We start from the raw sequence: 53,277 nt of genomic DNA on the forward strand, positions 1-53,277 counted from the left end.
GGGCCTACGACTTCGTATCCCAAGAGATTCGCGCCGCCGAAGACCCTGAGTTTGAGACGTTCTACACGAAGAACATTCTCTTAAACGAAGGGATGCGGGCCTGGATGGCTCCCCAAGATCAACCCCATGAGCGGTTTATCTTCCCTGAAGAAGTGCTACCTCGCGGTAACGCCCTCTAGGTGATTCTCGCCCTGAGCCTTCTCTCTGTATCCAAACCCCCCTGAACCCAGGGGGGTTTCTCGTATTCACAAATCTGCTCGTAGGGGCGAAAAATTTTTCGCCCCTACACCCATCAATTCCCCAACCGGATTCCCGAGCAAAAATCTGTTGGCAGGGCTTGCCAGTTTTAAAAAATGTGTTATGCTACACGCAGATTACATTTAACCTAAAGCCGATAGGACACAGGAGGTGATGCCCATGATTGAGAGTAGTAAAACCATGGGTCTTCATGCGAGTTATCGCTGGCTGTGCGCTGGGGCCGTTCTTTAAGCTACCCGTGCTTGCATTGGATTAAGCTGGAGTTCCTTCCAGCAGTCGAGCGATCGCTTTGAAGACCCGACTAGACCGCCCCCACCAGGATGTGACAGAATCATCCGGTGGGGGCGGATAGTTTTTGTCCCTATTTTGTAGAATTTCAGGTTTTTCTATGGCAAAGCTTTTTGAAGACCCGACTCAACCACCCCTACCACCAGGATGTGACAGAATCATGCGGTAAGGGCAGATAATTTTTAGCCCCCATTGTTCACAATCATAGGTATTTTCCATGGCAAAACTTTTAACCACGGTTGAAGTAACCGCAAGCATGGCCCAATGCCCCCATTGGCAATTGGCGGGCAATGCCATTGTCCGCGAGTTGAAGTTTAAGGGGTTTGTGGAGGCGATCGCCTTTGTTAACCAATTGGTGGAACCCGCAGAGGCCGCTGGCCACCATCCCGATCTGGCCATTTCCTACAATCGGGTGACGATTACCCTCTCTACCCATGATGCTGGTGGGTTAACCGCCAACGATTTTGCCTTAGCTCAGGTCATTGATGTGATCGCCTCTGCTTGAAGGCCACCGGATCAGCACTTGGCCTTAAGGCTACAGTTCCCGAAAAATGCTCAAGGCTTCGATGTCTTGGCTTTGGTCTGCCAAGTTGGTGGCGAGGCGATCGCAAACAATGTCACAAATGTGGAAAATGCTAGGGTCAGCAATCCTGTAGTACACGGTCACGCCTTGGGGTTGGCGGTACACCATGCCCAACTGGGTTAACACCTTGAGATGCTTCGAGACATTCGCCTGCCCTAAGCCTGTGGACTCAATGATTTCCGTGACATTTTTCTCTCCAGACTTGAGGGCGCAGAGAATTTGCAGCCGACTCACTTCCGAGAGCACTTTGAAATATTCGGCAACCCGGCCCAGAACTGTGGAAGAGTTACGGCAGTTGTTCATTGCGTCTAATTTGTTCATATTGCTTCAAAAAGTTTAGCCTGTTTAGTGTCACATCATATTACTATATGATAATATGTTCAGTATATCGCAACCCAGAGGTTATCCCCGATGATTTTTCGTCAACTCTTTGATCCTGAAACCAGTACCTATACTTATCTGATCGCCGATCCCGAAACCAAAGAAGCCATTTTCGTTGATCCGGTCATTGAGCAAGTGGATCGGGATTGGCAACTGCTTCAAGAATTGGGCTTGACTCTACGCTACTGCTTTGAAACCCATATCCATGCTGACCACATCACCGGAACAGGCAAACTCCGGGAAAAAACCGGTTGCTCTGGGGTGGCCCCCAAGGAATCCGGCGTGGTTTGTGCGGATATTGGCTGTAGTGATGGCGATCGCTTCACCATTGGGGCGATTACGGTGGAGGCGATCGCTACCCCCGGCCATACCCATTGTGATATCACCTACCTCGTCAACGGTACACATTTACTCACTGGCGATAGCCTCTTCATCCGAGGTTGCGGCCGCACCGATTTCCAAAGCGGCAGTGCCGCAGCCCTCTACGACTCCATCACCGAAAAACTCTTCACCCTTCCTGATCACATCTGGGTCTATCCCGGCCATGACTATCGCGGTCAAACCGTCTCTACCATTGGGGAAGAAAAACAGTACAATCCTCGCCTCGCTGGGCAAAGCAAAACCGCCTTTGTAGAATTAATGGGCAGCCTCAACCTGCCTAATCCGAAAAAAATCATGGAAGCCGTCCCCGCCAACCAACATTGTGGTCAAAAAGTCTAGGCTTCTTTGTCACAATCATCCACCCGCTATCCGTTAGCAGCACAATCTCCACTTATTTATCCTTCAAAACGAATCATGACGACTCAAACCGAAATTCAAGCGATCGCCCCCAAAACCCTCAAACAATGGCTTGAGCAAGGGCAAGTGACCCTCGTCGATGTCCGCGAACCCTCCGAATATGCCGGTGAACGCATCCCCGGAGCGCACCGCGTTTCCTTGTCCAGTTTTGACCCTGCCCAAATCCCCACCGAAGCAGATAAAACCCTCATCCTCTATTGCGAAAGCGGTAGCCGCTCCAGTCAAGCTGCCCGCCGCATGATCATCGCCGGTTATGAATCCGTGATTCACCTCGAAGGCGGCATGAATGCCTGGAAACAAGCAGGCTTCCTCACCCAAGTCAACAAAAATGCCCCGATTAGCATCATGCGCCAAGTGCAAATTATTGCTGGCACACTCATCCTCACCGGCACATTGTTAGGGGCCTTTGTTAACCCGGCATTTCTCTTCCTCAGCGGTTTCGTCGGGGCCGGGTTGACCTTTGCCGGTGTATCCGGAACCTGCGCCATGGCCATGTTACTCGCCAAACTCCCCTACAACCAACAGGGTTAACCGAGAATAAACGTTAAAGGTGGTAGGGGCGAAAAATTTTTCGCCTCTACGCTCATCAGATCCGCATCAGATCCCGCATATCTGAATCAAAAACCGAGCCAAAGATTTTCTTTGGCTCGGTTTGCTGATTAGGAATCGAAACTAACGGCTGGGTAAGAACGCCATCGGATTCGTTGCACCACTGCCCGCAGGGTGAACTTCAAAGTGGAGGTGGGGGCCGGTGCTGAAGCCCGTGCTGCCCATCAGAGCAATTTGTTGACCCTGTTCAACGCGATCGCCAGTACGCACCAAAACGCGACTGTGGTGAGCATAGAGGGTGATACTGCCATCAGCATGGCGAATCCGCACCCAGTTGCCATAACCGCCATTATTCCAACCGGCAGAAATCACTTCCCCAGACGCAGCCGCATAAATGGGGGTTCCGGTGGGAGCCGCGATATCAATCCCCCGGTGCATCCGTCCCCAACGGGGGCCATAACCAGAGGTCAGCGTCCCGCGAGCAGGCCAGATAAAGCCGTTAAACTCTTGGGGGCGATCGGGAAGATACTGATCACGCTCTTGCAGGGGCGGAATTTGGGGTTCCACACTCTGACCAGCGGGCAATTGCAGCAAGCGGTTATAGCCTTGGCTGGGGATGGGGGCAGCGGCTACCACATCAGCAGCAGAGGCGATCATACCCGGTTCAGCCCCTTGGACATTTGCAGTGCCGGGCTTGCGCAGTTCTTGCTGACGCTGCCATTCCGGTGAGGCTTGCTGCCCTTGGATTGGATTGGCATCGGTGACAGCGGGAGCTTGTACCGTTGGCCGCTCCACTGCTTGGCGAGTCCGGGCCTGTTGAGCGCGGTACTCTTCACGCATTTGCATGATTTCTTCCTTCAGACGATCAATCCGACCATCACCACTGCTGCTCGCCACAGGAGCCGCTAAAATCGGCGTGCTTTGGGCAATTTCTTGGGTCGGGGTAGCGGCGGGGACGGTATTCACCGACTGGGTTGCCACCTCAGGCGTTAGGGCTGGGGTAACGGCTTCGGCAGGAATAATCAGTTCTTGATTAATTTGTAAGGTGCGCGGATCACGAATGTCGTTGCTGGCGAGCAGGGTTTCAACGGAAATTTGATAACGTTCCGCCAGTTGACCGGGAGTTTCACCGGGTTGAACCTTGTGGATCAAGGTTGAGGTTTGAGGCGATGTAACCTCGGGTTGTTCAACGGGGGTAGGGGCAAGATTGACTGCTGCTTCGATTTCTTCGATTTCAGGGGCAGAAGCTTCGACAGTGGGAAGGACAGGATTGGATTCTTCTGTCGGGATGACCACGGCAACCTGCACAGGCTCCGGTGTCGCCACAATCGCTTCAGACTCAAGGGCCGTTGTGGGAATCGCAATGGTTTGGCCGATGGCTAAAATTGCTTCTTTATCGAGATCATTGGTGGCAGCAATGACTTCGGTTGGCACGTTATAGGATTGGGAAAGGTCCCAAAGGGTTTCGCCATCACGGATTTGATGTTCGACCAGAGCGGGTTCGGCGGCGATCGCCTCTTCCCCCTGACTGACAAGCATAACACCGGCGGTTGCCCCCATGGACAGAGCAGCGATTCCTAGCATAGTTGCACTAGCACGGCGAGCAGAGTCGCTAGAATTCACTTTCTTGGGATTTAAGTCTTTCTTTTCCAACATTTCTCGTGAGCGATTTGAATGGGGAGGAACAGATTGGACGTTTTGTGTGAGTGAGCGTTTCAAAAACGACCTCCTGGACATTGGTAATAGTGTGACCTTTGGTGATACAGACTGTGTGAGGTCTGTTCAAGAATCTCACCGTATCCCTGTGACAGTGATCACTGAATCCTGACGAAGGGCATGACGTAGGTAAGATTACTCTGCTTTGCCAAAATAGACAAGAGACAACTTGAATTTTGGAGGGGGCAGTCGTCTGAACTGTAGAGGAGTTCTTCAGTTGAGACGATTAAACCGGAAAGGTTGTTCAAACCAATTGAAGTGTAATCTAAGCGAACTTTGTCCGAACGACAAGCCCAAGGAATCACGGTCAAAACGGCTCGTTGCAAAAATTTAGCATTGCTCAATTGGCTCTTGAAATCGCTGAAGTCCTGATCTGGTATAGCGTTTATTGATTAAATCTCCAGTGTTACCCCCATAAGATTCACAAGTTTTCTCTCTATCCATATTGGGGATAAGTTGATAGGAATTTCTTATCAAATTCTTAAGATCTCGTAGCCTAAGTCACTAAATGCGGCGTTAAATCCCCCTTTCATTGCCCTGGATTGTCTATCTCTGGCATTAATTTTCAGCCGTCCCCTACCTGAATTCGCCGCCCTCTTTTCACTTCTATCTCAATTTCTGAACATCTATTGAAGCCGGGCCAGAGGGGTCGATAACCGTGGCTTAAGCAGTAAGCCTAGGGTTGATGGTAATGAGGGTGTTGACAAGGGGGATCTTCCTTGGGGGCGATCGCCCCTGGCCAGAATCCCCGTATTCATAAACACTGTTTAGGAATATATGCCCCTAACGGGGTGGAAGTTGGGGATAGCCCAACTGGCGGCGGCTTTCAAATAACCCCACCGCCACACTCACCGATAAGTTTAAACTCCGTACCGCTGGCTGGCCCATGGGGATATAGACCGTAGCATCACAGGCGGCCAGGACATCCGCCGGTAATCCTTGGGTTTCACAGCCAAATAATAGCCAGTCCTGCTCTTGATACTGCCAAGCGAAATGACTACAGGTTCCCGTCACGCTAAAGCCGATTTTACGCCCGCCTTGGGCTGCACAAACCTGGTAAAACGTATCAATATCTTCATGGCAATGAAGTTTGACATGGGGCCAATAGTCTAATCCCGCCCGTTTTAGGTAGCGATCGCTCAGTTCAAAGCCCAAGGGCTGAACCAAGTGTAGCTCTGTGTTTGTGGCGGCACAGGTGCGGGCAATATTACCTGTATTGGGGGGGATTTCCGGATGAACTAAAACGACCTTGGGCATTAATATCACTAGAATGCGATAAATAGATTGTGTTTTACCCCCCAGATCTATCGATTCGTTTTGCTGATAGCTGGGGGGGAGCGGCGATTGATTAGTTATTGTGAAGTATTGTAAAGAGGGCGCGAAATGGCGGCAAATCCAGACCCAGTAAGGGTTACGCCACCATTTCGATACAGAGCTTGTCTTGGAGTTCTTGCTCGGCCTGAACCATTGTTCCGATCGCCCCTTGGAGAATTTGCTGGGGTGTTAACCCCTGCTCATACTGTTGCAGCCATTGTTGAGCTTCATTGCCTTGGCTGAGAATTTTATGGAGGGGGGAAAGGAAACAGCCAAAACTATGGTGTTTCGCCACGGGCCAAAGTTGGCCGTAAAGTTCTTCAATCCAAGCCGCAGCGGTGAGTTCTCGGCCATCCTGCCAATGCTGCACGGTGGCCCCAAGGCTATGGCGGGCGATCGCCTGTTCATTGGCGGCGGTGAGGGTGAGCAATTCATCGGGGGTCAGTTCGCTTTGGGTGAGGGGGTCAAGGCGAGGATCTTCGAGCATTTGGATCAGCCGCGCTTCTAAAAAAGCGACAATCGCCAATAGCGCAATCGGGTTACTCACCAGATCACAGATCCGCAGTTCGAGACGATTGAGGGTGTAGGGACGGCGATCGCCATTGGGGCGCACCGAAACCCACAGATGGCGCACATTTTGCATCGTCCCCAGCACTAACTGCTCCTCAGTCCATTGAATGAAATGCTGATGACTACTAAACAGTGGCACATGGGCAGGGGTTTGGGGAAAGACGCTCCAGCGGCTGGAGTGGGAGCCGGTGGGCTGGCCATCTAAAAAGGGTGAGGAAGCACTTAAGGCTAAATATAAAGGAGCCTCCAGGCGAATCAACCGACAAGCCCGCATTAACTGTTCCGGATCGGCAATGCCGATATTAATATGGACGCTGGCCGTCACCACCGTTGTATGGTAGGTCTGCTCAATATAGCTGTGGTAGGGATTATCCGGGTCAGAACGGAAAAAACGGCTCGTATCCCCCAAGCTCAGGGTACTTCCCGGCATTAAGGTATAGTCCCCCAAGGTTTTCACATAGTCCCGCAAGCGCTGGCGGGGCCGCACCAAAGCACAGAGGAGGCGATCGTAGCCCGTGAAAGGGGCCGTCGTATATTCAACATTGCGACTATCCGGTTCCCGGACAAACCCGGTGAGATCCCGCACAATCTGATCAGAAAGTCCCACAATCGTTCCGTCGGGATGGCCGGTGTAGAGTTCAATTTCACAACCTTTTGAGAGCAGCACCTTCGGTTCTTTCCTCCATCGGGGGATCAATAGCTATCTCTCCATTTTAGGGGTTAGATTCTCCTCTTCCCCTGTAACAAAGGGATACAATGTGCGCGATCGCACGGAAGTAATCCCCGTCATCTTGCGTACAATGAAAGCCTGTCGTCCCCTAGGGGGACTCAGAACGCCTCTGGTTCGTGACCTTGGAACCTCTGGGTGAGCAATCCATTCAAACCCGATTAACCTCACCGAAGGGTCACAAGGGAGAAATTTCTGACTTTTTCCCTTGGGTTCTGCCCTCGATCTGCAATTCCTGCAATCCATCAGTCCCTTTCCTCCCGTCACTCATAAAAATTGTGCGTGCTTTTTTTACTTCTCTCCGTTCAACACTGCTCATTTTTGGTCTAGCTTGCAGTGGAATCTTGCTCGCTGCTCCGGCCCTAGGGACTGAATTACTTCGGCTCCAAGCCGGCCCCATGGAGCGCACCCTAACGCTGAAGGATCTCGAACAGTTTGCCGCCACCGGAAAACTGCCCCCCACGTTGCAAGAGTTTGCCCCCCTGATCACCGGAGAACTCCAAGCCCTGCTCAATCAAACCTTTGAAATTGATCGTCAAATTGCTGATCGCTTCCTTCAGGATTTGCTCAAAACCCGTGACGGCCAAACCTTGATGGCCCAACTGCAACAAGCGATCCCCCACAGTAGCAGCCACGATCTCCAGTTCGCGATGTATGAAACCCTCAACGCGGCGGAAAAAATTACCCCGTTGACGATCCTGGCTCACTATCCCCAACAGGAATTAACCATCGATCTGATCATGGCGGGTCGGCTAGCGCTCCAACTGCGTCGGGCGGATCTCCACAGCCAAATCCTCAGTCCGGTGTTAGCAGAGCAGCTACGGGTGAAATCCAGCCGCAGCCCCTTGCCCCGCCCCAGTTTTGACCCCAGCCAATTGGGGCCGTTACCTGTGCGCCATCGCAATTTGGTGTTTGAGGATCGCAGCCGCCGCCGACGCATTTCGGTGGATTTCTACCACAGTCACCAAGCCCAGGGGCCGCTGATTGTCCTCTCCCATGGCTTTGCCGCTGACCGGCGGTTTATGGCCTACTTGGGGGAACATCTCGCCTCCTACGGTTTTACGGTGGTGGCCCTAGAGCATCCCGGCAGCAATATTGATTTATTGGCGAAGATTTCCCTGAATCGGGAGCCGGGGGAGGTGTTGGCGGCTCAGGAATTTATCGATCGCCCCCTGGATATTCAATTCCTCCTCAATGAAATTGAACGGCGTAAGACCCAATGGCCCAATACGGGGAAGTTGTTTAATACCGATCAGGTGGTGGTGGTGGGCCATTCCTTGGGGGGATATACGGCCCTGGCTTTAGCGGGGGGGGAGTTGGATCTGCCCGCCCTGCGGTCTTTTTGTCAAAAAAGTAGCCCCATTGGGCGATCGCCCGCCGATTGGCTCCAATGCTCGGCAGCCAAACTGCCCTACACAACGTTAAATTTTCGCGATCGCCGCATCATCCAAGCCGTGGCCCTCAACCCTGTGGTCGGCCATCTCTTTGGAGCAAAGGGCATCAGTAAGGTGATGGTTCCGGTGATGATGTTTAGTCATAACCACGATGCGGTGGCCCCGATTTTGGAGCATCAACTGCAACCCTTTCGGGAGCTAACCGTTAATAAATCCCTGATTGCCATTTTGGGCGCGACCCACATGAGCATCACCGATGAAAGCAACAGCAACAGCACCATGGCCCAAAGTACGCTGGTGCGGGAAGTGATGGGGCTAGATGCAGCACCTGTGCGGGCATTGGTGAAGGGGTTAATTTTATCCCTGGTGCAGCAACACACCGAGAAGGCGGACATTTACCGCCCTTTCCTCAGTGCGGCCTATGTGGAATCCCGCTCTACGCCGGAATTTACCATGCGGTTGACGCGGGAACTGCCGCCGGAGGTGAACCGCTGGATGGAGGCGTTGCTGTTGCCCAGTTTAGTCCCGGATGCCACCCGTTCGGTTTGGTTCAATCTTAATCAGCGCTGGGTGGCCCTCCAGCACCGCCTGCGGCCACCCCGTTCCTGTCGGGGGCAGTTGGATCGGATTTTTAATCAACTCCTGAGTTAGGCTCCAAGGCAGAATTGGATCACGATTTGCGAATCTTGGTGATCAAGAGTTTGGTATTGATCCGGAAAATCCTTTGCTTTCTCCCTTGGATTTCGCAGTGTGATCGCCTATATTGATTGGTTTGTGAAAAGAATTGAGGGGATTATGGTGCGCTTGCTTCAGACCATCGCCGGACTACGGGCCTATCTTGAACAAGAGAGCCAGGGTAAAACCGTGGGCCTGGTGCCCACAATGGGGGCATTGCATCAAGGTCATGGGCGGCTGATGGAAGCGGCCCGGGCGGAAAATGAGTTGGTGGTGGTGAGTATTTTCGTCAATCCCCTTCAGTTTGGCCCCCAGGAAGATTTAGACCGTTACCCCCAAAATTTAGCAGCGGATTGTGAGGTGTGCGATCGCCTCGGTGTTGATGTCGTGTTTGCCCCCTCAGCGGCGGAAATGGGGATCACCGCCAACCCCTTAGATGAACCAACCCTGATTAACCCCCCCGCGACCATGGTGGCAGGCCTCTGTGGCAACCAGCGGCCGGGGCATTTCCAAGGGGTGGCGACGATTGTTGTACAACTTCTCAACCTCGTCCAACCGGATCGCGCCTACTTTGGCCGTAAAGATGCCCAGCAGTTGGCGATTATCCGCCGCCTCGTTGCGGATTTGAAAATTTCCGTCGAGATCCGCCCCTGCGCTATTGTCCGCGAACCCTCGGGCCTGGCCTACAGTTCCCGCAATCAATACCTCACCCCCCAGCAACGGGAACAGGCGGCCCAACTGTGGCAGAGCCTCCAGCAGGCCCACAGCGCCTTTGAGCGGGGGCAAACCCAGGTGCGCCCTTTGGTGGAGCAGGTGCGGCGGCAGTTAGCAGCGATTCCTGATGCGGTGGTGGATTATGTGGAATTGGTGGATCCTGAACAGTTAACCCCCTTGGAAGAAGTGAAAACAGCGGGGCTATTGGCGATCGCCGTCCGGTTTGGCTTCACCCGCCTGATTGATAACATCACGCTGCGGCAACGGCGGCCAATTATTGCCATTGATGGCCCCGCTGGCGTGGGCAAATCCACCGTCGCCCAACGGCTGGCGAAAAACCTCAACCTCCTCTATCTCGACACGGGGGCCATGTACCGGGCGATGACCTGGCAGGTGTTGGAGTTGGGCATTGATGTGGAGGATGGGGTGGCGATCGCCGAATTAGCCAGTCGTGCCGAGATCCAATTCATCCCGGAGCAGCCGGTGCAACGGGTCTTGATCAACGGCATGGAAGTGACCACCGCCATTCGCACCCCGGAAGTCACCCGGGCCGTTTCCGCCGTGTCCAGCCATCGCGCTGTGCGGGCGCAATTGGTATGGCAACAGCAACAATGGGGGCAGCAGGGGGGAATTGTCGCCGAAGGTCGGGATATTGGTACTTATGTTTTTCCCGATGCCGAAGTAAAAATTTTCCTCACGGCCTCAGTCATCGAACGGGCGCGGCGGCGGTGGGCAGAACTGCAACAGCAGGGTTATGGCCATCTCACCGTTGAAGAAGTCGCGGCACAACTCACAGAACGCGATCGCCTCGATAGCACCCGCCAAACCGCCCCCCTGCGCCAAGCCGAAGATGCGATCGCCCTTTGTACCGATGGGTTAACAATTCCTGACGTAATCACACGGATTACTGAGCATTATCAGGCGATCGCCCAACCTTCCCCCGCATTCCAAATTATTTAATCCGAAATTGTAAAATTTCCGGATATGATCGGGGCGAGGCTGTGCTTATCAAAACCGGATACTCATTGCTAGTTTGTGAGATCATCGGCCATTGCAAATTTTCTTGAGTACATTGCCCCCCTATACCCCATTCATTTTTTGGATCGAGCGTGAGTAGTCCAAAACCATTTCAAACCTTCTGTCAGTGGTGGTGGGGTCAACTGAGAGCCAAGTGGCTTCTCTATATTGTCCTTGCTATTACCACCCTAACCCTCTGTGTCACCTTCCAGAGTCCCATTAGTCGTACAGCTCAAGCCTTCGTTCGCGGCCCCGTTGCCTATAGTGGCCTGACTGCCAGGCTCAATCAACTTTCTTCCCTTGCCAATCAAGCTTGGGCCAATCAGCTTGAACTGTTAGCGCAGCAAGCCGAAGCCATGAACTTCACCGTCCCGGAACATTTCCGGGGCAAAACCATTAGATCCGTTCCTTTGCCCAGTGGTCGCAAAGTTATTGCCCTCACCTTTGATGATGGCCCCCTCGACCCTTACACCAACGATATTTTGTATATCTTGGAAAATAACGATGTCAAGGCAACATTTTTCCTCATTGGTCGTAGTGTGCAAGCCTTTCCGAACCGGGCCAAACACATCCAAATGAAAGGCCATGCCTTGGCAAACCACAGTTGGAGCCATCCCTACGCCCAACAAAGCCCTGCCGGTGCAGCCGCCCAAATTGACAACACCGATACCTGGATTAAACAAACCACCGGATTCACCCCCACCCTATTCCGTCCCCCTGGGGGCATACTCAATAACGGCATGGCCGGTTATGCTGCCCAAAAGGGCCAAGTGGTGGTGATGTGGTCTGCCGATTCTAAGGATTACTACGCCTCAGCCCCCAATATTATTAAGCGGGTGATGGCAGAGGCTTCTCCCGGTGGGATTGTGCTGTTCCACGATGGCGGCGGCAATCGCAGCCAAACAGTTTTAGCCTTGCCGTTTATTATTAAACAACTGCGAGAGCAGGGCTATGAATTTGTTACTGTGCCTGAGTTGTTAAAGCTTTACGAGGAAGAAGTCAAGGCGATCAACGCCGCGAAAGCAGCGGAAACAGCCAAGGCTGCTGAGGCGGTGCAGGCATCACCCCCAGCACAACCCCCGCCAACCCTGGGTTATTAACAACCCCAAACAAACTAAACCCTCCCTCTCCCCCTTGCGGCGGAGAGGGATTTTTGTCTGAGGGTTGCCAGGAAAAACCGTAAAATTGCGGATAGATCTTTCCATTGCCGATCCCTATGAATCGTGAATTCATCTTGCAACGCTATGCCGAGGGTGAGCGAGATTTTTGTGATCTCATCTTGCCGACCATTGATCTGAGCCGCACGATGTTGCGGGGAGCGGCGTTTGTGCAAAGTGATCTCACCCGGGCGCTGTTAAAACGAGCAGATTTTAGCCACATCAGTTTAAATAGTGCCATTTTGGAGGCGGCGGATCTCGAAGGCGTAAACCTCAGTCGCAGCGATTTAAGTATGGCGGATTTACGCCATGCCAATCTGAGTTATGCCATTCTCAACCTTGCTAGTCTGATTGGGGCCGATTTAGAAGCCGCCTATTTAGTGATGACTCAATTATTAGGCTGTGATCTCAGCGGCGTTAATTTAACCTATGGGACTTTACTGGGGGCGAGTTGTATGGGGGCTAAGTTTGTGGGCAGCAACCTCAGGGATGCCAATCTCAGCCGGACTTATCTCTATGATGCTGATTTCCGCGAGGCTTGTCTAACGGGAACGGGACTCCATGGTGCTCTGTATAATCGCCATACCCGCTTTCCGGTGGATTATGATCTCACCCAGTCTGGTGCTTATTTAATTGCGCCGGGGGTTGATTTGAGTAAAACGCTGTTAAGTGGGATGTATTTGGCGACGGTACAACTGACGGGGGCGAATTTAAAGGAAGCAGATTTACAGCGCTCGGATTTGGCCTCTGCCCATCTTGAGGGGGCGAATTTAACCGGAGCTAATTTAACGGGGGCAAACCTCAGGGGGGCGGATTTAACGGGGGCGGTGTGCGATCGCACCTGTTTCACCGATGCTAATCTGACGGGGGCGACGCTTCCGGATGGGACGATTCATCCTTAGGGGGAATGGGGAACGGGGAATGGGGAATGGGGAACGGGGAATAGGGGGCAATCTAGGAAGCCCCTCGCCCTTTTGGGAGAGGGGTTGAGGGTGTTAGTTTTCCTTCCCTAAGGCTCCCGGTGCGCCGGTTAGGGTCTTTTTGGGGGAGCAGGTGAGGATCATAATTCCCAGGGTGAGGACATAGGGGGCGGCGTTAAAGAGGTAATAGAAGGAGTCTACGCCGACGGACTGTAGCGCTGGCCCTAAGGCCTGTGCTCCACCAAATAAGAGGGAGGCATAGAGGCATTGCATCGGGTTCCAGCGGGCGAAAATCACCAACGCCACCGCCATGAGGCCCTGACCACTGGAGATCATTTCTGTCCACACGCCAGGGTAATAGAGGGAAAGGGATGCCCCACCAATGCCAGCGAGGAAGCTGCCTCCCATAATGCTCAACATCCGCACTTTGAAGATGGAAACCCCCATGGCTCGGGCGGCTTCCGGGGCATCCCCGACGGCGCGGATCAGTAAACCCCAACGGGTGGCGCGGAAAAACCACTGCATCACCGGAGCGAGGACTAGACCCAAAAGAAAGAGGGGACTGATTTTAAAGGCGGCTTGGACGGCGGGCAAACTGCTCCAATTCCCCAGATGGAACGTGGGCAACTGGGGGGCAACGGGTTGAATAAAGGGCTTGCCAAAGAAATAGGCGATACCACTGCCAAAGATAATCATGGCAATGCCCACCGCCACATCATTGACCCGCCGTTGCTGGGCAAGCCAACCATGGATCGCTCCGAGAGCAGCCCCAGCTAAACCGGCAACAAGCACGCCAAAAAGGGGAGCGAGGACGTTGCCGAGGCTGTTGCGGGTGAGGTAGGAAATGGCGTAGGCGGTCATCGCTCCGGTGAGCAGGGTTCCCTCTAAACCGAGGTTAATTTTGCCGCTTTTTTCCGTGAGGCATTCCCCCAAGCTGACGAATAAAAAGGGCGTGCCGCCGCGCATCGTACCAGCGGCGATCGCCAGGGGTACACCCCACCATCCCAAGGCTTCGGACATGGTAATTGTTCTCCGTGATTAGTTGTTGCTGGCAAGATTTTTGGGTTGTAGGGCGGCAATGGTGCCATAGCGGGATTCACTGTAGAGGACACAGAGAAACACTAAGCCCTGAAAGACGAGGACGGTGGCATCGGGGAGGCCGTGCGATCGCTGCAATATCCCCCCACTGGCCAAAATTCCTCCCAATAAGACCGCAATCACCCCCGCTGCGAGGGGGTTATGGCGGGCCACAAAGGCGACTAAAATCCCACCGTAGCCGTAGCCGACATTGAGAGAGGCATTGGCCCGGCCATGGACAGCGGCCACCTCCACCATCCCCGCCAACCCCGCACAGGAACCGGCGAGAAAACAAATGGCGAGGGTGAGTTGCCCCACCGGCAACCCGGCAATACGGGCGGCGCGGAGGTTGCCGCCTGCGGTGCGGGCGGCAAAACCAAAGGTGGTGCGCTGGATCAAAATATAGGCGATGATGCAGGCGATGATTCCGTAGACTAAGCCGTAATGGATGCGAGTGCCGGGGATCGTTCCCACCTGATAGACCGTCTCCAAGGGGAATGTGGAGGGTTTATTGAGGGAAGAGGGGTCTTTCATGGGCCCCTCTACCAAATGATTGAGGAGGGCGATCGCCACATAGTTCATCAATAAACTACTGATGGTTTCATTCACGCCCCGCCAATGGCGTAACGCTCCAGCGATCCCGATCCAGACTCCTCCAAAAATCATCCCTGTTAGGGCCATGAGTATTTGCACGACTAAGGGGGGAGCGGCGGTTCCCATGGCCAAGCCCGCAGCAATTGCCCCAATCCCTCCCATCACTAACGCCCCTTCATTACCAATAATCACCAACCCCAACCGGGCGGGCAGGGCGGTGCAGAGAGCACTGAGCATCAGGGGTGCGGCCCGAATTAACGTATTTTGCCAGGAACTCCACTGGCCAAAGGCGGCTTTATAAATCGAACCATAAACCCCAAAGGGATTGGCTCCGGCAGCTAAACAGAAGAGTCCAAAGAGCAGGAGTGCAACGAGAATCGCACTGAGGGGCAGCACAACGGATTCAAGGTGTTTGCGGGTGAGCATGGGGCGATCGCAGGCAAGAACGTCCCCACTATACCGCTGATTTTTCTCCCAAACTGTCCAGCGAGGAACGAAATTTGGATCAATTGGGGGGGATTATCGGGAACTTAGCCAACTCACGCCCCGATAGAGGCTTAAAAGGGGAATCTCTAAACCAATACTGTGGAGTTGCAAGGTTTGTTCTGGATCGCTATATCGTTCCCGCTCCCATTGGCTCCATTCAACCCGACGACGACATTCAACGGCGATTTGGTCTTGGGCAATGAGCAGGTATTCCTCCAATGTGGGCAGTTTTTGATAGTCGGTGAATTTTTCCCCCCGGTCAAAGGCAGCAGTGGAGGGGGAAAGCACCTCCACAATCAGTTTGGGATAGCGTTTGATGTAGCGATCGCCCTGATCACGAGGGTCACAGATGACAAAAGCATCGGGGTAGTAGAAAAAATCATCGGCATAATTCACTTTCACCGTGCCAGAGCGTACCGTACAGCCCTGCGATCGCACCTGATCCCGGATCAAACCGATGAGGTTGAGCGTGATTTCATCATGATCATCACTATTCCCTGCCATAGCATAGACCAAGCCTTGACGATATTCATGACGGAGATTGCTGTTGTGCTCTAGGGCGAGATATTCCTGGGGGCTGAATTGGGAGGAATGGGCGATCATGATATTTTTAGCGGCGATCATCAACATTTTAGCGAACCCCCCAACGCAAAACCGACCCGGTATGTACCGGGTCGGGAGAGAGCAAAATGCAAAATATTCAAGAGCAGTAGCGTGACAGGAAAGGCGGATTAGGCGATCGCCACCCGGCCCCGTTGTACCGAGCGCAGCAGGCGATTCACGGCCCGCCGTTCTTCTTCATCTAAATTGTCATCGAGGACTGCCGCCATTAAACCGAAGCGATCTGAGAGGGTGAGGCGGTGGCTGTCAGCAACATCAGCGAGGATAGCGGAGATTGCGCCGGGGAGGAGTTGGAGGTCGTACATCATGGTGCTTAGGGGTTTTGCTCTCGATACCCTTATCATCGCTGTTTTTTCTCTGGGGCAAGGTGATGACATGGCTCTCTCTCTGTGAATCTACCCACTGTGTAACCCGATCTGCATCCGCTGAATCTGTGATAACCGTCACCCCATTGCCGAGGCATGGAGAGCAATCCGAGATCCTGTCCTCAAACCTCAGCCCTTTGGCGGTCAAAATTCACCCTTTGGCTGATCCCCCCAACCTTCGGGAAAACCGTATCCTTACGTCTGTCCTTTAAAATGGAGCCTTAGGCAAAAAATTTTAGTTTTAACAGGCAACATGGGCAAAACAATTTGGGAACTGGATTTTTATTCGCGGCCCATCTTTGATGAAAATCGGAAAAAACGTTGGGAAGTGCTGATCTGTGAAAGTCCCGGTGATGTGCGGCGATCGCCCGATACCCTGTTTCGCTTTAGTCGCTTCACGGATCACGGTTCCGTTAATTCCGCTTGGTTGAAGGAAGCCATTGAGGAGGCGATCGCCCAGGCCCCCGCCTCTCCCCAAAAAATCCGCTTTTTCCGGCGGCAAATGAACAACATGATCATCAAGGCCTGTGATGATGCCGGGATTCCCGTCGCCGCCAGTCGCCGCACCTATGCCCTCCAGCAGTGGATCACGGAACGGATGACGGCAGTTTACCCCCAAGAAGCGGGCTATGACCCCGATGCAGCCCAAGCGGCGAGTGTTCAATACCCGGCCATGAATGCCATTGCCCTCCCCGATGCGGTGCGGGGGGATAAAGCGGATCGGTGGGCGATCGTCTCTCTCCCCGCTGCGGATTTCCAAGAAATGCCCGATTGGGACATTAGTTTTGGCGAGGCTTTTCCCCTAGAAATGATGGATGTCACGCCGGATTTGGTGATTCCGGGTTTGATTGTGTTTTCTCCTCGAGCGTTACCCTTGGCGGGTTGGCTGTCGGGGTTAGAGTTGGGCTATCTCCATTTAGAAATGAAGCCTGTGCCTCGGATTTGGTTGGAAACGGGGGCCAGTGACAGTTGGATTTTGGCGGATCTGAAAACACCCCAAACGGTGAAGGAGGGGGAGGATTTTGAATCGGCGAAGGGGCGGGCGAGGGGGGTGCATTTCCTGGCAATCCAAGATCCGAAGGCGACAGAAGCGTTTGCAGGGTTCTGGTTATTGAGCAAGCAAGATTAAACGCTATAACCATCCGCTTTGATTCCTGAAACTTCCGACTCCCCTCTCCCAGGGTTTGGGGGGTTGGGGGTGAAGGCTTGCCATTGATCTAGATCGCTCTAGCATTCCCTTGTCGTAAGCTTGGGGAATGTCAAGCTTTTTTATAAAAATTAATATTTTTAGTTAATGCAACTAATTCTCAATAGTTGTGCTAGAGTATTTTTTACATTCTTCTTGAGAACTAGTCTCAATAAGTTAAGGGATCGCTGCCTTCAGCGTTGTAGTTCATTGCCCCTAGCCCAGGGGCGATCGCCTCTGGGCTAGGGTTTTTCACCCAAAACCACAAAAGCGAGAGAGATCTCTCTCCAAATAAAAAAGAAATACTCTCATTAAGGACAAAAACCGTGCAAACCTACGATCAACCCCATATCCATTACGACTGGTGGGCCGGCAACGCCCGCTTTGCCAACCTCTCCGGGCTATTTGTCGCCGCCCATGTGGCCCAAGCCGCCCTAATCACCTTTTGGGCCGGCAGCTTCACCCTCTTTGAAATCTCCCACTTCGATCCCCTCCAACCCATGGGAGAACAGGGTTTAATTCTCCTGCCCCACCTCGCCACCCTCGGCTGGGGTTTGGGGGAAGGCGGCCAAATCGTTGACACCTATCCCTACTTCGTCGTCGGCATCATTCACCTGATTGCCTCCGGTGTTTTAGGAGCAGGAACCCTCTTCCACACCCTCCGCGCCCCCAAAGATCTTGATGAAGCCACAGGCTCCGCCCGTCGCTTTCATTTTCGCTGGGATGATGCCCCTAAATTAGGTCTCATTCTCGGCCATCACCTCCTCTTTTTAGGATTGGGTGCTTTACTCCTTGCCGGTAAAGCCCTGTATTGGGGCGGTCTTTACGATGCTACCACCCAGACCGTGCGCTTAATTACCGAACCCACCCTCAATCCTGGGGTGATCTACGGCTATCAAACCCATTTCGCCAGCATTACCAGCCTTGAAGATCTCGTTGGCGGTCATATTTATGTGGGCTTGATGCTCATCGGCGGCGGCATTTGGCACATTCTCATTCCACCGATGAAATGGGCAAAATCAGCCCTGATTTTCTCCGGCGAAGCGATCTTATCCTACTCCCTCGGGGGAATTGCCCTAGCGGGATTTGTGGCAGCCTATTTCTGTGCCGTCAACACCTTAGCCTATCCCCCAGAATTCTATGGCCCACCCCTTGAATTAAAATTTGGCATCGCCCCTTACTTTGCCGATACCGTGAGCCTTCCCTATGGTGAACATACCTCCCGCGCTTGGCTGGCTAATGCCCATTTCTTCCTTGCTTTCTTCTTCCTACAAGGCCATCTCTGGCACGCCCTCCGCGCCCTCGGCTTTGACTTCAAACGAGTAGAACGCGCTTTTAGTTCTCTCGAATCCTAACCTTAAAACCTTTCTGTTCTTGATTATTCTCCTCTCTAGCAACGGGGATTTAGTTATCGTTACATTCACTAAATCCCTTTGCTTTTTCTTCATCTTTTCTTGAAACTAATCACCATGGCTAACATTGCACTCTTTTACGGAACCCAAACCGGCAACACCCAAACCATCGCTGAATCGATTCAATCTGCGTTAGGTGGAGACTCAGTAGTAGAAGTTTTTGATATTGCCGATGCTGATATCAGCGATTTTGAAAATCACCAATATATTATTATTGGTTGCCCTACTTGGAATGTGGGTGAGCTACAAAGTGATTGGGATGGCTTTTATGAAGAAGAGCTAGACAAAATTGATTTTACGGGTAAAAAAGTCGCCTATTTTGGCGTAGGGGATCAAGTGGGCTATCCCGATAATTTCCAAGATGCCATCGGCATTTTAGAAGCAAAAATCACGGAGCTTGGCGGCAAAACTGTTGGTACTTGGCCCACCGCAGGCTATGAATTTGATGAATCCAAAGCCGTTAAAAATGGTAAATTTGTCGGGCTTGCCCTTGATGAAGACAATCAATCTGAACTCACCGATGAACGGATTAAAACTTGGGTGCAGATGCTAAAAGCTGAATTTGGACTCTAATCACTCCCGCACTCATTCCCCTATTTTAAGGGATTAAAAACCCATTAGTTTGAACTGTAAACTGCTTATGTCACGTCCCGTTGATGCCGTTTGGCTAAATGTTAGTCCTGCATTGCAACTGTTTGATCGTCCCCTCTTACGACTGCTCTCTCAGCAATATCAAATTGCCCGCTGGGAATATCAGCAGGATCTCGATGAAGCCAATTCCTTAACCTTGGCGATCGCCCTCCTCCATGATTACTTGCAATCCTGCCCTGAACCCGTTCATCTGCTCGGCCATGGCACAGGGGGCTTGCTAGCTTTGCTCTACACCCGATATTATCCTGAGCGAGTACGGTCATTAACACTGCTTTCCGTCGGTGCTCATCCAGCCGTAGACTGGCAAGCCCATTATTATGCTTTGGCAAAATTTTTGCACTGTAGCCGTGCCATGATTCTTGGCCAAATGGTGCAAAATTTATTTGGGCAACAACCTTTTTCTAAGGTCAAGTCGTTAATGCAAATTTTGGAAGAGGATCTGCTTAATTCCCTTTCACCCCATAGTTTATTTAAACGTTGCATGATTCCCCCCGGTGGAGTGGATGTGCCTCTTATGGTTTGTGGTGGATTGGAAGATGTAATTATTGATCCCCATCATTTTCAAAGTTGGCATCATTACTTTAAACCCAGCGATCGCCTTTGGCTCTGCCCCCACGGCCGCTACTTTTTCCATCAACAACACCCAGAATTAACGGCATCTCAGGTGTTAGATTTTTGGCAACCGATGCAAGCAAACTTACAGGATGATGCATTACTGATGACCTTGGCCTAAAACATCCTATTTTTGAATTGATTGACCTTTTAATTCAAAAATAGGGTATAATAAAATACAAATCTTCCCTTTGCTCATTTTCATGGTGCATAACATAAGAGCAGGGAAGATTGACGTATTTCCACATAGTGTTCTTGGTTAAGTTTGAAAGTTAAAGCACCATGCTCAAAATTTCCCTAAAAACATTGAGGAAAAGTCACATCCCACGTTTGAATTGTTTTCCAGTCTGGCTTATGCTGACCCTAGGCATAGGTCTAGGCGCAAGCACATCTTTTTTAATTTATCGCTGGGAAAGTATCAGAATTCAGGAAAACTTAAGCCATCAATCTCGTGCAATTCGTAATGTCTTTCAAAGTAACTTAAACCAAACTGAGCAGTTAGCGCGATCTCTGGCGGCAATTTATAGTCTTTATCCAGAACTTAATGACAAACAATTTGAAGCTATAGCCAATCAAATTTTTCGAGATCAAAGCGTCGTTGAATATATTGGCTTCTCAATGATAAATTCAAAGAGAACAGACTCATTTGATCTTGAAAATAAAATTATTTATCCACCATTTTTAGAATCACGGTGGCTCACATTTCCTCATCTAGAGGACTGGAAACGTCAATGGGCTATTGAAAAAGCATCACAAACCGGAGTTGTTTCGACCACAATCACCACCTTACCCCAGCAGGATGGTGAAAAATCAGGATTCATTACCTATATTCCAGTTTATCAAGATCCATTATCTACCCTTTCTATTGATCAGCTTTCTGAAAAGTTCATCGGTGTTGCCCATATGACCTTTTCTATTTCAGACCTGTTTGCCGATGTGATTAAACAAACTCAAGCTAATAGTTTCAATATTTATCTGTATGAGCTACCCATTGACCAAGTTGAATCAGGATTGCAAAAAACAAGGGTTTCTATTGCTGAACGACTGCTGTTTAATTATCCTGATGATCTTCACATTGCTAATCAAGGAGATTTAACGAAAAAATGCCCCATTGAAAATAAAATCATTAAATGCCTGGAAAGTTTATCTTGGAATGATGTCGAAATGACGCTATTAATCTTGCCTCAATCATCATTACCTCAAGACCATTGGCGTTCTTTAACCTTTTTTCTAGTTAGTATTAGCATCACGGGTTTATCCTCATGGTATTTACTAGATAGTGCCAAACATCGACAACAACAAGCCCGCTTAATTACTGAGTTAAACTTATCTAAACAAGAGCTAAAGGGTCAAAAGCAAGAGCTTCAAGAACTCCTAGAGCAGCTTTTAGAAACTCAATCTCAACTGATCCATGCAGAAAAAATGTCGGGGTTGGGTGAAATGGCGGCAGGCATTGCCCATGAAGTGAATAATCCCATTAATTTTATTTCTGGAAATCTTGACTATGCACTGCAATACAGTCAAGACTTACTAGATTTAATTAATTTATATCGTTATTATTTTCCGCAACATTTACCTGTAATTGAGAAAAGAATTGCCGATATTGAATTCGATTTTATTGCCCTTGATTTCCCCCGTGTGATTCAATCCATGCAATCTGGGGTGAAGCGGGTTCAAAATATTATTCAATCCATGCGATCATTTTCACGTGTTGATGAAGCAGCTTATAAATTTGTTGATATTCATGAAGGTCTTGAAAGCACATTAATGATTCTCAATCATCGAATTTTTAACGTTAATCAATATGCTTGCATTGAAATTCACAAAAAATATGCTAATCTCCCTGAGATTGAATGTTATCCTAGCCAACTGAATCAAGTTTTTATGAATATCTTGAGTAATGGTATTGATGCGATTCATGAGGCGATCGCCCAGGCTGAACCCCCATGGCAACCGATGATTAGAATTACGACAGAGATTGTTGATAATCATTGGTGTGTGATCACCATTGCCGATAATGGTAATGGCATTCCTGAAGATATCAAGTCCAAAATTTTTAATCCTTTTTTTACCACCAAAGCGATTGGCAAAGGAACAGGTTTAGGATTGTCCATCAGTTATAAAATTATCACCGAGTTTCATCACGGTCAGCTTTTATGTGAATCCAGACCAGGAGCAGGAACCACATTCACAATTAAGATTCCTACAACCCTCAATCGCATCGGCTAAATTATTTCGCTTCCATCCAGTTTTCACCGGCATGAATATCTATCTGCAAGGGTACGGTTAGGTTAACGGCGGTTTCCATGACATCACAAATTTTGGGTTTTAAGAATTTCCATTCTTCCGGAGGCATTTCCAGCAATAATTCATCATGGACTTGTAATAAAATTTGGGCTTGATAGTCTTTGAGAATTTCATGAATTTTGACCATTGCTACTTTAATAATATCGGCGCTAGAGCCTTGGATGGGGGCATTGGCGGCGGCCCGCAATAGTTGGGAATCTCCTAAAGATAATCCTTTGATTTGATCTAAATCAATAGATTGGGGATCATGACCTTGTAATTTGAGGAGGGGGCGATCGCTAAAATTAAAATAACGCCGTCGTCCTAAAATTGTTTCCACATAACCAAGGGCGATCGCTCGCCGTTTTTGGGTTTCCAAATAATCAAAAACCTGGGGATAGCGGGAGCGGTAGCGTTCAATAAATTTCTTGCCCTCCTCTGGACTGACCCCCGCCTCACGGGCAAACCGTTGCGCCCCCATGCCATAGATCACGCCAAAATTAATCGTCTTCCCTAACCGCCGCTGCTCCGGTGTCACGTCATCCTGCTCAAATAAGAGCCGTGCCGTTACTGCATGGACATCTTCCCCCTGCTGATAGGCAGCTAATAAAATTGGTTCCTGGCTTAAATGGGCCAGAATTCGTAACTCAATTTGGGAATAATCAGCACTCACTAAAAGCCAACCCTTACGGGGTAAAAAGGCTTGACGAATTTGCCGAGAAAATTCGCTGCGGATGGGGATATTTTGGAGGTTGGGGTTGGAGGAAGAAAGGCGGCCTGTGGTGGTGACGGCTTGGTTAAAATCAGTATGGAGACGGTTACTTTTAGAGTTCACTAACGCCGGTAACGCATCTACATAGGTTGATTTGAGTTTAGCTAAGGTGCGATGTTCTAAAATGCAATCAATAACGGGATGATCCCCTTGGAGTTTTTCTAAGGTAGCGTGGTCGGTGGAGTAACCCGTTTTGATTTTACGGCTTTTTTTGGGATTTAATCCCAATGTGTTAAAAAATAGCTCACTTAATTGTTTGGGGGAACTGAGATTAAAGGTTTGGCCGGCATGATCATAGGCGGCCTGTTCAATACGGGCTAATTCGGTGGCGAGATGCTGCGAAAGTTCCTGTAAATAGGGTTGATTGATGCGAATTCCTGCGGTTTCCATCGCCGCTAACACCGGCTCTAGGGGGATTTCTACCGTGTTAAATAGGGTTTCAAGATTGGGGATTTTCGCTAATTCAGCCTTTAAGGGTGCTACCAGATGATAGGTGGCGTAGACATCTAAGCCGCAATAAAGGGCGATCTGTTCAATGGGTTGATCCGCAATGGTTTCCCCTTTGGGAATTTTTAAATCTTGGTAATGGTAGGCGGTAATGTCAGTAAGATAGCGATCGCATAGATCGGTTAAATTGTGGCTGGCTTCCGGGCGGATCACATAGCTGGCCAACATCGTATCAAAGACAACTCCGGCTAGATCAATACCGTGATGGTGGAGGATCAGGCGGTCATATTTAGCATTTTGCAAAACTTTGGGATAAGTGGGGCTGGTAAGGAGGGGGGCGAGGTGCGATCGCACCATTTCCCAGGGCAATTGCGCCCCCCTTTGATGGGCGATGGGAATATAGGCCACTTGATCCGGCTCTGGCCCCCAACAGCAGCCTATCCCCACTAAGGCGGCGGTGTGGGTATCGAGTCCCGTGGTTTCCGTATCCCAGGCGGTGGGGATCGCGGTGCAAGTCTCCAGTGTGGCGATGAGGTTAGTGAGCTTGGCTATGGTGTCAATAATTTGCGGGCTAATCGGGGCTGGCTCCGGGGTTTGGGCCGCTACTGTGTCCTCCGGTGTAAAAAACCAAGTATCCTCTGCTTCCTTGGCTTCTGCTGCTCCCAGTGGGGGAGGCGCAGGATTGCCAAAGGTTTGGGCCAACTCCCCAAACTGTTTCACTAATTGGTTCAATTCCAACCGTTCGAGGTGGGGGATAATCACTTCCCGATCCAACGGTTTAACCGCCAATTTTGCCAAATCCCAATCTTTTAAGGGGACATTTTGTTCGATCTGGGCTAACTGTTGAGAACGGAGAGCTTGGGGGCGATCGCGCTCCAATTTATCCCGCAATGTCCCTTTAATCCGGGGCAAATGGTCATAGACTCCCGTTAAGGTTTGATAATCGGTTAACAGTTTTAACGCCGTTTTTTCGCCAATCCCCTGCACACCGGGAATATTATCAGAAGCATCCCCACAAAGGGCTTTAAAATCCACCACTTGATCGGGCCGTACCCCCATTTTTGCCACCACCTGAGCAGCGTGATATTCCGTGGCCCCTGCTAAATTGCTGCGATTGAGGCGGTCAAAATAGAGGATGCTGATGGGGGCCGCATCATCAACCAGTTGAAAGAGGTCGCGATCGCCCGTGAGGATTTTCACCCCTTCCTGGGCATACTGCCGCGCCAAGGTTCCTAAAATATCATCCGCCTCATACCCCGCTTGGGTGATCACGGGAATCCCCATCACGCCTAACAGGGCCTGAAGATTTTCCAGATCCGGTAAAAAATCCGCTGGGGCTGGCTTGCGGGTGGCTTTGTATTGGGGATCGAGTTCGTGGCGGAACGTCGGTTCTTTGCGGTCAAAGGCGATGGCCAAATAATCCGGGCGATGGGCCGCCATGGTGGCAAACAGGGCTTTGAGAAAGCCGAAACAGACATTCGTGGGAATGCCTGTGGAGGTTTTTAAACCACCCTCCCGCCCTTTGGCAAAGGCGTAGTAGGAGCGAAAGGCGAGGCCGTGGCCATCAATGAGCAGAAGCATGGGTCAAGGGGATCCATCGGGGGGCGTTTTCCATCCTAGGCGATCGCGACCCTCAACCGGATCGCCTCCTTGATCGAGAATCCGGTTGTCAAATCGATGGGCGTGGGGGCGAAAAATTTTTCGCCCCTACAATTACCTATAGCCTTGCACTCTCTGAACTAAGCGGATTTCATCATCAACTAGCCCTCAACTTGGTCAATCCAACCGAGGCATTTTCGCCAGACTTCCAGTTCCGATTTCCATTTTTCCATTTCAATGCGCAGACGGGTGGGGTCTCCCACGTAGGTATCGAGGATGCACTTGCGCCGCTCGATTTTGGTTTCGAGGGTGGTGGTTTCTTGGGCGATCGCGCTTTGAATCTCGGCTAGTTTCATGGTGGCTAACTAAGCAGGGCAGGGGTGAGCAACGGGCTGAAATCACATCACAGAATACCATCAAAGCCTTCGGTTTGCGGCCTAAGGTTTGATTTCCTCCAGATGGGATCGAACTAAATCTAGGGGTAGGGAGAGGATGGGGGCGATCGCCTCTGCCTCTAAACCCATCGCCGCAAGGGGAGCAATGGCATTGAATTGGGCCGCAAGGACGCGCTCACGTTCCTGTTCGGCCCGCTCACGCTCCTGTTCGGCCCGCTCACGCTCCTGTTCAGCCCGCTCACGCTCCTGTTCGGCCCGCTCACGCTCCTGTTCGGCCCGCTCTGCTCGCTCCTGTTGAAAGGCTGCTTGAGCCAGTGCTAACTTTTGGGAGGTACTCATCTCCACATAACTGGCAAACCGTTCCCCCGTGGGAGTATACAGTTGCAATTCTCCTTCAGCCGTTAACTTAAACCGCACCCCTAACCGGGGACTCACCCAATTCTCCATGACGGGAATCACCACTAATCCCCCCCCTGCTTCCCGCAGCCAACCCTTGAGCAGAACGCGGTCGGGATCAAAGAGGTAATATTCTTCGACATGGTGGCGATCGTAAAATGCCAGCTTTGTCTGTTGTAATTCCTTAATGCTATTACTCGGTGAGGCAATCTCAAACACCACTTGTGGCCCAATACCTCCCTCTTCCCATTGTTTATAGGAACCCCGATAACCCTTGGGCCGACCAAACACCACCATCGTATCGGGAGCCACCCGTACCTGATTATTCCCCTCAATGGGATACCACAGCAGATCCCCTGCTACAAAAACGTTGGGATCATCGGCAAAGAGGGCATCTAACCCCCCTTGGATTGTGGTGATGTAATGGAATTGCAGTGTGTTGTCTGACAAGGGATTGCCGTCGTTTTCGGGATAGTCAATCTGGGGGTGGACAGAGGTAATCATAGAACAAAAAGGCTATAAACTTGCTTTTAGGTTAGCACAGGCTTTTTAGGGCTGATTTCCTCCGCTGGCCGTTCTAGCCAAATCCCTCCCTTGGGGACAAAGGTAATGCCTCGCCGCTGGGGTTGAATGGGGCCTTGGGGATGGAGCGTAAAACCGGGTTGCTGTAACAATGTGCCGAGGATGAGTTGCATTTCAAACCGCGAAAATGCTGCCCCAATACAACCCCGATGGCCGCCACCAAAGGGGAAATATTCAAAGGCGGTGAATTTGCGATCGCAAAACCGTTCTGGTTGAAAAACGAGGGGATTAGGATAGGTCGCATTGAGGCGATGGGCGAGGTAAATACAGGGGATTAAAATTGTGCCGGGATCACAGTGATAATTTCCTAAGGAATAGGCTGTTTTCACAATACGAGGCTGAGAGATCAAAGCAATGGGATAAATCCGCAGGGTTTCCTGACAGACAGCGTTTAAATAGGGCAAATTTGCTAACGTTAAAGGATCAGCCCCCTCCACTTCTGCCTGTAATTGGGCCAGCCTTTCCTCCTCGCAGTAACTCCAATAAATCGCCCAAGCCAAAGAAGAAGCGGTCGTCTCATGACCCAAGAGCAAGAGCGTCATTAACTGATCCCGCAATTCCTGATCCGTTAAGCCTTCCCCCTGTTCATCTTGGGCTGCTAGTAACAGGCTTAAAATATCTTCCCCCCCTGGGCCCGCCGTCCGTCGCTCGGCAATTTCTGCATAAACGAGGCGATCAATGGCCGCCCGTTGACGGAGAAAATGCCCCCAAGGACTCCAAGGCCCCCAATCCTGTTGCAAGGGGGGGAAAAAGAAGAAACTCGAATAGACGGTTTGGGTGATGTCATCCAATAATCGACTAATCCGTTGATTGAGTTCTTCATAGCGTGGCCCCAATGCCAAACCAAAAACTACCCGCAGGATAATTTTAAGGGTGATTTCTGCGAGATAAGGGCGCAGTTCTACGGGTTGGCCGCTGGGAATTTTTGCTAGAGTTTCTTGGGTAATGGAGATGATGAGATCAGCGTAGGTTTTGAGGCGATCGCCATGGAGGGGCGGCATTAATAACTTCCGTTGGCGCAAATGTTCAGCCCCATCAAGCATGATCAACGATTGCGGCCCCGTCAACGGCCGAAAGACATGGGTGACTTTACCCAAGGCAAAGGTATCAAGGGGGGCAGTAAAAATGCCCTGCACCAAATCCGGTTCCCCCACAAAGACCACCGGGGGCGAATTCGGCCCCAATACCCGTGTTGTAAACGTTGCCCCATACTGTTGTTGGCAGCGATCAAAAAAGGTAATTGGGTCGGCAACCAAGGTTAAGGTTTGCCATAAGCCCGGCTGTTTTGGCCCTGAGGGTAGATTCATCACAATCACCTATAAATCTAATAAAATGCGGGCAATGGAGAGGTAGAGGGCCACCCCTAAAACATCAACCACGGTGGTAATAAAAGGTGCAGACATCAGGGCGGGATCAAACTTCATCGCTTTAAACAGAAACGGCAAACCGGAGCCAGCCACCGCCGCCAAGATCGAGATGGCAAAAAGACTCAAACCCACCGAGATCGCCACCATTAAATCCCCTTGAAGGATGTAGGCCCAACCCGTCACCGCCACCCCGAGCATTAAGCCCAAGAGCGTACCGGCGATCGCCTCGCGTCCCACAATCGGCAACACCTCCCGCATCGAAACACTTTCCGTATTTAACCCGCGAATCACCACCGTTGAAGACTGCGCCCCCACATTCCCCCCCGCCCCAATCAACAGGGGGATAAAAGCCATCAAAGACACCACACTCTCCAGGACATCCTCCTGAGCACGGATCACGCCACTGGTGGCCGTGTTCGTCACCAGCAGCACCAACAGCCACACCACCCGTTTTCGCGCCACCGTTAACAAATTGGTTTGGAAATAATCATCTCCCCCCGACTGCACCCCCCCTAAGGTGTAGATATCCTCCGTCGCTTCCCGCTCCAAAATATCAATCACATCATCGACGGTGATAATCCCCACCAGGCGCGATTCAGAATCAATCACCGGCAACGCCAAAAAATCATAGTGCTGGATCATCCGCGCCACCTCTTCTTGATCGGTATCCGTATGGGCGGCGATCACATCGCGGGTCATAATATCGCGGATAATTTGTTCCGGTGTTGCAGCGAGGATCATCCGTAACGACACTGTGCCGGTGAGATGGCGGGAGGCATCGGTGACGTAGAGGGTGTAAATCGTTTCGAGATCATTGGCAACGGGGCGTAATCGGGCCAGGGCTTGGGAGACGGTCAATTCCTCCTTGAGGGAAATATATTCCGTCGTCATCACCCGGCCAGCGGTTTCCGATTTATACCCCAGGAGGCGGGCTGTGGCCTGGCGTTCTTGATCACTCAAATGGAGGAGATATTTCCGCACCACCTTAGCGGGGAGTTCATCAAAGAGCCGCGCCCGGTCATCGGGGGACATTTGATCAACAATTTCTAAGACTTCTGGCAGTTTAAATTCCTCTAATAAATCCTCCTGCACAGAAGGATCAAGATGTTCATAAACCTCGATCGCCTCATCCTTCCCCAATAACCGAAAGGCAATCACCTGGGATTTATCGGGCAATTCCTCAATCACATCCGCCACATCCGCTGGCTGCACCGGCTGTAACAACGCCTTCGCTGCGTCAAATTGCCCTTGCTCCAAGTAATTCACCAGGCGCGATCGCACCTCCTCTTGAAGCTCACTACGGGATTGTTGGGGGTTTGTCGCGTTCCAGGTCATGGCAATGTTCCTCCTAAGGTTTGAGCAAGGGGAGGCAGGGCCCGTTAAGCCTAACCCTGATGAGTCTACCAATTCGCGGGGATGCACGGCCCGGCCGATCATTAATTTTGTGCAAGAGAGAGGGGGATTAATCGCCATTGTGCGGTACAACGGGGGAAGCCTAATCTGATTTTGAGGAGACAAAGCGGTGAACTACGAGATCCGCTACAAGCCTGCCTTTGCCGCCATTTTTATCACCCTAGAGCCAGGGGAGCGGATCACCGCCGAAGCCGGAGCCATGGCCAGCATGGATGCGGGCCTGACGATGACCACGCAATTTATGGGGGGGTTGATTCCCGCCTGTTTACGATCCTGGTTTGGGGGTGAAAGTCTCTTCACCAATACGTTCATCAACCGCACCAGCGAGGCGAAAACCCTGGTGTTGAGCCAAGGGATGATTGGCGATATTGAAGTGCTGCAATTGGGGGGCGAACAAGCCGCCCTTTGTTTGGAAGGGGGGGCCTATATTGCCAGCACCGCCCGCATTGACCTCTCGATGCGTTGGGCTGGGTTTAACAGTTGGCTAGCGGGGGAGGGGTTGTTTAAATTGCTGGTGACGAGTAAGGGGCGCGGATTGGTGTTTTTTGGCGGCTATGGCGGCCTGACCCGGCGGCAGGTGACGGGAGATTTTATCGTTGATTCGGGGCATTTGGTGGCCTATGAGCCAAGTATTGGCCTCAATGTCCGCTTTGCCAAGGGGATTTTAGGCTCCCTCACTTCCGGGGAAGGGATGGTCAATCACCTCAAGGGCAACGGCATGATTTATCTGCAATCCCGCAGTATTGATGGTTTTGTACAATTTTTACGGCGGAAAATTCGCTAGGGATTATGGAGATTGAATTACTACATCAACCGGATAGTGCGATCGCCAAGGTTCACCTCGCCCCAGGGGAAGAATTAATCGCCCAAGCGGGGGCCATGGTGGCGATGAGTAGCCACATCACCCCCAGCACCAGCCTCCATCGCGGCAAAGGGGGCAGCCTCATGGGGGCAGTGGGTCGGATGTTGGCAGGACAATCCTTATTTTTAAGTGTGTTTCGCACCGCAACCCCGGCGGAAATTTTCCTCGCCCCCAAACTGATGGGGGATCTCTTGGTTTGTGAGCTAGCGGACAGTAACCTTGTGGTTCAGTCCGGTTCCTACCTCGCCAGCGCCAGCACCGTTAACCTTGATTTAGGGTTCCAAGGCTTAAAATCCGTCTTCTCCGGCGAGGGCCTCTTTTGGCTCGACCTCAGCGGCATGGGTCCAGTGCTGCTCACCTCCTTTGGTGGGATTTACACAATCCCCGTCCATGGGGAATATATTGTGGACACGGGCCATATTGTCGCCTTTGACAAAAGCCTCAACTTTTCCATTGATAAAGCCGGGGATAGTTGGCTTGGCTCGTTTCTCGGCGGTGAGGGCTTAGTCTGTCGCTTCCAAGGTCAGGGCAATGTTTATTGCCAAACCCATAACAACTATGCCCTCCGTCGCCAAGTGGGAAGCAAACTCAGCACCCGTTAAGTCCTCATCTTTACCCGAAAAACCTATGGCTGCTCACGACGAATACCGTTACACCATTGAGCATTCCCCCGCCTATGCTTCCCTGATTGTCAATCTCAAGCCCAATCAAACCGTGGTGGTGGAAGCCAGCGCCATGGCGGCAATGGATAGTTGCATTCAGATGGAAACGAAAGTCCGGGGTGGAGCAATGCAGGGGCTAAAACGAATGCTCGGCGGAGAATCGCTGTTTATGAACGAATTTACCGCCCAAGGTCAAGGGGGGCAATTGTATGTCTCTCCCGCTGTGCCGGGGGATATCCAGCATTATCGTCTAGGGGGGGGTCACGATAGTTTAATGGTGCAGTCCTCTGGCTTTGTGGCCGCTAGCCCCACGGTGAATGTGGACAGTCAGTTTCAGGGGTTGAGGGGGTTTTTTAGTGGGGAGTCGCTGTTTTTATTGCGGCTGACCGGGGAGGGATCGGTATGGTTTAGTTCCTATGGGGGAATTGTGGAAATTCCCGTCGAGGGGAGTTATGTGGTGGATACGGGCTACATTGTCGCCTTTGAGGAGTCCCTGAGTTATCACGTTGAAATGCTGGGGGGATTGTCCTGGCGGGGGATCCGCACAGGACTTTTAGGGGGAGATGGTTTGGTCTGTCGTTTTCAAGGCCGGGGCCGGCTGTGGATTCAGTCCCGCAATTTATACAATTTGGTGAATTTTCTCCGTCCGATGCAAACCAGCAGCAGCAGTTAAAAGGGGACATCCTCCTCATCTTTGGCAATTTTGAGGGAGATTGACTCCCTCAGGGATTCTTCAATGGGGAGCAGATCCCAAACGGGTTTGAGTGATTTTTGCCATTCCTGCGTGAGCTTGATCGGTAAATTGGGAGGGGGCAGTTGATGGGTTTGGGTGATGGCGAGGAGATCAGCAAAGGAGATTTTGTACTCGGTGGTGGTCGTTTTTTGATAGCGTACCCCGTTGCAATGCGTGGATTGTTGGGCGGCCATGGCCTGCTTGAGGCGGTCTTTAATGCTCTCGTATTCTGCTTTCACCGCTTCATATTTGAGGCTGATTTGTCGATAGGCTAGGGTGAGGGCATCTAAATCTTCCTGGGCGGGATCGCGGCTGAGTGATGGGGCTTGGGCTTGTCGCTTCAGTAAGGCTTGATGAATTTGCGGTAGCACAATCACATCTAGGGCGGCGTATTCTTTCTGGGCTGTGGTGAGGGGCCGTTGTCCCCAATCACCGCCCTGCTCGGTTTTGTCGAGGGAGAGATTGCAGAGATGGGCAGCGAGGGTATTGAGTTTGTGGTTATCCACGGGAAGCAGTGATGGTGGGATCGCTTTGGCGATTTTCAGCGTGCAGGTGATGTTTTCGGCGCGGGTTTTGTCGAGAAAGCGCAGGTCGTAGCTGGCATTGTGAAAGACTTTTTCGATCTGGGGATTGGCGATAATTGTGGTAATAAAGGTTTCAATCAAATCCGGCTGATCTAAAACATCGAGGAGAAAAACCTGAGCGGCATCCCCCCCTGGATCCGTTTGGGCTTGGATCAGGGCGATGCGACGGTTTTTGCTGCGATAGGCGGCGGTTTCGGTGTCGAGCCAGAGGATGGGAAAACGGGCTAAATGGGCGATCGCCTCCCGAATTTTTCCCGCATGGGTTAAATATTGCACGGCATTTCCCTTAAAAAACAAGCTAGGGCATTGCTATCAAGTTATCATCTAACATCACAATCACGCCACGTTCCCGCAATCGTCCCATCAGTCGGGTGACGGTGACTCTGGTGGAGCCGATGGCACTGCCTAAATGGGCATGGGTGAGGGGAAAGGGCAGACGATAGCCGGTTTGCCAAGGCTCACCGCATTCCTCCATGAGCAGGGTTAACACCCCAACGAGGCGGTCAATGGTGCGCCGTTGCCCAAGGGTACTGAGCCAGAGGAGTTTGCGCTGGTGTTGATAGCGGAAGGCGGCCCAGATGCTTTGTTGAATTTCTGGCCACAGTTCTAAGTCTGGCCAATAGAGCCAAATCACTTTGGTTTCGTCCACATGGGCATAGGCATGGAAATGAAAGGGCGATCGCGCCACAAACTCAAAGGGCAACCCCGCCCGCACAAATCCTAAAAAAACCTCCTCTGGCTCCTCCTCTGGCATGGGGGGACGGCTACAGGGAGCGGGGGTTTGGGTCATCCCCATCAGGCGGATGGCTCCCTGCTCCACCAAATACAACAACCCGGGCCGGGCGGGAATGGGTTCGTCTTTGGCAAAGAGGCGATCGCGGTAATGGACTTTGGCCCAATCGCAAATTGGTTGCGAGGCGATGGTGGGGGGGATAATTTCAGCAAGGGGGACAGGTGCTAGCATGAGGCGTTGAACTGCTCAATCAAGGTTAGGAAACAAGATCGACGGATGATCGATGAGGATCCGCTTTGGCCGGGCAAGGATGGATATTGCGTTGGAGCGATCGCGCCGATGATGGGGCCACTTTCACTAAAATCGCAACTGCAACAGCAATTGGCGCAGCAATTATCGGCGGTGGGGATCGCAACAAGCCCCATGGAGGTTAATTCCTTGCCAATTTATCGAGTCCGTCAAGCTTATCCTGTGATTTATCGTAGTCCCATTGCTCAACAATGGGCCAAAATACGGAACAGGAATTCACAAACCCTGATCACCCAGCTATGCCAGGGGGGGGGATGGGTGGCGGTTCCGGAGCGGGAAGTGGTGGATTGGTGCTGGTCAGATGGGGCGATCGCCCAAGGGTTAACGGCGGTTTTTCAGCAATGGTTAAGCTTAGAAGCACGGCAATTCAAGGCCCTTGAGGCAAATATAGCGGTTCACTACACCCGCACCCGCTGGCAAGATTTATTAGAGTTGGCCCAACAATCGCAATTGCTCACCCCTCCCATCCCCTGGGGGGCCTTGACCGTAAGTGATTATACGTTGGTGACGGCGTTAATCGATTTTGGCGATCGCCTCGCCACCCAACCCGATCCCCCCCGCCTGCCCCTCTGCCAAGCCAGTTTGGACTATTACGCCCAGCACCGCATTTGGGGGAGCGATCGCCCCCTAGCCCAAGCCAGAGCGGGGTTAATCGCCCTCACCCACTATTGTTTAGCGATTTAGCCAAACCAAAACCCTGCTCCTCATCGAGAAGCAGGGCTAAGGCAAATGTTGACGCTCTACAGAATAAGATATGCCCTCACCCTAAATCCCTCTCCCAGAGCGGGAGATGGACTTTGAGATCGTTTTGTTTAACTCGTGAAAAGGCTGTATAGCGTTGATCTGCGTAGGGGCGAAAAATTTTTGTGCCTCCGGCAGGCTTACGCCAACGCCCCTACAACTCAGCGGATTACCAGTGAGGCTAGGGCCTATTTCAGCGCGGTTTCCACAACCTTGGCAAACGCATCCGGGTCAATCACCGCCAATTGCGCTAACATCTTACGATTCAGTTCAACATTGGCAATCTTCAACTTGTTGATTAACTGGCTATAGCTGATATCGTGCTGGCGAGCAGCGGCATTGATCCGCACAATCCACAGACGGCGGAAATCCCGCTTACGACGACGGCGATCGCGATAGGCATTGCGTAATGCCTTCATCACCTGCTGGTTTGCTGTACGGAACAGCCGAGAGTGGGAACCCCGGAAACCTTTGGCCAGTTTGAGAATTTTTTTACGACGTTTGCGGGCGACGTTACCCCGTTTTACCCTTGCCATAGTCTTTCTCTACAGTCTTCTCATAAATTAATGTTAGAATCAGGCTGCTTTATCCGGTTAGAGATAGGGCAGCATCAAGCGCACGTTTTCTTCATCCCGCTCATGGACAAGGGCGAGATTAGACAAGCGTCGGCGTTTTTGCTCAGAGCTTTTGTGCTCAAGAATGTGGTTCTTGAAGGCTTTGCGACGACGGATTTTGCCCGTCCCGGTGGCTCTAAACCGTTTAGCAGCAGCCCGTTTGGTTTTGAGTTTCGGCATGGATTTGGCTCAATGCGACACAATTTTTTATTATACCCCATAGCTTTTAGATTCAGCAAGCTTAATTGCCTAACTGTTTCTCCCCTCCCCACCGACCCCCATGAAGCTGTTAAATGAGATCACCCTCCGTACCCCGGAAAGCGTTGAACTGACGTTTACCTTGGCCGGCATTGGCAACCGGGCCTATGCGCTCCTGATTGATTATCTGCTCTGGAGCCTGGTGTTATTGGTGTTTTTGTTCTTCTGGATCGCCATGTTCGACCAGATCGAGGCGATCGCCACCCTCACCACCATTGCCGCCGAAACCATTACCCTCTGGATTGCCGCCCTGGGTTTAATCTTGGGGTTTTGCCTGTATATGGGTTACTTCATCGCCTTTGAAGTGCTGTGGCAGGGGCAGACACCGGGAAAACGGTTTGTGAAAATTCGAGTGATTCGGGAAAATGGTCGGCCTGCCCGTCTGCCCCAGGCAACGCTGCGATCGCTCCTGCGCCCGGTGGATGATCTCTTTTTTCTGGGGATGCTGTTGATTATTTTCAGTCGGCGGGAAAAACGGCTTGGGGATTGGTTGGCGGGAACCGTGGTCATTCAAGAAGCCACCACCCCGAAGCGGCAAATTCTGCAAATTTCCCCCGCCTCCGCCGCCTATGCCGAAACCCTCCCGGAATTGGCCCAATTGGATCGCCTCACACCGGAGCAATTCACCGTCCTCCGCCATTATTTCCAACGGGCCCCCAAGCTCCACCGCCTCGCCCGCATCCAAAAGAGCCAAGAACTCGCGACCCAAGTCCAAGCAATTATCCAATTACCGACGCTGCCCTTAGATGACCTCAGCGAGCACGAATTTCTCGCCGCCGTTTACCAGGCTTACCAAACCCAAATGAGCGATCGCCTTTAGGCCAGAAATTGTCATCGGGAATCCCCTTAATCATGGCGCTGATCTAGGGGCGTTGGCGTAAGCCTGCCGGAGGCACAAAAATTTTTCGCCCCTACGCGGATTAAGGCTACAAGCGGATTTTGGATGAGTTAACCCCCGACCCTGGGCCGGATTAGGAATTGATCAGGGTTTGGCGGGGTTTGAAGGTTTCAATTTGGCGAATTTGTGCATAGAGCGCTTCCTCTTCCGGGGAAACCGTCGTCGGGATCACCACTTGAATTTCCACAATTTGATCCCCCCGTTTCCCTTCTTCCTCTTGGGGAAATCCCTTATGGGCCAAACGTAACTTTTGGCCCGATCGCACCCCCTTCGGGACATTCATTTTTACCAACCCATCCAACGTCGGCACCTCCACCATCCCCCCTAAAATCGCCTCACTGGGGGTGACAGGAACTTGACAAACCACATCACTGCCCCGCAGCGTAAAGCGATCATGGGGTTCCACCGTGATTTTTAAATACAAATTGCCGCCGTTTAAACCCTGGCCCCGGAGCCGGATTTTTTGGCCGTCCAGCATACCGGGGGGCATATCCACCTCCAGCGATCGCCCATCTTCGAGGCGAATCCGCTCCCGTCCCCCCCGATAGGCTTTTTCCAAGGGCAGGGAAAGCCGGGCCTCCACATCCCTAGGCCGTTGAGCAGGAGGGCGTTCGGTTTTGGTGCGCCGCTGACGGTAAGCCTCCGGCGTTTTTGCATCCATGCGCACCTGACTCGTCGTTTCTTGGTTGAGCAACTCCTCAACGAAACGGTTAAAGTCGGTGTAATTTTTCGGGTCGAAATTATCCGGGGCTGGGCGGCTGCCGTTGCTGCGGTTGGGCTTGCGCTTGCCGCCATTTTGCCAAAACCGGGTGAATTGATCATATTGCGATCGCCGTCCCTCATCGGACAGCACCTCATAGGCTTCATTAATATCCTTAAATTTATCCTCCGCCCGTTTATCCCCCGGATTCATATCCGGATGATACCGCCGCGCTAAACGACGAAACGACCGCTTCACCTCCTCCGGTGAAGCTTGGGATTCAATTTCTAAAATGGCGTAGTAGTTGCGGAAATTCTCCATACATTGTGGGGTGAGGGAATGGGGTTAGTTTAAAGTATGAAGGCAGAAGGATGTAGGGCTTTGCCCGTGCGTATTAGGATGAATGGGAAAAGTTAAAAGTGTAAAATTCACGCATTAACCTCCCCTCCCATTTCTGCCTTCTGCCTTCATCCTTCATCCTTTAAATCAGAACCAATCATCATCGTCATCCCAATCATCATAATTGGGGCGATTGGGGCGACGGCGATCGCCGTCGGGGTATCGATCATTGGTGGGCCGATTGCCGTTCGCATACCGATCCGTGTTCGCAGGCCCATCCCAACTGCGGTTATCCCCGACACGGGGACGTTCCGGGCGACTGGGGCGGGGTTCCTCGTAGGGCGATCGCTCCACTCGGCGGGTGGGCGGGGCGCTGTAGGGGTCATCGTAGGGGGTGCTTTGATAGGGGGTGTTTTGATAGGGGGAACTGTAGGGGGAGCGGTAGGGGTCGGGTTCAGGGTAACGATCGCGCTTTTTGTCCCCCGAAAAGGTGCGTTTAATCGAGCCAAAGAAATCATCATCATCGCGATCGTCGTACTGCGATCGCACCTCCCGATTCAACTCATAGAGGGCATCTTGCAAATCTGCATAGGTGCGATCAATGCCCCGCTCATCATCCCGCTCTAACGCCGCCTCCAACTGCTGCACTAACGCATCAATCTGCCGCCGGTAATAGCTGGCGAACTGCGTCCCAAAATCCAGGACAATTTCCCGCAGCCGCCGCTGGGATTGATCAATTAACGCCTTGGATCGGTTGCGTTTTTCCACCCGCTCCCGCCGCTCCCGATCCTGCTGGGCAAAACTTTCCGCCTCCTGAAGCATCCGGTTCACCTCCGATTGACTCAGGGTAGAAGCTTCCTGAACCACAATACTCTGCTCCCGGCCCGTCGTGCGATCCATCGCCGTCACCTGCAAAATACCATTGGCATCAATATCAAAAGCCACCTGGATTTGTGGCACACCCCTGGGAGCTGGCGGTAGGCCCGTCAGCTTAAACCGGCCTAAGGATTTATTATCCTTAGCCATTTCCCGCTCCCCTTGGAGGATATGGATTTCCACCACCGTTTGATTGTTTTCCCCCGTGGAAAAAATATCGGAACGGCGCACCGGAATCGTCGTATTGCGGGGAATCAGCTTCTTCATTGCCCCGCTGATCGTTTCCAGTCCTAAAGAAAGGGGCGTAACATCGAGCAACAGCACATCTTTCACCACCCCGGAGAGGATCCCCGCCTGGATCGCCGCCCCCACCGCCACCACTTCATCGGGGTTGACATTTTGGTTGGGTTCGCGATCGATGAGCATCCGCACCAGAGCTTGCACCATGGGCATCCGCGTGGAGCCGCCAACGAGGACAATTTCGTCAATTTGCCGGGGGGTCAGGCCCGCATCCTTCACCGCCCGTTTAATCGGTCGCTGAATCCGACCGAGTAAATCCCCACAGAGTTCTTCAAATTGGGCGCGGTTCAGTTGGGTTTCGATATGTTTGGGGCCGTCCTCGGTGGCGGTGATAAAGGGCAGGTTAATTTCCGTGGTGGCCACGCCGGAAAGCTCAATTTTGGCCTTTTCGGCGGCTTCGGTGAGGCGTTGGAGGGCTTGGCGATCGCTGGTGCGCAGATCAATCCCTTCCGCCTCTAAAAACTGCTCCGCCAACCAATCCACAATCCGCCGATCAAAATCATTCCCCCCCAATTGGGTATCCCCACTGGTGGCCCGCACCTCAAACACACCATCCCCCACTTCCAGGATCGACACATCAAACGTCCCGCCCCCCAAATCAAACACCATAATCGTTTGATTTTCCTTGCGGTCTAACCCATAGGCCAGGGAGGCAGCAGTGGGTTCATTGATAATCCGCAACACATCCAACCCGGCGATCTTGCCTGCATCCCTTGTGGCCTGCCGTTGGGAATCATTGAAATAGGCGGGAACCGTAATCACCGCTCCGGTAACGGGTTCCCCTAAATAGCGTTCCGCATCTTCCGCCAGCTTGCGGAGAATTTTTGCAGAAAGCTCCTCTGGGGCAAAATCCTGACGCAACCGAGGGCAGGGAATCCGTACATTACCGTTATCATCCCGGCGCACCGTATAGGCAACGCGCCGAGATTCCGTATTTAACTCACTATACGTCCGGCCAATGAAGCGTTTTAAGGCATAGAACGTATTTTGAGGATTCAGCACCGCTTGGCGGCGGGCCAACTGCCCGACGACCAACTCCCCATCCTTATTAAACCCCACCACAGAGGGAGTAGTACGCATCCCTTCAGCGTTGGCAATGACGAGGGGTTTGCCCCCATCCATGATGGCCACAACGGAGTTAGTGGTTCCCAAATCAATGCCGACTACTCTTCCCATGCCTGTTGAACAAATGTTAAGTCGTTGTTGTTTATTGTATCTTGCTACAGCTTGGCCTTAGCGTCTAGGTGAAGTTGCCCCCGCCTCACTCGCTTCAAATCCAGGGCGAAAAATTTTTGTGCCTCCGGCAGGCTTACGCCAACGCCCCTACCATACCGCCCCCTCCCCACGACTTTGTAACCAATTTATCTGCATTAACCTCGCAATATGCGATAAACGCCTTGGGGAGTGTTAACCCGTAACCCTTGGATTAAGAGAAACCTATGGCCAACGATAGCGAATATTTGAAACAGGAAGAAGCCACCCGTGTGCGTGTCCTCAGTGAGGCCCTGCCCTACATTCAAGCCTTTGCCGGGCGTACCATCGTGGTGAAGTATGGGGGGGCAGCAATGAAAGATGGCAGCCTCAAGGATAAGGTGGTGCGGGATATTGTTTTCTTGTCCTGTGTGGGGGTGCGGCCCATTGTGGTTCATGGCGGCGGCCCGGAAATTAATAGTTGGCTGGGGAAATTGGGCATTGAACCTCAGTTTAAAGATGGGCTACGGGTCACGGATGCCGATACGATGGATGTGGTGGAAATGGTGTTGGTGGGCCGGGTCAATAAGGAAATTGTCTCGTTGATCAACCAAGCGGGGGGCGCGGCGGTGGGCCTCTGTGGGAAAGATGGGGATTTGATCCGCGCTCGCCATGTGGGCCAGCAGGATGTTGGGTTTGTGGGGGAAGTGAGTAGTGTTGATACAAGGCTGATTAAAACCTTGGTGGATGCGGGCTATGTGCCGGTGATTTCCAGTGTGGCGGCGGATGAGGAGGGCCAAGCCCACAATATTAATGCGGATACGGTGGCGGGGGAAATTGCGGCGGCCCTGGAGGCGGAAAAGTTGATTCTGCTCACGGATACGGCGGGGATTCTCCATGATTACAAAGATCCCTCGACCCTCTATGAAAAGCTGGATATTCAACAGGCGCGGCAATTGATTGATGATGGGATTGTGGCGGGGGGGATGATTCCGAAGGTGACTTGTTGTGTGCGATCGCTCGCCCAAGGGGTAAAAGCGGCCCACATCGTTGATGGCCGGGTTCCCCATGCCTTACTGTTAGAAATCCTGACGAATTCGGGCATTGGCTCGATGATTGTCGCTTCTGGCACTCAATTGTTCTAACTCGATCCCCCTCAATCCCCCTTAAAAAGGGGGAAGTTCTTATGATCCCCCTCAATCCCCCTTAAAAAGGGGGAAGTTCTTATGATCCCCCTCAATCCCCCTTAAAAAGGGGGAAGTTCTTATGATCCCCCTCAATCCCCCTTAAAAAGGGGGAAGTAGCGTTTTTATGATCCCCCTCAATCCCCCTTAAAAAGGGGGAAGTAGCGTTTTTATGATCCCCCTCAATCCCCTCTTAAAAAGGGGGAAGTAGCGTTTTTATGAGTTGCAAAAACCCTCGATTCTCTACCCCGGATGGGCCGGTTCTGGGCTGGCAATGGCAGACTACGGCCCAAGGCCAGCCCTATCTCACTTGTGAGCTTCTGGGCCTCTGGCCCCACGGTTTTTTTACCCAACAGTTTGCCCCCCAAACGCCAACGGATTTGGCTCCGATTTTGGGGGGGAGTTCCCAACGGGCCTATCGCCTCAAGCAGGTGCATGGCCCGATTGTATTCACGCCCCAGGAAATTGAGGCGTTTCGGGGGGAAGGGTTTCCCGATGGGGATGGGTTGGTAACGGAGGAGCCGGGGGCTTCGGTGTGGGTGGCCAGTGCGGATTGTACGCCGGTATTGGTGGGCGATCGCACCACGGGCCAAGTGGCCGCTATTCATTCCGGTTGGCGGGGGACAGCCCAGGGAGCAACGGGGGCAGCGGTGGCGCGGCTCTTGGCCCAGGGGAGTCAATTAGAGGATTTAGTTTTTGCCTTGGGGCCGGCCATTGCGGGGGAAGTGTATCAAGTCACAACCCAGGTGGGGGAACAGGTGGCGGCTAGTTTACAAGTTTGCCAAGGGTTAACGGGGGATGAGGCGATCGCCCTCCTCCAAGCCCAACCCGATCCCCCCCTATTCCCCGACCCCCAACCGGGGCGGGTGCGTTTGGATGTGCGCCAGGTGATCCGCCGTCAGTTGACAGAGTTAGGAGTAGAGGAGAAGGGGGTGGCGATCGCCCCCTGTTGCACCTACCAACAACCGGATTATTTCTTTTCCTACCGCCGCACCCACGCCAAAAACGTCCAATGGTCGGGCATCCTCAGCATTGCTCCTAGGGGTTAAAATCAAACAAATCCCACCGACCGCAATGCTCACCGTTCAACCCCTCACAGCGGCCCAAATTTTTCAGCCGGTTTAATCGTTACAACCCTGCGCTCAAGGTTGATAATTGGCATAGACCCATCAAGACTCTCCCCATGAGCAAATCCAACCCTAAACCCAAAGACCAAAAAACCGCCGAAGGACTCCGCACCGAAGAGCGAGCCTGGGGAACTGTCACCATCCTTGAAGAAGGTTCCCGCTATCGCATCAATCGCATTGAAGTCAAGCCTCAACACCACATCAGCACCCAAATGCACTACCACCGCAGCGAGCATTGGATTGTCGTGGCGGGGACGGCCAAGGTGGTTTGTAATGGCCAGGAAACGCTACTGATGCCCAAACAATCCACCTATGTACCCATGAACACCACACACCGAGTCGAGAATCCAGGGGTGATTCCATTGGTGATGATTGAAGTCCAAAATGGCGAATTTTTGGGGGATGAAGATATCATCCGCCTGCCAGATCCAGATCAATCCCCTGACCCCTAGTGGGCAATTTGACCCCTCAGGGAACGTTAATTTCTCCTCTGTTGAGCGTCTTTGCTCAGTGCCTCACTTCAGTTAATGATATTAGGGAACGGTGCGTCAGACCCAATTCAACCCCCAAAATCATCAATAATTCTGTCTGACGCACCCTACGATTCAATGGTAGGGTGCGTCAGAGCGTTAATCCACGACGCAAAAGATCAGCGTAACAACTGACGCACCATTGATTCAGCAACCGCCTGTCGGATCAAAGCCAAAAAAATCCCTCCGAAGAGGGACAAGGCAGTGATTGGGGTTAGACCTATCCCCCGCCTCAAGTTATTGCACCATTAAAAAAAATAATGCTGTGCAGAAGGGGCAAGATTCAGATCAACCCAGGCAGACACAAGGATAAAAGAGCAGCTTCTCCCGTCAATAAATAATTGACTTGGCATGAGGATATTTTGAGGAATGTGCCATGATGCATTAGAAATAGTTATTTTGATCATTTTCTGAGCTATATTGTCGTAGGCGATTTAGACCCGACGACCAATGAATAGGTTGTAAACCAAGCCGATCAGTGCTAATACCAAGAGAATGTGAATTAAGCCGCCACCGATGTTGATAGAAAATCCGAGCACCCAAAGGATAAACAGAACGACGATCGCAGTCCATAACATATTTCCCATAACGTTCTTCTTGAGTAATTGTGATACCAATTGTCTAAATGGAAGCTACACATAAAGTGATTCAGGGAAAGGACTTAAGCCCCTTGTTCTGTCGCTTGACCTTGGAGAATTGGTATAATGATCAACATAAATAGATTAATTGATCAGATTTTCGGCAGCAGACTTGACATTTTCAACCGTACTGTTGAAGTGATTTTCCACTTGTTTGACCTTACCCATGATTTGGTCTTCAGCATTATTAACATCACTGGTAATATTGCCCATTGTTTCCTCAAGAAGCTTCGCTTCCATGTCCTTTGCATTTTGAGCATCATGGCGCAATTGGCTTTCTGCCTGCTTCGCTTGACCCATGAGTTGATCCTTCGGATCGCCCGTCACATTACCCACCAGTTCCTGAGCCTTGCCTTCCAAATCTTTTGCCGTGGCTTGGGCATCGCCAAATCCCCAAGCTAAAGGGCCTGAACCTGGAGCTACTTGGCCAAGGGTTACTGTCAATAGGGGGGTAGCTGAAGCATTACGAGCCGTAAAACCGCTAGCGGTTGAGATAAAAAACATCAAACCAAATGAAATTAACAAATGAATTGTTTTGCGCAATGAGGTCATGGGATTCTCCAAGATTTATGAATGGATCTAGACAAGGGTGAGCTTGCCTAGATATAGCTAGACTATGAAACTCAACAGATTAATCGCAGGTGAGAACCATGAGGCAGCAGAGGGGTTACTTAAGTGCGCCTTTGATGTTATCTTTGCCATCTTCAACAGCTTTTTCGACCTTGGCCTCAGCTTGTTTAGCTTTACCCTTAGCCTGGCCTTCATGATTGTCAGTCATTTTGCCAACGGCTTCTTGAGTTTTACCTTCAAGATCCTTGGCGGCCGTTTTTGCTTTATTACCTAAACCCATGATCTGTCTCCAGTAAATGTGATCAGAAAACCAAAGTTAGACTGTATAAAGTCAAAATTTTCTTGGTCTTCTCCCCTAATATTAATCAGGCAATGATGAAGTTCATGGTTTATTTGATTGATCCTCAAATAAAAAAGGGTTATACAATATACCCCAGCAGATTAATTCCATTCCCGTTCCTCTAGTTCTCCCTGGGGTAACAGCAACGTTGCTTCAATATTTTGCCGAACTGCTGCGGTAATTTCACAATTGCTATTGAGGCAATCAATTAGTAACTGGTTTGCATCATAGTAACCTTGCAAAATCTGATGCTGATCAGGGCTAAAATTCCAGGATGAATAGTTGCGATGTTTGGCAATGATTGACCTTAGCTGCTCTGTCCAACTGGCACAATGTTCTTGCCACCAAGATTGTGAGCTTTCTAGGGTTTGATGGGCCATGGGTAACTGTTCTTGAAGCTGTTCGAGGGATTTATACAATCCGGCATCTAAGATCATCGTCAAGGTTTGGTTCAACGCTTCCCCGCAGGCATGGGCATGGGCAAAACCTGAACTGTGGTCGCTCGAACATTCTAAGAGTAAATGGTCTAAAGCGGCATCCAGGAATAGCCCTTGATCTAAAGTTGCAACCAGATTAAAGTGAGCCATGATGTGAGGGGATTGAGCCAAAGCCAGATAAAAGGCTCTCGATGTTGCAACTTTGGGTTCAGTGCGTAAATTTTGCGATTTCTGACTTGCCCAAGTTAAAAATTCTTGGAGATAGGGGTCTTGGGATACTAATACATCAACTTGTTGCTTCATTAACTGCACTAAAGAGTCTGCACTGCGTAACATGGTTGTGGTTAGCAGGAAAACCTCGCGCCAGTGGGGATCCTCAATATGGCTGACCAAGCCTTCTAAGGCATTTTCAAGGGCGCGTAAATTATGGCTGGCGACGATTTTACGGGCAGTGAGATATTCCTGAAAGGCTAGATAGGAAAAAGAAAAAATGCCTTTGGTGCGCTCCGTGATTAACCCATGCTGGTTTTCAATTGTCCTTAGCATTGCCTCGCTTTCAATCTGAAGTTGTTCCGGCTCAAGATTATGACCGGGTAGGTGGCATAGATAATCCTCAATGTATCGCTCAATGACACGCTGTTCAAAAAAGTATTCTCCCTTTTCAAAGGTGACAGCGGCCAACTGACTGAGGAGTTTAATTTTTTCAGGGAGTAAAAAGCCGCGATAGAGGCGATCGCGCTCAATACCCTTGGATTCATCCCATTTATACAGGAGTAAATCAAGACCCTGCTTATAAAAATCCGTGCGCTTGGCGGGCAATTTTCCTTGGCACTGAAAGACCCAGCAAGCAACATGGAGGAAGAGGGGATTAACAATTAGTTGACGAAATTTCCAGTGTTCTGGATTTTCAATTTCCCCTAAAAGTTTCGCTGATTTTGCCTCTGCTGCTTGGTGATCATTGGCTCCCAAGTTCGTAAACCACTTTCTCACGAATATATTGATCTGGTCTTGGGTAAAGGGCGCAATTTCAACGTCGGTGAAGCCTTGGAGTTTTGGATTTTGGAAGGCGGTGCGACAGGTGACAATAATTTGGTTTTGGTGGTATTTTTGGGAAAATTTGCGAATATCACGGCTCACCCCCACCATATCTTGATTGATCACTTCATCCATACCATCTAAAAGCAGGAGAATTCGCCCCGCCCTCAGCAAAGTCCCTGCGGTGGAGGGGTCAGGCACGCCCGCCATCACAAATAGTTGACGAATGTAGTCCAAGAGGCTACATCGGCCGCTCTCTCGACTCTCTTCGGCAAAATCCCGAAGGGCAATAAAAATCGGGACTTGGGTGGGGATAAAGTGACCGCCATCGCACTGGATCGCTAAATGCTGTAAAAATGTCGTTTTACCGATGCCGGGTTTACCTAAAACCCTGAGTTTTTTGTAGGTTTCTACGGCTGCTGTTCCCGCCATCTGCCGACGATTCACTGCCCCCATGCCAATGCGGTCAAACTCGGAAGGGGCGAGTTTTTGTAACTCCTCAATGGCTTGCCATCGTTGATGGGCCAGTTCTTCGAGGATGTTGACATCCACATAAATATCATCGAGATTCACCGGACGACCAATATCAAGGAGTTGGATAATACCGCATCGGCTTTGAATGGTATCGTGCCGTTGCGATCGCACCTGCTCCACAACGTTATCTAAGTTCATCCCCATCGTGATCAGGGATTTGCCGGGTTCAGGAAATTCAGCGGGGGGGTTCTCGGCAATTTCCCGCCAATCTAAATCTAAAATTGAGCAAATTTCCATAAAAACCTGACGATCCACAGGTTTTCCGGTGAAAAATCGCCAGATTGGTTGTCGCGTCTTAAGGTTGACCTCACCCGCTAAATTTTCCTGCGTCCATCCCTTGATCGCAAAGGCCCGTTTAGCCACTTGAATCCCCGGGGCAGAAGCCTGGAGTGATCTTTTAACCATGAATATAGATGACTCCAATGGAAGTGAACTTGAAAAGGAAAAAGTAACGTTTTCATAACAAATGAAAACGCGATGTTAATACTTTTATCTCTGCATGGATTGGATGATCCCGCCGAGTCCCCTCCCAAATTATACAAATCCTGTACAGGGGCGATCGCATAATTAACAGGATTCACTGAAATCAAACATTTTTAATTAGCTATGGCTCTAGCTGGGTATCGATTCTGCTGCTTTTGCTCGGTGCTAATCGTTTTGTAATGCCCGCAGTTACTAGGTTTGAGCCATGACGATCAGATGTACACCATCAAAAACAAGATATATTAAGATATATTGTTGTTTGTGACGAAATCAAACAAAAAAGAACCCTTACTCCAAAATCTTTGGTAAAAAAATCGTAACCGTCCCGTCGTCTCCCACGGGAAATGATGGCTGGCTCGCCTGGGTGGTGAGGCGATGGGGCTGGAGGGAGGCGATCGCCTTTTTGGTAATCAATTACCGCTCAAACCCTAGGGTATAGCCGTGGATGCGGGGGTGAAGTTTCCCCTTGACAGGTTCCCCCCCCTCTAGGTGTGCGTGGATGATCTCCGGCACATCCCTAGGGGTGAGGCGACAATACCAAATTTCATCGGGAACGACGCGGGCATTGGGGGCTAAATTACATTGACCCAGACAATCGCAGGGGACGACCTCCACCCCATCGGGGAGGTCAGCGGCCTGGAACGCAGCGAGAACTTCAGCCCCTTGACGGGCCAGACAACTGGTACTTTGACAAATGAAGAGGGTGCGTTGGGGTTGCGTCATGGGCAATTGTCCAGAGATTCACAGGCGGCGATGCTGACCCAGGTGGTGCTGCCATCCTCAAAATGTTCTTTTTTCCAGATGGGGGCATGGTGCTTGAGGTTGTCGATCGCATATTGGCAGGCGGCAAAAGCTTCCCCGCGATGGGGACAGCCCACGGCAACGAGGACGCTAATTTCGCCAATGTGGAGCCGGCCAGTGCGGTGGTGGATCACCACCCGGTTCGTGGCGGGCCATTGTTGACGAATCTCAGCGGCAATGTCCTGAAACACCACTAAGGCCATCGGGGCATAGGCTTGATATTCCAAATAGCGCACCGGCCGCCCTTGGGTGTGCGATCGCACCGTACCACTCATCACCACCACCGCCCCATTGGCGGCGGTGGCAGCTTGTTCATACACCTGTTCTAAGCTTAATGGCGCAAATCCCAGGGTAAAATTATCATCAGTCACAGGCTGAGGAATCCCGAACATCACCAAGAACCAAAACTGTAGATTCGGTCAATCCCCGATCTATTCTGGCAAAAACATCCCCTTCAGTATAAGGTAGAATTAATTTCCAATCGAAAGCCGACCTTCTGAAAATCAGCAAAATCAGCAATTTTGCTGAAGGACAGCGGGCCACTTCTGGAAGACTGCTATATGATTTTCTTTAACAATCTGTTGATAGCTGTTCATGGCACTTTCCAATCAACGCTATAGCACCGTTCGAGAGTTAGGGCAATCCTTACAGGGTTTGTGTGCATCGACCTTGGCCAATGACCAGATCACCGGCAATCTCGTGGTGATCAAGCAGTTTCACTTCCCAGAAAAGCAACAAGGAGAACAATGGTTTCATAGCTATCGGCAGGTGCTGGAACGGTTGCAGGGGGTCAATAGTACTCAGATTGTCAAGTATCTCCATACCCATAAAACGGGGACAGGTTTTTCTTTGGTGAGAGATTATATTCCCACCACTGCCCTTGATCTCGCCCCCCAACTTTCTCTGCGAGAAGTGCAAAAAATTGCCGTTAATGTCCTTGATACCCTCATTCATCTCAAGCAGCGGGATGATGGCTGTGTCCATGCCAACTTGAAACCCTCGAATATTTTTGTAGACTCTAACCTGAAAACCCAACTGACGGATTTTGGTTCCTCTGCTGCGGCTGAACCCACTCCTCCCCCCAATGATCTCCACAATCTCGGCGTGACGATGGTGAGTCTCTTGAACCAACAACCCTTTGGCGTGACCTGCAACGCGATTCAACAGGAAACCGCTACCCCCCTCACCACTCGACTGGATAGCATTTCCCCCCACTTTGGCGAATGGCTGCAAACCATCCTCCACCACAACCCGGATTATCACGATTATTCCCTCGCCCAGGCCAAGGCCGATCTAGAGCAGTTGCCCATTGAAAAACCCCTGCCATCCCGTCATCGCCGCCAGTCGGTGGGTGTGGTGGAGCGGATGCAACAGTGGATGACCCAGATGCGATCGCAGCCTGCCAAACAGGATTGGGTGATCAAACGGCTCGGAGAACCCCACTGGACGGAGGCGGACTTTCAAGGGTTGCTCCAAGAATTGGGGCAAGCGGGTTATGGGTGGCTTGATCCGGAAAAGGTGCGGCAAGAATTGGAACTCCTCAAGCAACAGCGGCGATTTTAGCAGAGCCTCTGGGTTGATTGGGGTGATTGTCGGTGAGGAAAGAATTGTGTAGTATGTTTTGTATTACGCTATTCTTTCCACCCTTACCGATGCAGTTTTATGGTTTTAGAGGCTGATGATCTTTGGAAAACCTATGGAGAGCGCTCCGTCGTCCAGGGGGTGAGCTTTAACCTCGCCGCTGGCGAGGTCTTGGGATTCCTGGGCGCAAATGGAGCCGGGAAAACCACCACCGTTGGGATGCTTTACGGGGCAGTGATTCCCAGTCGGGGGCGGGTAATGGTGGAGGGGTTCAACGTCCAGACCCAAGGCCGCCGCGCTCGCCAAATTATGGGGGTTGTCACCCAAGAGGACAACCTCGACCCTGATTTTTCCGTGTTTGATAATCTCCGCTACTTCGCCAGCTTCTACGGCATCACGGGCCGGGCCGCCCAAAACCGCGCCAGTGAACTCCTCGCCCAAGTGGGTTTAGAGGATTACCACAAGCACCGGGTTGATCAGCTATCGGGGGGGCTAAAACGTCGGTTGGTGTTGGCGCGGGCGCTGATTAATCATCCCCGTTTGGTGTTCCTCGATGAACCCACCACGGGCCTTGATCCCGATGCCCGCCAAGATTTTTGGCGATTGGTGACGGAACTGAAACAGGCGGGCTGTGGGGTGTTGCTCACGACCCACTACATGGACGAAGCCCAACGACTGTGCGATCGCCTCCTCCTCTTGCAAAACGGCCAGGTGATCAACAGCGGCACACCGTTGAATTTAATCCACAGCACAATCGGTGAAGAGGTGATCGAAGTAGATGGCCTTAGAGAAGATCAACTGCAACCCGTTCTCAGCAAATTCCAAACTTGGGGGCGACCCGTGGGCGTGCATTACCTGATCGCCGTCCCCCCCCAAGGGGGCGATGACCTTTGGGACTATTTAAGCCACAGCCATCCCCTCGGCCTCCATCGTCGCCGCGCCAACCTTGAAGATGTCTTTTTACGCCTCACCGGCCATACCCTCGATGAAAACTGATCTTGCCCCTGACCCCACCTCAAAACACAGCCAAGCCCCGATCACGCCTTGGGGAGTCTATGCCGCTTGGCGACGCAATGCCCGCGTCTATCAAGCCACCTGGCTCGTCAATAGCTTACCCCCCCTATCGGAGCCATTAATTTATCTTGTCGCCTTTGGCTATGGTTTAACGCCCTTGGTGGGGGAGATTACCTATAACGGTGCAACCGTCGATTATCTGCACTTCCTCGCCCCAGGGATGATGGCGATCGGTGTCCTGTTCCAGTCCTACAGTGAAGGGGCCTATTCCAGTTATCTGCGGTTGGATTATCAAAAAACCTGGCACGCCATCCTCACCACCCCGATCACCTTTAGCGAGGTGTTTACCGGCGAACTGCTTTGGGCTGCCACCAAGGGGATGATCGCCGCCCTAGCGACGGGGATCTTGGCGATGATCTGGGGTTTGATGTCCCTGGGCAACGTCCTGCTTTCGATCCCCTTGATCCTGTTGGGGAGTATCACGTTTGGGGCGGCGGGCCTGCTCACCGCTGGCCTAGTGCGCACCATTGATCAAGTGAATGTGCCGTTGTTTCTGCTGATTGTGCCGATGTTCACCCTCTGCGGAACCTATTTCCCCCGTGAGACGCTGCCCTCGCCCCTCTTTGAGGTGGCCAGTGCTTTGCCCCTAGCGGCCTTGGCGGATTTATTGCGGTGGCCCTTGGGGTTGCCAGATTATTGGCCGTGGTCGTTGTTGTGGTTGTTGGGGTGGGCGATCGCCTCCACCTTCTTTGCTTGGCGCACCATCTACCCCCGCCTTTTCCGCTAACCCAACAGGGCGAAAAATTTTTCGCCCCTACAAATTTCGCCCCCACAGGGATGGGATTAAAAACGGTGGCCAATGCCGAACTGAATACGACTATCCCCCGTGTTGGTAATGCCGAAATCTGCCCGCAAAATTCCCAACGGAGAATCTAACCGTAGGCCAGCCCCATAACCAAAACCCGTGCCGAGTTTGGTGCTTTCCGCCTCACCCTCGGCCCCGATGCGGTTGGGTGTAGAGCCTAAATCACTGGCAAAATCCGCAAAGGCTACCCCAGTAACGGGAGAATTGAACAACGGTACGCGGTATTCTGCGGAAGCTTGGATAAAACTGCGACCGGCTCCCACTTCCCCAGGGCCAAAGCCCCGCACCGCATTATCACCCCCCAATAAAAACACTTGATGGGGGGGAAGATCACCGATAATCGTGCCGCCTTGGACATTGAGGGCTAAAACCTCCGGCCGGGGGCCGCCAAAGATGCGCGTTGCTTGGTAGGTGGAATAGCTGGCGTTGAGTTGGTTCATGAGGATGTTGCCACTACCCACGGGGATCGATTGTTCCGTAGAGAGGGAAACGACGGAGCCAGCGGTGGGGTTAATGGGGTTATCCCGTTGATCATTGCGGACTTGGGCCCGGAGTGTGTAGAGGTCATCAATGCCGGTTTCACTGGTGGAAAGGGCATTGCCAAACTGATCGACGGGGGCGAGATTGCCCTCCCCATCGCGAATACTAACGCGGCGGAAATTCACCCCCACGGAAGTATCCCAATCCTCAATGGCCCCATTGACGGCGACACCGCCGCCAAACTGGCCTTCATTGGGGCGATCGCCCCCTTCTAAACGCACCTCATGATCAAAACTCCCCGAAACGCCGCGATTGCGGAACGCATTAATGCTATAGCCCAGTTGATCGGGGTTGTTAGCCCGGTAGGCGCGGCTAAATTCGGTGTTAAATTGCGTGTCCCGCGTCCCCACTTGCACATTGAGGGCTAAATTTTGGCCAATACCGCCCACATTGCGATCGTTGTAGCTCACCGAACCAAACACGCCGGAATCACGGCTATAACCGCCCCCCACATTCACGCCCCGCGCTGAAACTTCCTGAAGTTCGTAGATCACATCTACGGTATTGTTGCCGCGATCCTGAAGACCAATGCGGGCTTGCTCAAACAAACCTAAGCGATAAAGTTCCCGTAAATCTGCTTGAGCTTTAGCCACTTGGAACACATCCCCCGGCTTGAGGTTGAGTTGATCTAAAACGAAATCCTCACGGGTGCGGCCCTCGGTAACATTGCCTTCTTTATCGATAAACTGGGTTTGTACTGAACCCACTACACCCTCAGCAACAATCACATTCAAACTGCCATCCTGTTGAGCGCGGACATCCTGAACTTTCGCCAAAACATAGCCTTGATCCTGATACCACTGGTTAATCTGGGCAATGCCTTGGTTGATGCTGCTGGGTTGGACGGCTTGGCCCATTTGGGCGGTGAAGAGGGAGGCGGCCACTTCGTTGCTTAAAACTTGGGCGTTGTTGAGTTGCACCCGTTGAATCGTGACGGGTTGGAGGGCGTATTGCACATTCCAGCCTTGCTCGTTGGGAATGGTGCTGACCTGGACATCCTGAAACAGTTGGGTTTGTTTGAGGGCGGCGAGATCGGCATTGAGTTGGCTGGCGCTGGTGGCTTGGCCCGGCTCCGTGGCGATGGTGCGGCGGGCGATTTGGATTAGTTCAGGATTTGCGCCGGTAATCTCCACATTGGTGGCCATGACGGCTAAATCTTGGGGAAGGGGTTCCCCAGGGCGGGCAGCGCGGTGGGAAAATTCCGGTTGGCGGGAAAATTCCGGGGTGGCTTCGACGGCAACGGTTTGGACGGGGTTGGCGATCGCAGCGGGAGCGACAATGGCCAATAGGGCAGTGGGGAGTACAACGGTGCGCATCATGGTCAAGTCCTCGCAAAAAATCCTGAGCTTCTTTCTTTTGGTTATGACGGGGGGCGATCGCCTCAGTTGCCGGATTTGGCGCGGTTTCTCATCTGGCACAGGGGAATCTGTGCCAGATGAGAAACCGGCAAGGAATGGGTTTAAATGGAGGTTGGGGGTGAATGCTCCTGAATTGTTCGCGGAGCCTTGTCCGATGGCTACTCCCCTTTTAAAGGATCGTTATGGGATTACCCGCACCTTCACCACCGGAGAATTGAGCCAAGGCTATTTAGCCGAAGACCTTCAGCGGCCGGGAAATCCCTGCTGTTATCTTCAGGAATTCACCCTCAATGCCAGTCATCCGGCATTGTTGAAAGTGGCGCGGCAAATTTTCGCCAAAGAAGTGAAACGCCTGACGCTCTTGGGGAAGCATCCCCAGATCCCGACGGTGTACGAGGCTTTTGAGTTAAACGGTAAATTTTATCTGGTGCAGGATTGGCTCAAGGGGCGATCGCTCCTTTCCCAACTTCAAGAAGGGCCAAAAAGTGAAGGGGAAACGATCCAAATCCTTCAGCAGACCCTCCAGATTTTAGGTTTTGTCCATGATCAGGGGATGATTCATCGCAATCTCAGCCTGGAAAGTTGGCTCTGGAGTGATCAACAATGGCTGCTTTGTGAATTTGGCGGATGTCTGCAAATCAGCCTCTTGCAACTCAACGGCCAAGGGCAGGTCAGTCTACGCCGTCCCTTGGGCCAAACCCCCTACCGTCCCGCCCATTGGCAGGCAAAACCCACGATCCATTTTGACCTCTATGCCATGGGGGTGATTGGTGTGCAGTTGCTGATGGGGGTCGATGCTGCCCCCGATGGAGATTGGCCGGGGAATGAGCGATGTGGCGATCGCCTCTCCACTGTCCTCCAAGGGTTACTCAACCGCCGCTACACCACCGCCACCGAAGCTTTGCAATGGCTCCGGGGGACAGCCGTCACCATCGCCACCCCCGGCGAGGAACCCCCCCACGCCCCCACGGTCATTTCCCAACCCAACGCCCAACCCAACACCCAACCCCAACCCACCCCCCTCGATACCCCCCGCCCCACCTTTGGCCTCCTCGCCCAACGCTATCGGATTGTCCGCCAACTGGGGGATGGCGGCTTTGGCCAAAACTTCCTCGCCA

Annotated in this window: 52 protein-coding genes; 25 read left to right on the forward strand and 27 right to left on the reverse strand. The window is 51.8% G+C overall.

The annotated features are described in order from the left end of the window. Together VB712_RS05090 and VB712_RS05095 are read left to right on the forward strand one after the other, a co-directional pair. Positions 1 to 179: photosystem II protein D2 (locus VB712_RS05090; protein ID WP_323252885.1), on the forward strand; the 179-nt coding region annotated here is incomplete at its 5' end. 584 nt (positions 180 to 763) lie between these two features. Further along, complete coding sequence (locus VB712_RS05095; protein WP_323252791.1) at positions 764 to 1,051, forward strand: 4a-hydroxytetrahydrobiopterin dehydratase; 288 nt, start codon at positions 764 to 766, stop codon at positions 1,049 to 1,051. Positions 1,052 to 1,081: 30 nt separating this feature from the next. Here the strand turns inward: VB712_RS05095 and VB712_RS05100 are convergent, their stop codons facing one another. Continuing rightward, positions 1,082 to 1,450 (reverse strand): metalloregulator ArsR/SmtB family transcription factor, encoded by a 369-nt coding sequence (locus tag VB712_RS05100; protein WP_323252793.1) that lies wholly within the window; start codon positions 1,448 to 1,450, stop codon positions 1,082 to 1,084. Positions 1,451 to 1,540: 90 nt separating this feature from the next. Here VB712_RS05100 and VB712_RS05105 point away from each other — a divergent pair, with 90 nt between their 5' ends. Beyond that, positions 1,541 to 2,230, forward strand: coding sequence for an MBL fold metallo-hydrolase (locus tag VB712_RS05105; RefSeq protein ID WP_323252795.1), 690 nt, complete (start codon positions 1,541 to 1,543; stop codon positions 2,228 to 2,230). Between the two features lie 75 nt (positions 2,231 to 2,305). Continuing rightward, the gene (locus VB712_RS05110) at positions 2,306 to 2,839 is read left to right on the forward strand and encodes a rhodanese-like domain-containing protein (protein ID WP_323252797.1); all 534 of its coding nucleotides are present in this window, start codon (positions 2,306 to 2,308) and stop codon (positions 2,837 to 2,839) included. A gap of 141 nt (positions 2,840 to 2,980) precedes the next feature. Here VB712_RS05110 and VB712_RS05115 read toward each other — a convergent pair whose 3' ends face one another. The 3 genes from VB712_RS05115 to gshA form a co-directional block, all read right to left on the reverse strand. Next, positions 2,981 to 4,441 (reverse strand): peptidoglycan DD-metalloendopeptidase family protein, encoded by a 1,461-nt coding sequence (locus tag VB712_RS05115; RefSeq protein WP_323252799.1) that lies wholly within the window; start codon positions 4,439 to 4,441, stop codon positions 2,981 to 2,983. Between the two features lie 915 nt (positions 4,442 to 5,356). Next, entirely contained in the window at positions 5,357 to 5,830 is a 474-nt protein-coding gene (locus VB712_RS05120; RefSeq protein ID WP_323252801.1) for a tRNA (cytidine(34)-2'-O)-methyltransferase, read from the reverse strand. A 154-nt stretch (positions 5,831 to 5,984) separates the two neighbouring features. After that, the gene (gene gshA, locus VB712_RS05125; protein ID WP_323252803.1) at positions 5,985 to 7,124 is read right to left on the reverse strand and encodes a glutamate--cysteine ligase; all 1,140 of its coding nucleotides are present in this window, start codon (positions 7,122 to 7,124) and stop codon (positions 5,985 to 5,987) included. A gap of 404 nt (positions 7,125 to 7,528) precedes the next feature. Between gshA and VB712_RS05130 the strand changes: the two genes are divergently transcribed. The 4 genes from VB712_RS05130 to VB712_RS05145 all read left to right on the forward strand — a co-directional run bounded on the left by VB712_RS05130 (position 7,529) and on the right by VB712_RS05145 (position 13,043). Further along, complete coding sequence (locus VB712_RS05130; RefSeq protein ID WP_323252805.1) at positions 7,529 to 9,229, forward strand: alpha/beta hydrolase; 1,701 nt, start codon at positions 7,529 to 7,531, stop codon at positions 9,227 to 9,229. 144 nt (positions 9,230 to 9,373) lie between these two features. Next, positions 9,374 to 10,927 (forward strand): bifunctional pantoate--beta-alanine ligase/(d)CMP kinase, encoded by a 1,554-nt coding sequence (locus tag VB712_RS05135; protein ID WP_416236254.1) that lies wholly within the window; start codon positions 9,374 to 9,376, stop codon positions 10,925 to 10,927. A gap of 149 nt (positions 10,928 to 11,076) precedes the next feature. After that, the gene (locus tag VB712_RS05140; protein WP_323252809.1) at positions 11,077 to 12,084 is read left to right on the forward strand and encodes a polysaccharide deacetylase family protein; all 1,008 of its coding nucleotides are present in this window, start codon (positions 11,077 to 11,079) and stop codon (positions 12,082 to 12,084) included. 116 nt (positions 12,085 to 12,200) lie between these two features. Then, positions 12,201 to 13,043 carry a pentapeptide repeat-containing protein gene (locus VB712_RS05145; RefSeq protein WP_323252811.1) on the forward strand — a complete coding sequence of 281 codons (843 nt, stop codon included), beginning with the start codon at positions 12,201 to 12,203 and terminating at the stop codon, positions 13,041 to 13,043. Between the two features lie 93 nt (positions 13,044 to 13,136). On the opposite strand, the gene VB712_RS05150 is transcribed toward VB712_RS05145, so the two are convergent. The 4 genes from VB712_RS05150 to VB712_RS05165 all read right to left on the reverse strand — a co-directional run bounded on the left by VB712_RS05150 (position 13,137) and on the right by VB712_RS05165 (position 16,144). Next, positions 13,137 to 14,081: an ABC transporter permease gene (locus VB712_RS05150; RefSeq protein ID WP_323252813.1), complete on the reverse strand. Its 945-nt coding sequence runs from the start codon at positions 14,079 to 14,081 to the stop codon at positions 13,137 to 13,139. An 18-nt stretch (positions 14,082 to 14,099) separates the two neighbouring features. Further along, entirely contained in the window at positions 14,100 to 15,158 is a 1,059-nt protein-coding gene (locus tag VB712_RS05155) for an ABC transporter permease (protein WP_323252814.1), read from the reverse strand. Between the two features lie 93 nt (positions 15,159 to 15,251). After that, positions 15,252 to 15,821: a Uma2 family endonuclease gene (locus VB712_RS05160; protein WP_416236255.1), complete on the reverse strand. Its 570-nt coding sequence runs from the start codon at positions 15,819 to 15,821 to the stop codon at positions 15,252 to 15,254. Positions 15,822 to 15,949: 128 nt separating this feature from the next. Beyond that, positions 15,950 to 16,144 carry a hypothetical protein gene (locus VB712_RS05165; protein WP_416236256.1) on the reverse strand — a complete coding sequence of 65 codons (195 nt, stop codon included), beginning with the start codon at positions 16,142 to 16,144 and terminating at the stop codon, positions 15,950 to 15,952. A 313-nt stretch (positions 16,145 to 16,457) separates the two neighbouring features. Here VB712_RS05165 and VB712_RS05170 point away from each other — a divergent pair, with 313 nt between their 5' ends. The 5 genes from VB712_RS05170 to VB712_RS05190 all read left to right on the forward strand — a co-directional run bounded on the left by VB712_RS05170 (position 16,458) and on the right by VB712_RS05190 (position 22,294). Then, the gene (locus VB712_RS05170; RefSeq protein ID WP_323252820.1) at positions 16,458 to 17,333 is read left to right on the forward strand and encodes a Tab2/Atab2 family RNA-binding protein; all 876 of its coding nucleotides are present in this window, start codon (positions 16,458 to 16,460) and stop codon (positions 17,331 to 17,333) included. A 383-nt stretch (positions 17,334 to 17,716) separates the two neighbouring features. Continuing rightward, positions 17,717 to 18,745: a chlorophyll a/b binding light-harvesting protein gene (locus VB712_RS05175; RefSeq protein ID WP_323252821.1), complete on the forward strand. Its 1,029-nt coding sequence runs from the start codon at positions 17,717 to 17,719 to the stop codon at positions 18,743 to 18,745. A gap of 114 nt (positions 18,746 to 18,859) precedes the next feature. Continuing rightward, positions 18,860 to 19,375 carry a flavodoxin FldA gene (gene fldA, locus VB712_RS05180; RefSeq protein ID WP_416236257.1) on the forward strand — a complete coding sequence of 172 codons (516 nt, stop codon included), beginning with the start codon at positions 18,860 to 18,862 and terminating at the stop codon, positions 19,373 to 19,375. 67 nt (positions 19,376 to 19,442) lie between these two features. Continuing rightward, on the forward strand, positions 19,443 to 20,186 hold the full coding sequence (locus VB712_RS05185) for an alpha/beta hydrolase (protein WP_323252825.1): 744 nt from the start codon (positions 19,443 to 19,445) through the stop codon (positions 20,184 to 20,186). Between the two features lie 161 nt (positions 20,187 to 20,347). Further along, positions 20,348 to 22,294: an ATP-binding protein gene (locus VB712_RS05190; protein WP_323252827.1), complete on the forward strand. Its 1,947-nt coding sequence runs from the start codon at positions 20,348 to 20,350 to the stop codon at positions 22,292 to 22,294. A 1-nt stretch (position 22,295) separates the two neighbouring features. Here the strand turns inward: VB712_RS05190 and polA are convergent, their stop codons facing one another. The 5 genes from polA to mgtE form a co-directional block, all read right to left on the reverse strand. After that, the gene (gene polA, locus VB712_RS05195) at positions 22,296 to 25,151 is read right to left on the reverse strand and encodes a DNA polymerase I (RefSeq protein WP_323252829.1); all 2,856 of its coding nucleotides are present in this window, start codon (positions 25,149 to 25,151) and stop codon (positions 22,296 to 22,298) included. 179 nt (positions 25,152 to 25,330) lie between these two features. Further along, positions 25,331 to 25,525, reverse strand: coding sequence for a hypothetical protein (locus VB712_RS05200; RefSeq protein ID WP_323252831.1), 195 nt, complete (start codon positions 25,523 to 25,525; stop codon positions 25,331 to 25,333). Positions 25,526 to 25,606: 81 nt separating this feature from the next. Then, on the reverse strand, positions 25,607 to 26,464 hold the full coding sequence (locus VB712_RS05205) for a Uma2 family endonuclease (RefSeq protein ID WP_323252833.1): 858 nt from the start codon (positions 26,462 to 26,464) through the stop codon (positions 25,607 to 25,609). A gap of 26 nt (positions 26,465 to 26,490) precedes the next feature. Beyond that, complete coding sequence (locus VB712_RS05210; RefSeq protein ID WP_323252834.1) at positions 26,491 to 27,849, reverse strand: cytochrome P450; 1,359 nt, start codon at positions 27,847 to 27,849, stop codon at positions 26,491 to 26,493. A gap of 9 nt (positions 27,850 to 27,858) precedes the next feature. Further along, complete coding sequence (gene mgtE / locus VB712_RS05215) at positions 27,859 to 29,244, reverse strand: magnesium transporter (RefSeq protein ID WP_323252836.1); 1,386 nt, start codon at positions 29,242 to 29,244, stop codon at positions 27,859 to 27,861. Positions 29,245 to 29,431: 187 nt separating this feature from the next. On the opposite strand from mgtE, the gene VB712_RS05220 reads away from it, so the two are divergent. From VB712_RS05220 to VB712_RS05230, 3 genes are read left to right on the forward strand one after another with little or no spacing between them, the layout of a single operon-like run. Beyond that, positions 29,432 to 30,106, forward strand: a complete 675-nt coding sequence (locus VB712_RS05220) for a TIGR00266 family protein (RefSeq protein ID WP_323252838.1) — start codon at positions 29,432 to 29,434, stop codon at positions 30,104 to 30,106. A gap of 5 nt (positions 30,107 to 30,111) precedes the next feature. Further along, the gene (locus VB712_RS05225) at positions 30,112 to 30,786 is read left to right on the forward strand and encodes a TIGR00266 family protein (RefSeq protein ID WP_323252840.1); all 675 of its coding nucleotides are present in this window, start codon (positions 30,112 to 30,114) and stop codon (positions 30,784 to 30,786) included. Positions 30,787 to 30,811: 25 nt separating this feature from the next. Further along, entirely contained in the window at positions 30,812 to 31,519 is a 708-nt protein-coding gene (locus tag VB712_RS05230; protein WP_323252842.1) for a TIGR00266 family protein, read from the forward strand. Here the strand turns inward: VB712_RS05230 and VB712_RS05235 are convergent. Both VB712_RS05235 and VB712_RS05240 read right to left on the reverse strand, forming a co-directional pair. Next, on the reverse strand, positions 31,516 to 32,439 hold the full coding sequence (locus VB712_RS05235; RefSeq protein ID WP_323252844.1) for a ribonuclease D: 924 nt from the start codon (positions 32,437 to 32,439) through the stop codon (positions 31,516 to 31,518). The genes VB712_RS05230 and VB712_RS05235 overlap by 4 nt on opposite strands. A 22-nt stretch (positions 32,440 to 32,461) precedes the next feature. Beyond that, on the reverse strand, positions 32,462 to 33,127 hold the full coding sequence (locus VB712_RS05240) for a Crp/Fnr family transcriptional regulator (protein ID WP_323252846.1): 666 nt from the start codon (positions 33,125 to 33,127) through the stop codon (positions 32,462 to 32,464). Positions 33,128 to 33,172: 45 nt separating this feature from the next. On the opposite strand from VB712_RS05240, the gene VB712_RS05245 reads away from it, so the two are divergent. Next, positions 33,173 to 33,889 (forward strand): hypothetical protein, encoded by a 717-nt coding sequence (locus VB712_RS05245; protein ID WP_323252848.1) that lies wholly within the window; start codon positions 33,173 to 33,175, stop codon positions 33,887 to 33,889. A gap of 245 nt (positions 33,890 to 34,134) precedes the next feature. Here the strand turns inward: VB712_RS05245 and rplT are convergent, their stop codons facing one another. Together rplT and rpmI are read right to left on the reverse strand one after the other, a co-directional pair. Further along, on the reverse strand, positions 34,135 to 34,482 hold the full coding sequence (gene rplT, locus VB712_RS05250; protein WP_323252850.1) for a 50S ribosomal protein L20: 348 nt from the start codon (positions 34,480 to 34,482) through the stop codon (positions 34,135 to 34,137). Between the two features lie 57 nt (positions 34,483 to 34,539). After that, positions 34,540 to 34,740: a 50S ribosomal protein L35 gene (rpmI, locus tag VB712_RS05255; protein WP_323252852.1), complete on the reverse strand. Its 201-nt coding sequence runs from the start codon at positions 34,738 to 34,740 to the stop codon at positions 34,540 to 34,542. A gap of 100 nt (positions 34,741 to 34,840) precedes the next feature. Between rpmI and VB712_RS05260 the strand changes: the two genes are divergently transcribed. Beyond that, a complete protein-coding gene (locus VB712_RS05260) occupies positions 34,841 to 35,638 on the forward strand; it encodes an RDD family protein (RefSeq protein WP_323252854.1) in 798 nt (265 codons plus the stop codon). A 151-nt stretch (positions 35,639 to 35,789) separates the two neighbouring features. Here the strand turns inward: VB712_RS05260 and VB712_RS05265 are convergent, their stop codons facing one another. Then, positions 35,790 to 36,737: a J domain-containing protein gene (locus VB712_RS05265; RefSeq protein ID WP_323252856.1), complete on the reverse strand. Its 948-nt coding sequence runs from the start codon at positions 36,735 to 36,737 to the stop codon at positions 35,790 to 35,792. 165 nt (positions 36,738 to 36,902) lie between these two features. After that, the gene (gene dnaK, locus VB712_RS05270; protein WP_323252858.1) at positions 36,903 to 39,107 is read right to left on the reverse strand and encodes a molecular chaperone DnaK; all 2,205 of its coding nucleotides are present in this window, start codon (positions 39,105 to 39,107) and stop codon (positions 36,903 to 36,905) included. Positions 39,108 to 39,370: 263 nt separating this feature from the next. Between dnaK and argB the strand changes: the two genes are divergently transcribed. The 3 genes from argB to VB712_RS05285 all read left to right on the forward strand — a co-directional run bounded on the left by argB (position 39,371) and on the right by VB712_RS05285 (position 41,885). After that, positions 39,371 to 40,267, forward strand: coding sequence for an acetylglutamate kinase (gene argB, locus VB712_RS05275; protein ID WP_323252860.1), 897 nt, complete (start codon positions 39,371 to 39,373; stop codon positions 40,265 to 40,267). Between the two features lie 257 nt (positions 40,268 to 40,524). Beyond that, a complete protein-coding gene (gene pgeF / locus VB712_RS05280) occupies positions 40,525 to 41,355 on the forward strand; it encodes a peptidoglycan editing factor PgeF (RefSeq protein WP_323252862.1) in 831 nt (276 codons plus the stop codon). A 134-nt stretch (positions 41,356 to 41,489) separates the two neighbouring features. Then, positions 41,490 to 41,885: a phosphomannose isomerase type II C-terminal cupin domain gene (locus VB712_RS05285; protein ID WP_323252864.1), complete on the forward strand. Its 396-nt coding sequence runs from the start codon at positions 41,490 to 41,492 to the stop codon at positions 41,883 to 41,885. 512 nt (positions 41,886 to 42,397) lie between these two features. Here VB712_RS05285 and VB712_RS05290 read toward each other — a convergent pair. From VB712_RS05290 to VB712_RS05320, 7 genes are all read right to left on the reverse strand, one after another. Further along, positions 42,398 to 42,550, reverse strand: coding sequence for a lmo0937 family membrane protein (locus VB712_RS05290; RefSeq protein ID WP_323252865.1), 153 nt, complete (start codon positions 42,548 to 42,550; stop codon positions 42,398 to 42,400). Between the two features lie 135 nt (positions 42,551 to 42,685). Next, complete coding sequence (locus VB712_RS05295) at positions 42,686 to 43,153, reverse strand: CsbD family protein (protein ID WP_323252867.1); 468 nt, start codon at positions 43,151 to 43,153, stop codon at positions 42,686 to 42,688. Between the two features lie 115 nt (positions 43,154 to 43,268). Continuing rightward, complete coding sequence (locus tag VB712_RS05300) at positions 43,269 to 43,451, reverse strand: CsbD family protein (protein ID WP_323252868.1); 183 nt, start codon at positions 43,449 to 43,451, stop codon at positions 43,269 to 43,271. Between the two features lie 161 nt (positions 43,452 to 43,612). After that, the gene (locus VB712_RS05305) at positions 43,613 to 45,922 is read right to left on the reverse strand and encodes an NACHT domain-containing NTPase (RefSeq protein ID WP_323252870.1); all 2,310 of its coding nucleotides are present in this window, start codon (positions 45,920 to 45,922) and stop codon (positions 43,613 to 43,615) included. A gap of 366 nt (positions 45,923 to 46,288) precedes the next feature. Continuing rightward, positions 46,289 to 46,414: a hypothetical protein gene (locus tag VB712_RS05310; protein WP_323252872.1), complete on the reverse strand. Its 126-nt coding sequence runs from the start codon at positions 46,412 to 46,414 to the stop codon at positions 46,289 to 46,291. Continuing rightward, on the reverse strand, positions 46,415 to 46,723 hold the full coding sequence (locus tag VB712_RS05315; RefSeq protein WP_323252873.1) for a (2Fe-2S) ferredoxin domain-containing protein: 309 nt from the start codon (positions 46,721 to 46,723) through the stop codon (positions 46,415 to 46,417). Further along, positions 46,720 to 47,172, reverse strand: a complete 453-nt coding sequence (locus VB712_RS05320) for a molybdenum cofactor biosynthesis protein MoaE (RefSeq protein ID WP_323252875.1) — start codon at positions 47,170 to 47,172, stop codon at positions 46,720 to 46,722. The genes VB712_RS05315 and VB712_RS05320 overlap by 4 nt, the downstream gene beginning before the upstream one ends. Positions 47,173 to 47,395: 223 nt before the next feature. Here VB712_RS05320 and VB712_RS05325 point away from each other — a divergent pair, with 223 nt between their 5' ends. The 3 genes from VB712_RS05325 to VB712_RS05335 all read left to right on the forward strand — a co-directional run bounded on the left by VB712_RS05325 (position 47,396) and on the right by VB712_RS05335 (position 50,183). Then, positions 47,396 to 48,364 carry a protein kinase domain-containing protein gene (locus VB712_RS05325; protein ID WP_323252876.1) on the forward strand — a complete coding sequence of 323 codons (969 nt, stop codon included), beginning with the start codon at positions 47,396 to 47,398 and terminating at the stop codon, positions 48,362 to 48,364. 99 nt (positions 48,365 to 48,463) lie between these two features. Further along, positions 48,464 to 49,378: an ABC transporter ATP-binding protein gene (locus VB712_RS05330; protein ID WP_323252878.1), complete on the forward strand. Its 915-nt coding sequence runs from the start codon at positions 48,464 to 48,466 to the stop codon at positions 49,376 to 49,378. Then, on the forward strand, positions 49,368 to 50,183 hold the full coding sequence (locus VB712_RS05335; RefSeq protein ID WP_323252880.1) for an ABC transporter permease: 816 nt from the start codon (positions 49,368 to 49,370) through the stop codon (positions 50,181 to 50,183). The genes VB712_RS05330 and VB712_RS05335 overlap by 11 nt, the downstream gene beginning before the upstream one ends. Before the next feature lie 56 nt (positions 50,184 to 50,239). Here VB712_RS05335 and VB712_RS05340 read toward each other — a convergent pair whose 3' ends face one another. Then, complete coding sequence (locus VB712_RS05340) at positions 50,240 to 52,120, reverse strand: BamA/TamA family outer membrane protein (RefSeq protein WP_323252882.1); 1,881 nt, start codon at positions 52,118 to 52,120, stop codon at positions 50,240 to 50,242. 193 nt (positions 52,121 to 52,313) lie between these two features. Here VB712_RS05340 and VB712_RS05345 point away from each other — a divergent pair. Next, positions 52,314 to 53,277: protein kinase domain-containing protein (locus tag VB712_RS05345; RefSeq protein WP_323252884.1), on the forward strand; the 964-nt coding region annotated here is incomplete at its 3' end.

Source organism: Spirulina sp. CCNP1310 (genome assembly GCF_034932185.1).
GTDB lineage: Bacteria > Cyanobacteriota > Cyanobacteriia > Cyanobacteriales > Spirulinaceae > Spirulina.

What these genes read in the sequence shown, in the direction of transcription:
- VB712_RS05135 (WP_416236254.1), top strand. Translation starts at nt 9,374, where the DNA reads ATGGTGCGCTTGCTTCAGACCATCGCCGGACTACGGGCCTATCTTGAA.
- rplT (WP_323252850.1), bottom strand. Translation starts at nt 34,482, where the DNA reads ATGGCAAGGGTAAAACGGGGTAACGTCGCCCGCAAACGTCGTAAAAAA.
- VB712_RS05205 (WP_323252833.1), bottom strand. Translation starts at nt 26,464, where the DNA reads ATGATTACCTCTGTCCACCCCCAGATTGACTATCCCGAAAACGACGGC.
- VB712_RS05170 (WP_323252820.1), top strand. Translation starts at nt 16,458, where the DNA reads ATGGGCAAAACAATTTGGGAACTGGATTTTTATTCGCGGCCCATCTTT.
- VB712_RS05325 (WP_323252876.1), top strand. Translation starts at nt 47,396, where the DNA reads ATGGCACTTTCCAATCAACGCTATAGCACCGTTCGAGAGTTAGGGCAA.
- VB712_RS05290 (WP_323252865.1), bottom strand. Translation starts at nt 42,550, where the DNA reads ATGGGAAATATGTTATGGACTGCGATCGTCGTTCTGTTTATCCTTTGG.
- VB712_RS05230 (WP_323252842.1), top strand. Translation starts at nt 30,812, where the DNA reads ATGGCTGCTCACGACGAATACCGTTACACCATTGAGCATTCCCCCGCC.
- VB712_RS05165 (WP_416236256.1), bottom strand. Translation starts at nt 16,144, where the DNA reads ATGTACGACCTCCAACTCCTCCCCGGCGCAATCTCCGCTATCCTCGCT.
- VB712_RS05305 (WP_323252870.1), bottom strand. Translation starts at nt 45,922, where the DNA reads ATGGTTAAAAGATCACTCCAGGCTTCTGCCCCGGGGATTCAAGTGGCT.
- pgeF (WP_323252862.1), top strand. Translation starts at nt 40,525, where the DNA reads ATGAGTTGCAAAAACCCTCGATTCTCTACCCCGGATGGGCCGGTTCTG.
- VB712_RS05115 (WP_323252799.1), bottom strand. Translation starts at nt 4,441, where the DNA reads ATGCTAGGAATCGCTGCTCTGTCCATGGGGGCAACCGCCGGTGTTATG.
- VB712_RS05335 (WP_323252880.1), top strand. Translation starts at nt 49,368, where the DNA reads ATGAAAACTGATCTTGCCCCTGACCCCACCTCAAAACACAGCCAAGCC.
- VB712_RS05155 (WP_323252814.1), bottom strand. Translation starts at nt 15,158, where the DNA reads ATGCTCACCCGCAAACACCTTGAATCCGTTGTGCTGCCCCTCAGTGCG.
- VB712_RS05110 (WP_323252797.1), top strand. Translation starts at nt 2,306, where the DNA reads ATGACGACTCAAACCGAAATTCAAGCGATCGCCCCCAAAACCCTCAAA.
- VB712_RS05150 (WP_323252813.1), bottom strand. Translation starts at nt 14,081, where the DNA reads ATGTCCGAAGCCTTGGGATGGTGGGGTGTACCCCTGGCGATCGCCGCT.
- mgtE (WP_323252836.1), bottom strand. Translation starts at nt 29,244, where the DNA reads ATGACCTGGAACGCGACAAACCCCCAACAATCCCGTAGTGAGCTTCAA.
- dnaK (WP_323252858.1), bottom strand. Translation starts at nt 39,107, where the DNA reads ATGGGAAGAGTAGTCGGCATTGATTTGGGAACCACTAACTCCGTTGTG.
- VB712_RS05330 (WP_323252878.1), top strand. Translation starts at nt 48,464, where the DNA reads ATGGTTTTAGAGGCTGATGATCTTTGGAAAACCTATGGAGAGCGCTCC.
- VB712_RS05105 (WP_323252795.1), top strand. Translation starts at nt 1,541, where the DNA reads ATGATTTTTCGTCAACTCTTTGATCCTGAAACCAGTACCTATACTTAT.
- VB712_RS05260 (WP_323252854.1), top strand. Translation starts at nt 34,841, where the DNA reads ATGAAGCTGTTAAATGAGATCACCCTCCGTACCCCGGAAAGCGTTGAA.
- VB712_RS05190 (WP_323252827.1), top strand. Translation starts at nt 20,348, where the DNA reads ATGCTCAAAATTTCCCTAAAAACATTGAGGAAAAGTCACATCCCACGT.
- fldA (WP_416236257.1), top strand. Translation starts at nt 18,860, where the DNA reads ATGGCTAACATTGCACTCTTTTACGGAACCCAAACCGGCAACACCCAA.
- VB712_RS05340 (WP_323252882.1), bottom strand. Translation starts at nt 52,120, where the DNA reads ATGATGCGCACCGTTGTACTCCCCACTGCCCTATTGGCCATTGTCGCT.
- VB712_RS05160 (WP_416236255.1), bottom strand. Translation starts at nt 15,821, where the DNA reads ATGATCGCCCATTCCTCCCAATTCAGCCCCCAGGAATATCTCGCCCTA.
- VB712_RS05095 (WP_323252791.1), top strand. Translation starts at nt 764, where the DNA reads ATGGCAAAACTTTTAACCACGGTTGAAGTAACCGCAAGCATGGCCCAA.
- VB712_RS05100 (WP_323252793.1), bottom strand. Translation starts at nt 1,450, where the DNA reads ATGAACAAATTAGACGCAATGAACAACTGCCGTAACTCTTCCACAGTT.
- VB712_RS05315 (WP_323252873.1), bottom strand. Translation starts at nt 46,723, where the DNA reads ATGACGCAACCCCAACGCACCCTCTTCATTTGTCAAAGTACCAGTTGT.
- VB712_RS05285 (WP_323252864.1), top strand. Translation starts at nt 41,490, where the DNA reads ATGAGCAAATCCAACCCTAAACCCAAAGACCAAAAAACCGCCGAAGGA.
- VB712_RS05240 (WP_323252846.1), bottom strand. Translation starts at nt 33,127, where the DNA reads ATGCTAGCACCTGTCCCCCTTGCTGAAATTATCCCCCCCACCATCGCC.
- VB712_RS05225 (WP_323252840.1), top strand. Translation starts at nt 30,112, where the DNA reads ATGGAGATTGAATTACTACATCAACCGGATAGTGCGATCGCCAAGGTT.
- rpmI (WP_323252852.1), bottom strand. Translation starts at nt 34,740, where the DNA reads ATGCCGAAACTCAAAACCAAACGGGCTGCTGCTAAACGGTTTAGAGCC.
- polA (WP_323252829.1), bottom strand. Translation starts at nt 25,151, where the DNA reads ATGCTTCTGCTCATTGATGGCCACGGCCTCGCCTTTCGCTCCTACTAC.
- VB712_RS05200 (WP_323252831.1), bottom strand. Translation starts at nt 25,525, where the DNA reads ATGAAACTAGCCGAGATTCAAAGCGCGATCGCCCAAGAAACCACCACC.
- VB712_RS05300 (WP_323252868.1), bottom strand. Translation starts at nt 43,451, where the DNA reads ATGGGTTTAGGTAATAAAGCAAAAACGGCCGCCAAGGATCTTGAAGGT.
- VB712_RS05185 (WP_323252825.1), top strand. Translation starts at nt 19,443, where the DNA reads ATGTCACGTCCCGTTGATGCCGTTTGGCTAAATGTTAGTCCTGCATTG.
- VB712_RS05120 (WP_323252801.1), bottom strand. Translation starts at nt 5,830, where the DNA reads ATGCCCAAGGTCGTTTTAGTTCATCCGGAAATCCCCCCCAATACAGGT.
- VB712_RS05145 (WP_323252811.1), top strand. Translation starts at nt 12,201, where the DNA reads ATGAATCGTGAATTCATCTTGCAACGCTATGCCGAGGGTGAGCGAGAT.
- VB712_RS05265 (WP_323252856.1), bottom strand. Translation starts at nt 36,737, where the DNA reads ATGGAGAATTTCCGCAACTACTACGCCATTTTAGAAATTGAATCCCAA.
- VB712_RS05295 (WP_323252867.1), bottom strand. Translation starts at nt 43,153, where the DNA reads ATGACCTCATTGCGCAAAACAATTCATTTGTTAATTTCATTTGGTTTG.
- VB712_RS05245 (WP_323252848.1), top strand. Translation starts at nt 33,173, where the DNA reads ATGATCGATGAGGATCCGCTTTGGCCGGGCAAGGATGGATATTGCGTT.
- VB712_RS05210 (WP_323252834.1), bottom strand. Translation starts at nt 27,849, where the DNA reads ATGAATCTACCCTCAGGGCCAAAACAGCCGGGCTTATGGCAAACCTTA.
- argB (WP_323252860.1), top strand. Translation starts at nt 39,371, where the DNA reads ATGGCCAACGATAGCGAATATTTGAAACAGGAAGAAGCCACCCGTGTG.